The 56,731-nt window shown below is 53.7% G+C and carries 57 protein-coding genes (2 of these 57 cut by a window edge); 41 read left to right on the forward strand and 16 right to left on the reverse strand.

Features of this window, described 5'->3' with window-relative positions; genetic code table 11:
- The 12 genes from aspS to ACWI0H_RS10595 form a co-directional block, all read left to right on the forward strand.
- Window positions 1–502: the 3' end of an aspartate--tRNA ligase gene (gene aspS, locus ACWI0H_RS10540; protein WP_472956618.1), read on the forward strand. It extends 1,280 nt beyond the left edge of the window; only the last 502 of its 1,782 coding nucleotides appear in the window; its start codon lies beyond the left edge, outside the window; the stop codon is at window positions 500–502.
- A gap of 76 nt (window positions 503–578) precedes the next feature.
- Entirely contained in the window at window positions 579–1,142 is a 564-nt protein-coding gene (gene ruvC / locus ACWI0H_RS10545) for a crossover junction endodeoxyribonuclease RuvC (protein ID WP_472956737.1), read from the forward strand.
- Window positions 1,143–1,254: 112 nt separating this feature from the next.
- Entirely contained in the window at window positions 1,255–1,863 is a 609-nt protein-coding gene (ruvA, locus tag ACWI0H_RS10550) for a Holliday junction branch migration protein RuvA (RefSeq protein WP_485876127.1), read from the forward strand.
- Between the two features lie 67 nt (window positions 1,864–1,930).
- Complete coding sequence (ruvB, locus tag ACWI0H_RS10555) at window positions 1,931–2,968, forward strand: Holliday junction branch migration DNA helicase RuvB (protein ID WP_176302109.1); 1,038 nt, start codon at window positions 1,931–1,933, stop codon at window positions 2,966–2,968.
- Complete coding sequence (gene ybgC, locus ACWI0H_RS10560) at window positions 2,965–3,378, forward strand: tol-pal system-associated acyl-CoA thioesterase (protein WP_485876129.1); 414 nt, start codon at window positions 2,965–2,967, stop codon at window positions 3,376–3,378. Before ruvB ends, ybgC begins: the two co-directional genes overlap by 4 nt.
- Before the next feature lie 58 nt (window positions 3,379–3,436).
- A complete protein-coding gene (gene tolQ, locus ACWI0H_RS10565) occupies window positions 3,437–4,132 on the forward strand; it encodes a protein TolQ (RefSeq protein ID WP_176302111.1) in 696 nt (231 codons plus the stop codon).
- An 11-nt stretch (window positions 4,133–4,143) separates the two neighbouring features.
- A complete protein-coding gene (tolR, locus tag ACWI0H_RS10570) occupies window positions 4,144–4,581 on the forward strand; it encodes a protein TolR (protein ID WP_176302112.1) in 438 nt (145 codons plus the stop codon).
- A gap of 13 nt (window positions 4,582–4,594) precedes the next feature.
- Window positions 4,595–5,770 carry a cell envelope integrity protein TolA gene (gene tolA / locus ACWI0H_RS10575; protein WP_472956623.1) on the forward strand — a complete coding sequence of 392 codons (1,176 nt, stop codon included), beginning with the start codon at window positions 4,595–4,597 and terminating at the stop codon, window positions 5,768–5,770.
- Window positions 5,770–7,056 (forward strand): Tol-Pal system beta propeller repeat protein TolB, encoded by a 1,287-nt coding sequence (tolB, locus tag ACWI0H_RS10580; protein ID WP_485876131.1) that lies wholly within the window; start codon window positions 5,770–5,772, stop codon window positions 7,054–7,056. The genes tolA and tolB overlap by 1 nt, the downstream gene beginning before the upstream one ends.
- Before the next feature lie 54 nt (window positions 7,057–7,110).
- Entirely contained in the window at window positions 7,111–7,656 is a 546-nt protein-coding gene (pal, locus tag ACWI0H_RS10585) for a peptidoglycan-associated lipoprotein Pal (protein WP_008957977.1), read from the forward strand.
- 80 nt (window positions 7,657–7,736) lie between these two features.
- A complete protein-coding gene (gene ybgF / locus ACWI0H_RS10590; RefSeq protein WP_176302114.1) occupies window positions 7,737–8,537 on the forward strand; it encodes a tol-pal system protein YbgF in 801 nt (266 codons plus the stop codon).
- A gap of 44 nt (window positions 8,538–8,581) precedes the next feature.
- On the forward strand, window positions 8,582–9,343 hold the full coding sequence (locus ACWI0H_RS10595; protein ID WP_485876133.1) for a YciK family oxidoreductase: 762 nt from the start codon (window positions 8,582–8,584) through the stop codon (window positions 9,341–9,343).
- A gap of 48 nt (window positions 9,344–9,391) precedes the next feature.
- Here the strand turns inward: ACWI0H_RS10595 and ACWI0H_RS10600 are convergent, their stop codons facing one another.
- On the reverse strand, window positions 9,392–10,060 hold the full coding sequence (locus ACWI0H_RS10600; RefSeq protein WP_485876135.1) for an HAD-IA family hydrolase: 669 nt from the start codon (window positions 10,058–10,060) through the stop codon (window positions 9,392–9,394).
- Window positions 10,061–10,804: a bifunctional 2-polyprenyl-6-hydroxyphenol methylase/3-demethylubiquinol 3-O-methyltransferase UbiG gene (gene ubiG, locus ACWI0H_RS10605; RefSeq protein ID WP_485876137.1), complete on the reverse strand. Its 744-nt coding sequence runs from the start codon at window positions 10,802–10,804 to the stop codon at window positions 10,061–10,063.
- A 148-nt stretch (window positions 10,805–10,952) separates the two neighbouring features.
- On the opposite strand from ubiG, the gene galU reads away from it, so the two are divergent.
- The 7 genes from galU (at window position 10,953) to ACWI0H_RS10640 (ending at window position 21,255) form a co-directional block, all read left to right on the forward strand.
- On the forward strand, window positions 10,953–11,843 hold the full coding sequence (galU, locus tag ACWI0H_RS10610) for a UTP--glucose-1-phosphate uridylyltransferase GalU (protein WP_485876138.1): 891 nt from the start codon (window positions 10,953–10,955) through the stop codon (window positions 11,841–11,843).
- A 3-nt stretch (window positions 11,844–11,846) separates the two neighbouring features.
- Window positions 11,847–13,139 (forward strand): nucleotide sugar dehydrogenase, encoded by a 1,293-nt coding sequence (locus ACWI0H_RS10615; protein ID WP_485873438.1) that lies wholly within the window; start codon window positions 11,847–11,849, stop codon window positions 13,137–13,139.
- A gap of 9 nt (window positions 13,140–13,148) precedes the next feature.
- Window positions 13,149–13,970, forward strand: coding sequence for a hypothetical protein (locus ACWI0H_RS10620; protein WP_485873439.1), 822 nt, complete (start codon window positions 13,149–13,151; stop codon window positions 13,968–13,970).
- Window positions 13,971–14,117: 147 nt separating this feature from the next.
- Window positions 14,118–15,971: an autotransporter assembly complex protein TamA gene (gene tamA, locus ACWI0H_RS10625; protein WP_485873440.1), complete on the forward strand. Its 1,854-nt coding sequence runs from the start codon at window positions 14,118–14,120 to the stop codon at window positions 15,969–15,971.
- A gap of 9 nt (window positions 15,972–15,980) precedes the next feature.
- Window positions 15,981–20,024, forward strand: coding sequence for an autotransporter assembly complex protein TamB (gene tamB / locus ACWI0H_RS10630; protein ID WP_336273078.1), 4,044 nt, complete (start codon window positions 15,981–15,983; stop codon window positions 20,022–20,024).
- Between the two features lie 11 nt (window positions 20,025–20,035).
- Complete coding sequence (gene msrA / locus ACWI0H_RS10635; RefSeq protein WP_336273077.1) at window positions 20,036–20,662, forward strand: peptide-methionine (S)-S-oxide reductase MsrA; 627 nt, start codon at window positions 20,036–20,038, stop codon at window positions 20,660–20,662.
- Between the two features lie 62 nt (window positions 20,663–20,724).
- Window positions 20,725–21,255 (forward strand): c-type cytochrome, encoded by a 531-nt coding sequence (locus tag ACWI0H_RS10640; RefSeq protein WP_008957966.1) that lies wholly within the window; start codon window positions 20,725–20,727, stop codon window positions 21,253–21,255.
- Between the two features lie 27 nt (window positions 21,256–21,282).
- On the opposite strand, the gene can is transcribed toward ACWI0H_RS10640, so the two are convergent.
- A complete protein-coding gene (gene can, locus ACWI0H_RS10645) occupies window positions 21,283–21,930 on the reverse strand; it encodes a carbonate dehydratase (protein ID WP_176302125.1) in 648 nt (215 codons plus the stop codon).
- Between the two features lie 186 nt (window positions 21,931–22,116).
- Between can and gorA the strand changes: the two genes are divergently transcribed.
- The 4 genes from gorA (at window position 22,117) to ACWI0H_RS10665 (ending at window position 26,245) form a co-directional block, all read left to right on the forward strand.
- The gene (gene gorA, locus ACWI0H_RS10650) at window positions 22,117–23,499 is read left to right on the forward strand and encodes a glutathione-disulfide reductase (RefSeq protein WP_472952367.1); all 1,383 of its coding nucleotides are present in this window, start codon (window positions 22,117–22,119) and stop codon (window positions 23,497–23,499) included.
- Between the two features lie 308 nt (window positions 23,500–23,807).
- Window positions 23,808–24,386, forward strand: coding sequence for a diaminobutyrate acetyltransferase (ectA, locus tag ACWI0H_RS10655; RefSeq protein ID WP_008957963.1), 579 nt, complete (start codon window positions 23,808–23,810; stop codon window positions 24,384–24,386).
- Between the two features lie 109 nt (window positions 24,387–24,495).
- The gene (gene ectB / locus ACWI0H_RS10660) at window positions 24,496–25,764 is read left to right on the forward strand and encodes a diaminobutyrate--2-oxoglutarate transaminase (RefSeq protein WP_035558202.1); all 1,269 of its coding nucleotides are present in this window, start codon (window positions 24,496–24,498) and stop codon (window positions 25,762–25,764) included.
- Window positions 25,765–25,855: 91 nt separating this feature from the next.
- The gene (locus ACWI0H_RS10665) at window positions 25,856–26,245 is read left to right on the forward strand and encodes an ectoine synthase (RefSeq protein WP_008957961.1); all 390 of its coding nucleotides are present in this window, start codon (window positions 25,856–25,858) and stop codon (window positions 26,243–26,245) included.
- A gap of 100 nt (window positions 26,246–26,345) precedes the next feature.
- Here ACWI0H_RS10665 and ACWI0H_RS10670 read toward each other — a convergent pair whose 3' ends face one another.
- A complete protein-coding gene (locus ACWI0H_RS10670; RefSeq protein WP_336273075.1) occupies window positions 26,346–26,894 on the reverse strand; it encodes a DUF3833 domain-containing protein in 549 nt (182 codons plus the stop codon).
- Window positions 26,895–27,122: 228 nt separating this feature from the next.
- Between ACWI0H_RS10670 and ACWI0H_RS10675 the strand changes: the two genes are divergently transcribed.
- Genes ACWI0H_RS10675 through yidD form a run of 6 tightly spaced genes read left to right on the forward strand, consistent with a single transcriptional unit; the run spans window position 27,123 to window position 31,867 of the window.
- Window positions 27,123–27,959 (forward strand): ATP-dependent zinc protease family protein, encoded by an 837-nt coding sequence (locus ACWI0H_RS10675; RefSeq protein ID WP_179915110.1) that lies wholly within the window; start codon window positions 27,123–27,125, stop codon window positions 27,957–27,959.
- Between the two features lie 38 nt (window positions 27,960–27,997).
- Window positions 27,998–29,521, forward strand: a complete 1,524-nt coding sequence (locus tag ACWI0H_RS10680; protein ID WP_485873441.1) for an inactive transglutaminase family protein — start codon at window positions 27,998–28,000, stop codon at window positions 29,519–29,521.
- Window positions 29,518–30,516, forward strand: coding sequence for an alpha-L-glutamate ligase-like protein (locus ACWI0H_RS10685; protein ID WP_176302131.1), 999 nt, complete (start codon window positions 29,518–29,520; stop codon window positions 30,514–30,516). Before ACWI0H_RS10680 ends, ACWI0H_RS10685 begins: the two co-directional genes overlap by 4 nt.
- Before the next feature lie 58 nt (window positions 30,517–30,574).
- A complete protein-coding gene (locus ACWI0H_RS10690; RefSeq protein WP_008957956.1) occupies window positions 30,575–31,015 on the forward strand; it encodes a transcriptional repressor in 441 nt (146 codons plus the stop codon).
- Window positions 31,016–31,043: 28 nt separating this feature from the next.
- Window positions 31,044–31,520, forward strand: coding sequence for a phosphoribosyl-AMP cyclohydrolase (gene hisI, locus ACWI0H_RS10695; RefSeq protein WP_485873442.1), 477 nt, complete (start codon window positions 31,044–31,046; stop codon window positions 31,518–31,520).
- A gap of 17 nt (window positions 31,521–31,537) precedes the next feature.
- Window positions 31,538–31,867 (forward strand): membrane protein insertion efficiency factor YidD, encoded by a 330-nt coding sequence (gene yidD, locus ACWI0H_RS10700; protein ID WP_485873443.1) that lies wholly within the window; start codon window positions 31,538–31,540, stop codon window positions 31,865–31,867.
- On the opposite strand, the gene ACWI0H_RS10705 is transcribed toward yidD, so the two are convergent.
- A complete protein-coding gene (locus ACWI0H_RS10705) occupies window positions 31,864–32,280 on the reverse strand; it encodes a SufE family protein (protein ID WP_008957953.1) in 417 nt (138 codons plus the stop codon). The two genes, yidD and ACWI0H_RS10705, sit on opposite strands and share 4 nt — an antisense overlap.
- A gap of 50 nt (window positions 32,281–32,330) precedes the next feature.
- Complete coding sequence (locus ACWI0H_RS10710; RefSeq protein WP_101145528.1) at window positions 32,331–33,500, reverse strand: tyrosine-type recombinase/integrase; 1,170 nt, start codon at window positions 33,498–33,500, stop codon at window positions 32,331–32,333.
- Window positions 33,501–33,700: 200 nt separating this feature from the next.
- Between ACWI0H_RS10710 and ACWI0H_RS10715 the strand changes: the two genes are divergently transcribed.
- Entirely contained in the window at window positions 33,701–34,741 is a 1,041-nt protein-coding gene (locus tag ACWI0H_RS10715) for a DNA-binding protein (RefSeq protein ID WP_485873444.1), read from the forward strand.
- Window positions 34,742–34,843: 102 nt separating this feature from the next.
- On the opposite strand, the gene nfuA is transcribed toward ACWI0H_RS10715, so the two are convergent.
- A complete protein-coding gene (nfuA, locus tag ACWI0H_RS10720; protein WP_485873445.1) occupies window positions 34,844–35,467 on the reverse strand; it encodes a Fe-S biogenesis protein NfuA in 624 nt (207 codons plus the stop codon).
- Between the two features lie 293 nt (window positions 35,468–35,760).
- Between nfuA and metH the strand changes: the two genes are divergently transcribed.
- The 5 genes from metH (at window position 35,761) to ACWI0H_RS10745 (ending at window position 44,494) form a co-directional block, all read left to right on the forward strand.
- On the forward strand, window positions 35,761–39,456 hold the full coding sequence (gene metH, locus ACWI0H_RS10725; RefSeq protein WP_485873446.1) for a methionine synthase: 3,696 nt from the start codon (window positions 35,761–35,763) through the stop codon (window positions 39,454–39,456).
- A 54-nt stretch (window positions 39,457–39,510) separates the two neighbouring features.
- Window positions 39,511–40,782, forward strand: a complete 1,272-nt coding sequence (locus tag ACWI0H_RS10730; RefSeq protein WP_485876204.1) for an MATE family efflux transporter — start codon at window positions 39,511–39,513, stop codon at window positions 40,780–40,782.
- A gap of 180 nt (window positions 40,783–40,962) precedes the next feature.
- Window positions 40,963–42,615 (forward strand): nitrite/sulfite reductase, encoded by a 1,653-nt coding sequence (locus ACWI0H_RS10735; RefSeq protein WP_485873447.1) that lies wholly within the window; start codon window positions 40,963–40,965, stop codon window positions 42,613–42,615.
- Complete coding sequence (locus tag ACWI0H_RS10740) at window positions 42,608–43,171, forward strand: DUF934 domain-containing protein (protein WP_336273062.1); 564 nt, start codon at window positions 42,608–42,610, stop codon at window positions 43,169–43,171. The genes ACWI0H_RS10735 and ACWI0H_RS10740 overlap by 8 nt, the downstream gene beginning before the upstream one ends.
- Before the next feature lie 103 nt (window positions 43,172–43,274).
- Window positions 43,275–44,494, forward strand: a protein-coding gene (locus ACWI0H_RS10745; protein WP_336274203.1) for an IS3 family transposase whose coding sequence is annotated in 2 segments (ribosomal slippage) — window positions 43,275–43,622 and window positions 43,625–44,494 — 1,218 coding nt in all. Because the reading frame shifts where the segments join, the coding sequence is not laid out codon by codon here.
- A 50-nt stretch (window positions 44,495–44,544) separates the two neighbouring features.
- On the opposite strand, the gene smrA is transcribed toward ACWI0H_RS10745, so the two are convergent.
- The gene (gene smrA / locus ACWI0H_RS10750; protein ID WP_008957944.1) at window positions 44,545–45,135 is read right to left on the reverse strand and encodes a DNA endonuclease SmrA; all 591 of its coding nucleotides are present in this window, start codon (window positions 45,133–45,135) and stop codon (window positions 44,545–44,547) included.
- A 225-nt stretch (window positions 45,136–45,360) separates the two neighbouring features.
- On the opposite strand from smrA, the gene ACWI0H_RS10755 reads away from it, so the two are divergent.
- Genes ACWI0H_RS10755 through ACWI0H_RS10765 form a run of 3 tightly spaced genes read left to right on the forward strand, consistent with a single transcriptional unit; the run spans window position 45,361 to window position 46,899 of the window.
- Window positions 45,361–45,831: a gamma-glutamylcyclotransferase family protein gene (locus ACWI0H_RS10755; RefSeq protein WP_485876206.1), complete on the forward strand. Its 471-nt coding sequence runs from the start codon at window positions 45,361–45,363 to the stop codon at window positions 45,829–45,831.
- A 58-nt stretch (window positions 45,832–45,889) separates the two neighbouring features.
- Window positions 45,890–46,513 (forward strand): NAD(P)H:quinone oxidoreductase, encoded by a 624-nt coding sequence (wrbA, locus tag ACWI0H_RS10760; RefSeq protein WP_485873448.1) that lies wholly within the window; start codon window positions 45,890–45,892, stop codon window positions 46,511–46,513.
- On the forward strand, window positions 46,510–46,899 hold the full coding sequence (locus ACWI0H_RS10765; protein ID WP_101145536.1) for a DUF2069 domain-containing protein: 390 nt from the start codon (window positions 46,510–46,512) through the stop codon (window positions 46,897–46,899). The genes wrbA and ACWI0H_RS10765 overlap by 4 nt, the downstream gene beginning before the upstream one ends.
- 7 nt (window positions 46,900–46,906) lie before the next feature.
- Here ACWI0H_RS10765 and ACWI0H_RS10770 read toward each other — a convergent pair whose 3' ends face one another.
- Window positions 46,907–47,593, reverse strand: a complete 687-nt coding sequence (locus ACWI0H_RS10770) for a cytochrome b/b6 domain-containing protein (protein ID WP_485873449.1) — start codon at window positions 47,591–47,593, stop codon at window positions 46,907–46,909.
- 237 nt (window positions 47,594–47,830) lie between these two features.
- On the opposite strand from ACWI0H_RS10770, the gene pdxH reads away from it, so the two are divergent.
- On the forward strand, window positions 47,831–48,475 hold the full coding sequence (pdxH, locus tag ACWI0H_RS10775; protein ID WP_008957939.1) for a pyridoxamine 5'-phosphate oxidase: 645 nt from the start codon (window positions 47,831–47,833) through the stop codon (window positions 48,473–48,475).
- Window positions 48,476–48,533: 58 nt separating this feature from the next.
- Here the strand turns inward: pdxH and ACWI0H_RS10780 are convergent, their stop codons facing one another.
- On the reverse strand, window positions 48,534–51,281 hold the full coding sequence (locus tag ACWI0H_RS10780) for a bifunctional acetate--CoA ligase family protein/GNAT family N-acetyltransferase (protein WP_485873450.1): 2,748 nt from the start codon (window positions 51,279–51,281) through the stop codon (window positions 48,534–48,536).
- 103 nt (window positions 51,282–51,384) lie between these two features.
- Here ACWI0H_RS10780 and ACWI0H_RS10785 point away from each other — a divergent pair, with 103 nt between their 5' ends.
- Window positions 51,385–52,326: a histone deacetylase family protein gene (locus ACWI0H_RS10785; protein WP_133732483.1), complete on the forward strand. Its 942-nt coding sequence runs from the start codon at window positions 51,385–51,387 to the stop codon at window positions 52,324–52,326.
- Window positions 52,327–52,487: 161 nt separating this feature from the next.
- Here ACWI0H_RS10785 and ACWI0H_RS10790 read toward each other — a convergent pair whose 3' ends face one another.
- A complete protein-coding gene (locus ACWI0H_RS10790; RefSeq protein ID WP_101146771.1) occupies window positions 52,488–53,789 on the reverse strand; it encodes an IS1380 family transposase in 1,302 nt (433 codons plus the stop codon).
- Between the two features lie 223 nt (window positions 53,790–54,012).
- Between ACWI0H_RS10790 and ACWI0H_RS10795 the strand changes: the two genes are divergently transcribed.
- Window positions 54,013–54,645, forward strand: coding sequence for a helix-turn-helix domain-containing protein (locus ACWI0H_RS10795; protein WP_133732482.1), 633 nt, complete (start codon window positions 54,013–54,015; stop codon window positions 54,643–54,645).
- Window positions 54,646–54,679: 34 nt separating this feature from the next.
- Here the strand turns inward: ACWI0H_RS10795 and ACWI0H_RS10800 are convergent, their stop codons facing one another.
- The 5 genes from ACWI0H_RS10800 to ACWI0H_RS10820 form a co-directional block, all read right to left on the reverse strand.
- Complete coding sequence (locus ACWI0H_RS10800) at window positions 54,680–55,030, reverse strand: TusE/DsrC/DsvC family sulfur relay protein (RefSeq protein ID WP_227405185.1); 351 nt, start codon at window positions 55,028–55,030, stop codon at window positions 54,680–54,682.
- A 2-nt stretch (window positions 55,031–55,032) separates the two neighbouring features.
- A complete protein-coding gene (tusB, locus tag ACWI0H_RS10805) occupies window positions 55,033–55,323 on the reverse strand; it encodes a sulfurtransferase complex subunit TusB (RefSeq protein WP_280111923.1) in 291 nt (96 codons plus the stop codon).
- An 18-nt stretch (window positions 55,324–55,341) separates the two neighbouring features.
- Window positions 55,342–55,707, reverse strand: a complete 366-nt coding sequence (tusC, locus tag ACWI0H_RS10810) for a sulfurtransferase complex subunit TusC (protein WP_133732479.1) — start codon at window positions 55,705–55,707, stop codon at window positions 55,342–55,344.
- A gap of 10 nt (window positions 55,708–55,717) precedes the next feature.
- Window positions 55,718–56,107 (reverse strand): sulfurtransferase complex subunit TusD, encoded by a 390-nt coding sequence (gene tusD, locus ACWI0H_RS10815; RefSeq protein WP_223288893.1) that lies wholly within the window; start codon window positions 56,105–56,107, stop codon window positions 55,718–55,720.
- A gap of 85 nt (window positions 56,108–56,192) precedes the next feature.
- Window positions 56,193–56,731: the 3' portion of a Bax inhibitor-1/YccA family protein gene (locus ACWI0H_RS10820; RefSeq protein ID WP_133732477.1), read on the reverse strand. The gene runs 142 nt beyond the window's last position; only the last 539 of its 681 coding nucleotides appear in the window; its start codon lies beyond the right edge, outside the window — the gene reads right to left on this strand; it ends in the stop codon at window positions 56,193–56,195.

Below are 56,731 nucleotides of genomic sequence, written 5' to 3' on the forward strand. Positions count from 1 at the left end.
GCTGTGGGTCGTCGACTTCCCAATGTTTGAAGCTGACGACAATGGCCGCCTTAGCCCGCTTCACCACCCCTTTACCGCGCCTTCTTGCAGCCCGGAAGAGCTAAAGGCCGACCCAGCGAGCGCACTTTCGCGCGCTTACGATATGGTGCTCAACGGTACCGAATTGGGCGGCGGCTCTATTCGTATCCACGACCAAACCATGCAGAGCACTGTGTTCGAGATCCTCGGCATTGGTGAAGAAGAAGCTCAAGAAAAATTTGGCTTCTTGCTGGATGCGCTTCAGTACGGCGCGCCGCCTCATGGTGGCTTAGCCTTTGGTTTGGACCGCCTCGTCATGCTGATGGTGGGTGCTAAGACTATTCGTGAAGTCATCGCCTTCCCGAAAACCCAAAGCGCTGCTTGCTTAATGACGAATGCCCCAGGCGAAGTCAGTCCTGAACAGTTAAAAGATTTAAACATCCGTCTACGCCAGAAGGCCAAGCCGGAAGCAGCCACCGAATAACGTGGCTGGTTAAGTGCCTAACACCGACGCCCCGGCGTCGGTGTTTTTGTATAAAGCCCCAACGAGTGTCGACGACATGGATGAGAAAAAGCCTGCTAATCCTGTCCGTATCCTAGGTATTGACCCAGGGTCACGCGTGACAGGGTATGGGGTAATCGACGTGGTCGGTGTGAAGCCCTGCTACGTGGCAAGTGGTTGTATTCGCACGGCGGAAGGGGCGCTAGAACAACGGCTGGCACAGATTTATGCCGGTCTTAGCGAAGTCGTCGGGTTGCATCGGCCCAACCAAGTGGCTATTGAGCGCGTGTTTATGGCCAAAAACCCTGATTCGGCGCTCAAGCTGGGCCAGGCGCGGGGTGCGGCGCTTGTCTGCATGGCCAATCATGGATTGAGCCTTGCCGAATACGCCGCGCGGCAGATTAAACAGGCGGTGACAGGCCAGGGCGGCGCGGACAAAGAGCAAGTCCAGCATATGGTGACCGCTATTTTGCAGCTTTCCGCTACTCCCCAGGCTGATGCGGCGGATGCGCTAGCAATTGCATTAACGCATGCCTTTAGTGGTTCTGTCTTTAGCAGCCATGGCCTACCCGCCGCGTCAACACGGGCCCGTCGTCGCTCTACCGGTCGCTGGCGGCTGTAGCGGTTGCTCTGCGTGTGGCTGAACTACTGGTCACCTGTACAGAGTCGCTTTATAGTAAACGTCTGTTTTCACCCTCTTGTTTTATTATTTCAACACCTGTGCGAGCGACTTTATGATTGGACGTCTAAGTGGCCAGTTACTGGCAAAGCAACCTCCCTGGATTGTGATCGACGTTCATGGTGTAGGCTATGAGCTGGAAACCTCGATGAATACGCTGGTAGCACTGCCTGCCGTCGGTGAAAGCGTTTCATTATTTACTCATCTAACAATTCGTGACGATGCCCATTTGTTATATGGGTTTGGTAGAGAGCATGAACGAGCGCTTTTCCGCGCGCTGATCAAAGTCAATGGGGTGGGGCCCAAGCTGGCGTTAGCGATTTTATCAGGTATGGATGAAGACGCCTTTATGCGCTGTGTGCGTGATGATGACAGCAAGGCGCTGACAACACTTCCGGGGGTGGGCAAGAAAACCGCCGAGCGGCTGATTATCGAAATGCGTGACCGCTTCCCCGCATGGGAAGATGGCAGTAACGCACTACTGCCTCTAGAGGCAACTAATGGCCGAGCATCCGCCCGTGATAGCCTTGCCGATGCAGAAGCCGCCTTAGTAAGCTTGGGGTACAAGCTGACTGAGGCATCGAAAATGCTTGCCGACATTGACCCTAATCAGTCAACCGAGGCACTGATTAAAGCCGCGCTCACCCAACGCATGAGCGGCTAAGCGAGCTCGCATTAGAAAACGTCAATTCGACACTGTCATTTTGTAATCGTTATTAAGAAGAGCACTTATGCTAGAACACGATCGGCTGATCGCCGCTGAGCCCGAACAGGGGGAGGTGCGTATTGATTATGCAATTCGCCCTAAGCGGCTGGATGACTATATTGGCCAGCCGCGTGTCCGCGAGCAGTTGGAAATCTTTATTGGCGCTGCACGGCTGCGTGAAGAGAGCCTGGACCACACGTTGGTATTTGGTCCGCCTGGGTTAGGTAAAACGACACTCGCGCATATTATTGCCACAGAGATGGGGGTCGGAATGAAGTCGACCTCTGGCCCGGTGTTGGAGCGGGCGGGGGATCTCGCTGCCATGCTGACCAATCTTGAGCCTGGCGATGTGCTTTTTATCGATGAAATTCACCGTTTGTCGCCGGTGGTCGAGGAAGTGCTTTACCCCGCCATGGAAGATTTCCAACTGGATATTATGATTGGCGAAGGGCCCGCGGCACGTTCTATTAAGCTGGATCTTCCCCGCTTTACGCTGGTGGGGGCAACCACCCGGGCCGGTTTATTGACCTCTCCGCTTCGTGACCGGTTTGGGATCGTCCAGCGGCTCGAGTTTTATAACCTCGAAGAGCTGACCGAAATTGTTTCTCGCTCAGCGCGATTGTTGGGTGTAGAAACCAGCCAAGAAGGGGCGATTGAAGTTGCCCGCCGCTCGCGTGGAACGCCGCGAATCGCTAACCGGCTGCTACGGCGTGTACGTGATTACGCAGAGATGAAAGGTAACGGCGTTGTGGATGTCGCCATGGCCGATGCCGCACTCAATATGCTCAATGTTGATCACCACGGCCTGGACCATATGGATCGGCGGTTACTGCTGGCCATGATCGATAAATTCGATGGTGGGCCGGTGGGGATTGATTCGCTATCAGCTGCTATCAGTGAAGAGCGCGATACGATCGAGGATGTCATTGAGCCCTATCTGATTCAGCAGGGCTTGATAATGCGCACGCCACGCGGGCGCGTCGTCACTCGTCAGGCGTGGCTGCACTTTGAACGTGTGCCCCACGAGCAGGCGACCGACATGGAAGGGGAGCGCCGTCCGTGAGTGATTTGGCTAACAATCGTTATCGTCTGCCGCTGCGTGTTTATATGGAAGATACTGACGCAGGCGGCATTGTCTACTACGTTAACTACTTGAAGTTTATGGAGCGGGCGCGTAGCGAATGGCTGCGCCAATTGGAGCTAAATCAGCAAACGCTGCTAGACGAAGGCACACAGCTAGTGGTATACCGCTTGGCCTGTCACTATGCTAAACCGGCTTGCCTCGATGACATGCTGGAGATTAGTACTCATGTCACCGACATTGGGCGCTGTCGAATGACATTTGAACAGCAAGTTTGGCGTAATGAGGAACTCCTCTGCTCAGCGACAGTCGAGATAGCCTGCTTGAGCGTCGAGCATATGCGACCTAAAGCATGGCCAGAATCGCTTAATAGTTTGATACAGGCCTCTTAACCAAGAGGTCATTCACTGCGTCGGCAATACCGACCCTAATAGATTGATGAGGGCACCTGTGAACGATAACACCATGTCCATTCCCCACTTAATAATGAATGCCAGCACCGTGGTGCAGCTGGTTATGTTGCTACTGTTGGTGGGGTCGATCCTCTCTTGGGTGGTGATTTTCCAGCGTAGTATTGCAATGCGTCGTGCCAAGCAAGAGTACAACCAGTTTGAGGAGTCTTTTTGGTCGGGTGTCGACTTAAATGAACTCTACCGTGAAATTCCCGCTGATGATCCACGCCATGGTGCCGAGCATATTTTTCAAGCAGGGTTTCGCGAGTTTAACCGCTTAATGCCTAAAACCCGGGATGCAGATACCGTATTGGAAGGCGTGCAACGCAGCATGCGCGTTGCCTGGTCGCGTGAAGAAGATCGTCTAACCCAACATCTGGTGTTTCTGGCGACGGTTGCTTCTGCCAGCCCCTATATCGGTCTTTTCGGTACCGTATGGGGCATCATGGGGTCATTCCAAGCACTGTCACTGACCCAACAAGCGACGCTCGCAACGGTTGCTCCCTGGATTGCGGAAGCATTGATCGCAACGGCTATGGGTCTGTTTGCGGCTATCCCGGCGGTGATTTTTTATAATCGACTGTCCAATACATCTTCTCGCTTACTCGGCAAATATGAAGATTTTGCCGAGGAGTTCCACGCTATCCTGCACCGTAATTTACAAGGTCGTGATGGCAAGCCAAGCGCGGGTTAAGGGAGACAGCCATGCAAGGACCTTTCAATCGCAGTGGTAAAGGCAAACCAATGGCGGAGATCAATGTGGTCCCTTTCATTGACGTCATGCTGGTACTACTCGTTGTGTTTATGATTACGGCGCCCATGTTAACCCAGGGCGTACAAGTTGAATTGCCACAAGTCACCTCTCAACCTATAGAGACGCAGGAAGATAATGACCCCATTGTCATTTCGGTTGATAGCGAGGGTGCGTATTTCATCACGTTGGGGGAAGACTCCAACTCAGTCTCGCTGGACGAGATGGCCGCGCGGGTAACCACGATCTTAGAGCGACGCCCCGGCACGCCAGTAATGGTGCGTGGTGACCGCAATGTGGCCTATGGACAAATTGTTGTCTTGATGAGCACGTTACAAGGCGCTGGTGTGGCTAACGTGGGGCTGCTTTCTGAGCCGCCGCAAGATGGGTAAGGGCAGCGCGCACATGGCAGTAAATTCACCACGTGATCCTCAAGATGTCGGCTATAAGTGGCCGACTGTTCTGGCGATAGCCGTGCACGTTGCGATTGTCGTGTTTAGCTTAATCAGTTTGCCGACCCGCAACGCGGAGCCCGATAGCTCTTCGATTGTTCAGGCGACGCTGGTGAGTACGGAAACGTTTACCGATCAGGCTCAGCAGGCAACGGAACAACAAGCGGCGATGAATGCACCGGCTGAAGCGCCTACTGAGCCCGATGCACCAGAAGAGCCGTCGGCCAGTGAACAGCAAGCCGCTGCCGAACAGCAAGCGGCCGAAGAAGAAGCTGCCCAGCAGGCAGCCGAAGAGGAAGCGCAAGCATTAGAAGCCGCGCGCGAGGCAGCTGAAGCAGAGGCAGCGCGCCGGGCTCAAGAAGTGGCAGAGCAGGCTGAGCAACAAGCCGCTGAAGCTGCCGAACGTGAGGCCGAGGCGGAAGCCGCTGCTGAGCGTCAACGTGAAGTCGAAGAGGCGCGCCGCCAGCAAGAGGCTGCCGAGCAGCAACGCCAGGAAGAGGCCGAAGCTGAACGCCAGCGTGAAGCAGAGGAACAGCAGCGCCGCGAAGCGGAAGAAGCCGAACGTGAGCGTGAGCGTGAAGCGGCAGAACAACAGCGCCAGGAAGAAGCAGAAGCCGAGCGTCAACGTGAAGCAGAAGAAGAGCGTCTTCGTGAAGAGGAGGCGGCTCAACGAGAGCGCGAGGCAGAAGCTCAGCGTCAACGCGAAGCGGAAGAGCAGCAGCGCCGCGAAGCCGAAGCGGAGCGCCAACGCCAAGCCGCAGAAGCAGCAGAGGAGGCCATGCAACGACAGCTGGCGGGTGAGGCAGAAGCCGCGGCCAATGCTCAGCAGGCTGAGCAGGCAGCCAATAGCTTTATCAATATTGTCCGTCGCGCTGTTGAGCAGGCGTGGTTGATTCCTGCCGGTGCAAGTGATTCGATGAGTGCTACCCTACAAGTGAGGCTAGGACCGTCTGGAGAAGTATTGGCAACATCGATCGTGACATCCAGCGGCGATAGTGCTTTTGACCGGTCTGTGATGCAGGCCGTGGAACATGCTGCACCGTTTGGTGAATTGAGAGATTTGCCAGCCGATCAGCAGCGTAATTTACGTCAGTTTAATCTGCGATTTACCCCGGGGGATGTTCGCTGATGCAAAGCTTGAGCAAAGTGTGGTTGTTCTGTGTGCTGCTGCTAGTCAGCAGTGTAGCGAGTGCCAATTTAACCATTGAAATCACGCGAGGTAGCGATCAAGCGCTGCCTATCGGCGTAGTACCGTTCGCAGGTTCAGACGGAATGCCCGAAGATGTTGCGCAGATTGTCCAAGATGACCTTGAGCGTAGTGGCTATTTTGATCCGCTAGAGCGTAGCGCGATGTTTGAACAGCCCAATCAATCTGACGATGTTCAATTCGATACTTGGCGTTCATTAGACGTACGTTACTTAGTCGTAGGTAGCGCAGAACAGACCAACGGCGGTTTTGAAATACAGTTTGAGCTCATGGATATTAGCGGTCAGCGGCGGATGATTGGTGAAACCGTGACGGTGAGAGGCAATGACCTGCGCGGCGCCGCTCACTATATCAGTGACCAAATCTTTGAAGCGATTACTGATATTCGTGGTGCGTTTTCAACTAAAATTGCCTATGTCACCGCACAAGGTATTGGAGACAATATGCAGTTCGGCCTGTACGTTGCCGACGCCGATGGACGTCGCAGTGAACAGGTATTGACCTCTGACGAACCCATTATGTCGCCCGCATGGTCACCGGATGGCACTAAGCTTGCTTATGTCTCGTTTGAAACTGAGCGCCCAGCTATCTACATTCAGGATGTAGCAACGGGCCAGCGGATAAAAGCAACGTCATTTGATGGTATCAATGGCGCGCCAGCCTGGTCACCAGATGGCCGCCGTATCGCGATGTCTCTCTCCAAAGACGGCCAGCCAGAAATTTATATCATGGATGTGGCTAACCGCTCCGTAGAGCGTATTACCAATAACAACAGCATTGACACTGAGCCCGCTTGGGCACCTGATGGTCGTAGCTTGCTGTTTACCTCTGATCGCAGTGGTGGCCCCCAGCTTTACCAGTACTCGATGGGCGGTGGCGAAGCCGAACGCTTGACGTTTACAGGTAATTACAACGCCCGTGGGCGCTTCTCTCCAGACGGCGAACAGATATTCTTGATCCACCGCTCTAGCCGCGGTTATCAAGTGGCAAGACAAGATTTGAGCGGCGACCGCTTAGTAATATTAAGTGAATCAACAAGAGATGAATCTCCTAGTGTTGCGCCGAACGGGACCATGGTAATCTTCGCTACCCAACAGGGTAATAGTGGGGTGCTAAGTGCTGTTTCTGCCGATGGCCGCTCATCCTTTAGACTGCCATCAGCACAAGGCGATGTACGTGACCCAGCTTGGTCACCCTTCTTAAATTGATCAACAACATTGATTAATATCGAAATTTTTAGTTTTCAGGCAAGGAGTCTGATTATGCAACTTAAACCGTTGGCTCGCTCATTAGCAGCAGCGCTATCTATCGTGGTAATCGCTGGCTGTTCCAGCACCGGCGGAACCCAGGACGGTGACTCGTACGGTAGCCAGGATGGCAGTACTACCGGTTCCAGCACCTCTGGTACAGGTACGGGAAGTCAATATGGTTCTTCCTCAGGCTCTGGTTCTAGCTCAGGCCAGCAGGCTGATTCGCGTATTCCAGAAGTACGCACTATCTATTTCGATTACGACCGCGATACGATCAAGAGCGAGTATGAGTCTGTTGTAATGTCGCATGCACGTTACTTGCGTGCCAACCCGAGTGCTCAGGTGGTTCTGCACGGGCATACGGATGAGCGCGGCACTCGTGAATACAACATGGCGCTGGGTGAGCGTCGTGCTAATGCTGTAGAGCGCTTCCTGAACATTCAGGGTGTGTCTCCTTCACAAATGAGCGTTGTTAGCTATGGTGAAGAGCGTCCGGCCGTTAATGGCCAGGACGAGAGCGCCTACTCGCAGAACCGTCGTGTTGTATTTAACTACTGAGCATTTAACGATTGAATGCTTAACCACTGATGAATTCGGCGTGCGGCTTATCGCACGCCGTTTACGTCTACGGAGTCATCATGAATCACAGTCTCAAGCGTTACGTTGAGAGGCTGTGCGGTGCGGGAGCCTTAGCGCTCCCGCTGTCCGTATTGCCTTTAATGGCCGTCGCTCAACAGCCGCTCGTCCAAGATCTTTCCAACTCTGGCTCTTCCAACAGCAGCTTCTATCAGCAGACGCAGCGTCAGGAAGCCTCCAGCGGTAATCTGGTGTTATTTAACCAGGTACAGGAGCATCAGCAGGAAATCCAGCAGCTGCGCGGTCAGATTGAAGAGTTGCGTCATCAGTTAGAGCAGCTACGTCGTCAATCACAGCAGCAGTATCTCGATATTGAAGACCGGCTGATGAGCAGTGGGCCAACGCAGATTGAGCAGTCAACCCCAGCGGTTGAACCCGAAGCTGCCGAGGAAGTGGTTAACGCGCCTTCAACTAGCAATGTGAGTGAAGAGGCGCAAGCCGATTACCAAGCGGCCTTTGCACATGTTCAAGCACGCCGTTTTGAGGAAGCTATCGCGGCGTTTGAAACCTTTGTCAATGACCATCCTGATACCAGTTTAACGGCCAATGGCCACTATTGGCTGGGTGAGCTGTATTCGGCTGAAGGTGAATTGGACGCTGCTGACCAAGCGTTTAGCCGCGTCATTGACGAGTATAGTGGTAGCAGCAAAGTACCTGATGCGATTTATAAGTTAGGCTTAGTAAAAGCGCGTCAAGGCGAAGCGGAACGTAGCCGTGAGCTACTTGAGCGAGTGCGTGACGACTACCCGCAAAGCAGTGCCGCGGGCCTTGCCAGTGACTTTTTACGCCAGTCAGCAAGTTAAAATTTGCTCTTTATCGCTTCTAAGAAAAGTTTCAAGGAATCAGCATGAGCTGCAAGATCGACTATCAACCAGCGCCCAACCTATTGGAAAATCGCATCGTGTTGGTAACCGGCGCAGGAGACGGGATTGGCCGTGCGGCAGCATTAAGCTATGCCCAGCATGGGGCCACCGTGATTCTATTGGGGCGCACCATTGCCAAATTAGAGCGTGTTTACGATGAAATTGAAGCGGCAGGCGGGCCTCAGCCCGCGATTTTTCCGCTCAATTTTGAAGGCGCTACCCTCAAAGATTTTCATGATATGGCCGAAACGCTGGATCAGGAGTTTGGCCGCTTAGATGGTTTGCTGCATAACGCTGGGCTATTAGGTCGCATTACGCCATTTGAGCAATATAACCCTGAGCTATGGCAGCAGGTGATGCAGGTCAATATCAATGGGCCTATCTGGATGACCCAAGCGTTATTACCACTACTGCAACAGTCTGAAGATGCTTCGATAATCTTCACTTCCTCTGGCGTTGGCCGTAAAGGGCGAGCCTACTGGGGGGCTTATTCTGTCTCTAAATTTGCCACTGAAGGCTTTGTCGAGGTATTGGCTGATGAGCTGAATAATCAGTCACATATTCGGGTGAATTCACTTAACCCCGGCGCCACACGCACCCAAATGCGGCGTACGGCGTTTCCTGGTGAAGATCCCTTCACACTGCGTACGCCGGAAGAGATTATGCCGACCTACCTGTGGCTAATGGGGCCAGACAGCGCAGGCACCAGCGGGCAAAAGCTAGATGCCCAACCTCCCCGCACATAACCGTTTGTTTTGAAAACCGCGTCGATGCCCGCCCGCCATCATGCTTGTCTAGAGCTTGAACTCGCCTAGGGCATCGACCAGCGCTGCACACTCTTCAAACCAAATATCAGCGGGCCACTGCTGGTAGTCATCCTCTTCGCTGATATAGCCATAGCCAACCGCGACGGCGGTCATACCGGCGGCGACGGCGGCCTCCATATCCCGTACATGGTCACCGATGTACCAGCAATGTTTAGGGGCAACGCCAAGGCGTCGGGCAGCTTCCCAAAGCGGTTCAGGCGCTGGCTTTTTAACGCTGAGATCATCCGCACATAGCAGTGCGCCAGGCTGTAGCAGCAGAGCTTCTAGTAGCGGCAAGGTATAGCGGCGCGGTTTGTTGGTGACAATCCCCCAAGGCCGCTGATCGCCGTGCCACTCTTGTAGCCACGCATCAAGCGGCGAAAAAACCCGGCTGTGTACCGCTACAGCTTGCTCATAAGCATCAAGTAGAAACTGGCGTGCTTGAGTGTGTCCCTCAGCAGAGGCCTCTAAGCCCAGCGCTAGCGTAACCAGCGCACTGCCGCCATTAGAGACTTGGCGGCGAATTACCTCAAAGGGTAGCGGCGCTAACCCATGGTGAGCACGCAGTGCATTGGTCGCTTCTGCCAAATCGGGGGCCGTATCTACCAACGTTCCGTCCAGGTCGAAAAGTATTGCTTGAGGTGTTTGCATCGACATTTAATCGCTTACCTTGCGGCAGTACATCATGTAATTGACCGAGACATCATGGCTGACCAAGCGGTAGTGGCGGGTAAGCGGGTTGTAGGTTAGTCCCGTCTGTTCACGCACTTCTAAACCGCTGTGGCGAGACCAAGCCGCCATTTCTGAAGGGCGAATAAATTTTGCATAGTTATGCGTGCCTCGTGGCAGCAGTTTAAGCACATACTCGGCGCCTAAAATTGCGAACGCGTATGACTTGGCAGTACGGTTTAACGTAGAGAAAAACACATAACCACCCGGACGCACGAGGGCGCTGCAAGCACGAATGACGGAGGCAGGATCCGGCACGTGCTCCAGCATTTCCATGCAAGTCACCACATCGTAAAAACCAGGCTTCTGAGCGGCCATGGCCTCCACGCTGATATGTTGGTAATCAACTTTTACGCCACGCTCTTCGGCGTGCAACCGGGCCACTGCTAATGGCGCTTCACCGAGATCAATGCCCGTTACCGTCGCACCGCGGTGGGCCATTGACTCGCTTAGAATGCCGCCGCCACAGCCTACATCAAGCACTTTTTTACCCGCCAGCCCCGCACGCGCATCAATAAAGTCAAGACGTAAGGGGTTAATATCATGAAGGGGTTTGAATTCACCCTGCGGATCCCACCAGCGGCTAGCAAGAGCCTCAAATTTGGCGACTTCTGCTGTATCGACATTGTCTTGATAGTGATGAGCAATGCTATCCTGTGGTGTCGCTTGCATAGTGTGACTCCCATAACTTTTGAACATTTAGCAAAATATTGACGTGTAGCCACTTGTTCGCCGTTGCGAGGTGGTATCCATCCACGCCTTCAGTATTATGGACATTCTAACCACTCCTGTGTCGGAACGCATGAAAAGGACCTCTTCTATGATTCGTAAAGCCGTACTTCCTGTTGCCGGGTTTGGTACCCGCTGCTTGCCAGCGTCTAAGGCTATTCCCAAGGAGATGATTACGATTGTCGATAGGCCGGTGATCCAGTATGTCGTTGAAGAGGCAATTGCCGCTGGTATCCGTGAGATTGTGCTGGTCACTAGTAGCAATAAAAGCGCTATCGAAAATCACTTCGATACCCATGCTGAGCTGGAAGCTAGCTTGGAAAAAAAGGGAAAACATGAGCTTCTGACAATGTTGCGCAATATAGTGCCTGACGACGTCAGCATTATTAGCATTCGTCAGGGCGTGCCGTTAGGGCTAGGCCATGCAGTGCTCTGTGCCCGTCCCATCCTTGGCGACGATGAACCTTTTGCGGTGCTATTGCCCGATGTGTTGGTCGATAACAGTGCCAACTCAGCAACGGACTTGGCCGGTATGTTAGCGGCCTATGATCAACAGCAAACGGCGCAATTAATGGTGGAAGAAGTCGCCTGGGAGCAGGTAGAAAAATATGGCATCGTGGCGCCAGCAGGGGATGTGCCCGCAGCGAACGCGTCAGCCGATTTAGCCGGCATGGTGGAAAAACCCAAGCGTGATGCTGCACCCTCGAATTTAGCGGTCATAGGCCGTTATGCGCTACCAGGCCATATTTTCTCCATATTAGAAAAAACACCGCCCGGTGCCGGTGGTGAAATTCAGTTGACCGATGCACTGGAAACACTACGAGAACAGTCCGGCGTCCAGGCATATCGTATGCAAGGGATTACCTACGACTGTGGACAGCCCTTAGGTTACCTTGAAGCCACACTCGCCTACGCACGCCGTCATCCTGAGTTTGGAGAAGCTTTCCAAGCCCTGCTGTCACGATACCACCAGGGAGAGTAACGCATGCGGGTGTTACTTTACGGCAGCGAATTAAGCGCAGCGACGGCAGCCGCTGCGCTGGCTTGGGTGGGGCATCAGGTTCAGTGGTTACCCCACGCTGATGCGCCTTGGTCAGTGCTTTCTGAGGTGGACTGGTTACGCAGTGAACCTCATTTAATGACACATCTTGAGCAGGGCTTAGCTGAGGGTACTCTGCAGCTCATTGAGCAAATAGATGATGCCGCCATTCCAGAGGTGATTTGGATGGCGTTATCACCCTCACAGCGCAGTTCGGCCAGCGCACTACTTGAGAACCCGTTATTCGCGGATCAGCACGATATTGTGCTGGTTAATAACTCGACGTTTCCAGTAGGTGAGACCGAGCGCCTGCATACGTTAATGGGTGCTCAGCACTACAGTGTGGCACTGCCCGATACGTTAGAAGAAGGCCGTGCATGGGACTCTTTCACACGCCCAACCCGACGCTTGCTAGGCTGCGATGATGCGACGGGAGAGCAAGTCACCAGAGAGCTGTTACGCGCCTTTAATCGGCGTAGCGAAGTGTTTCAGTGTATGCCTCGCCGCGCTGCGGAGTTAACCAAGCTGGCCATTAACGGCATGTTGGCCACGCGTATCAGTTATATGAATGAAATCGCCGGTTTGGCTGATACTCTAGGCGTGGATGTAGAACATGTCCGCCAGGGGATGGGAGCCGATTCGCGTATCGGGTTTGAGTACCTGTACCCTGGGTGCGGTTTTGGAGGCCCTAATTTCTCCCGCGATTTGATTCGCTTGGCCGATGTGCAGCTGCAGAGTGGCCGATATTCAGCGCTGCTTGAGCAGGTAATGGATATTAACGAACAGAAAAAAGAAACGCTGTTCCGCAAGCTGTGGTCCCATTTTTCCGGCGAAATGGCCGGAAAAACCGTGGCGATTTGGGGAGCTGCGTTCAAGCCCGGCACTGCACGCATCGACCACGCGCCCGTATTAACACTGCTTGAAGCACTTTGGGCGCAGGGAGTTAAGGTTCAGCTACACGACCCAGCCGCCGTACCAGCTCTCCATGCCCTGGTAGGCGAGCGCGAGGATTTGCGCACCTTTACCCATGACCCCTACCAAGCCTGTGCGGGCGCCGATGTACTAATGTTGGTGACAGAATGGAAAACCTATTGGAACCCAGACTGGCATCGGCTGGGCTCGTTATTAAACGCTAAGCTCGTGTTAGATGGACGCAATATTTACGATCCTGAATTTGTTGCCAGCTGTGGATTAATGTACCGCGGGATAGGCCGTCGTGCCGACCCAAAGACTCTCTGAGGAACTGTTATGCCAGACGCCACTGCATCCTCTCGTATCGTACCCGATGTGGATCAAAGCTTGACGGCGCAGCATTTGCGCCACCGAAAGGGGCCTACTTTGTGGCCGCTATGGCTATGCCTGTTATTAATCATTGCCCTATTGGGTGCGGCGGCGGCTGGACTTTGGTACGAACGTGAACGACTGTTAAATGAGTTACATCGGGTAAGTGGCGAAGTGTCCAATGTTCATGCTCGCTTGGATTCGGATGACACTGATGTACAAGATGCGATAACCTTTGTACAAGCTCAGATGTCGACGCTCTTTCAAGAGCAAGAGCAGCTGTCCATTGCACTGACCGATACTCGCGAAGAGTTGTACAGTCTGCTAACAATGAATGAGGACATGGCCTCTAGTGATTCGATCAATTCGTTGCTGCAGCAGTTGAACCAGCTTAATGAGCAAGCTGAGTTGCGCGACAGTCAGTTGTTGGCGATGCGGGAATCATTGAATGCCCTGGAACAGGCTGGTACCTCAGGACGGCAAAACTTGATTGAGGAAGTGTCCCACCTTGAGCAACTGACCGATCAACGCCTGTCCGTACTGGACAGTCAGATCAGTAACATTAGTAGTGATTGGGAAGAGCAGTTATCAGCGCAAAGAAGCGCCATTGAGTCGCGCTTTGATGAGCTGGAGGCTTCTATTGCTGAGGTTGAAGCGTCACCGGATCAAGATGCTATGACGGCATTAGAGCAGGAATGGTCGGAACGTTTGAATGCACTAGAGAGTGATGTTCGACAAGTCCGTCAGGCACAGCTTGCCTTTAGTGCCCAGTTAGAAATGCTACGTTAAAAAGGTAGCCAAGATAGTAAGATAGTCAGGATAGTGTATAGCGTTGATGCATTCTAGTACCGAAGAATATTCTACAAGTCGTTGAAATGACTAGGTGTTGAAATGACTAGATAATGAAGCCGCTGATTTAGGTTAGGATAAAAATGTATGGGAAGACAACGGCGATGGACTTCAGCCACCGGTCGCACAGTGTTGGTAGTGCTACCACTGTTATACGCAACACACGGGGCATGGGCGTTAGAGGCGAGCATCACGGGTGTTTCCGATGAAGTCGAAAGTAATATTCAAGCCTATCTACAGAACGTAGAGGCTGAGCAATACACCGAAGCACGTTTAGAAGGTGAGGTTCGTCAACGTACTGAAGAAGCCATGCGTGTGTATGGGTATTATGAGCCTGATATAACCTTTGAGCACACCGGCGATGAGCGCGTCTCGCTTGAGGTTGAGCCAGGACCTCAAATTGAAATTGAAATTTTATCAATTAATGTCAAAGGCGACGCCAGTAACGACCCACCATTTCAACAAGCAGTAGAAGACTTCCCGCTGGAAGAGGGTGACGCACTGCGCCATGCCCCATGGGAGCGGCTGCGTGGTCAGTTTTCTGGTTTGGCTATCGAGCGGGGTTACTTTGACTGGGGCTTTACGGATCGACGTATGGAAGTCCGCCCGTATTTACAAAGTGCGCGCCTCTATATGGATTTTGACAGCGGCCCCCGCTATCAGTTTGGAGAGACTTCAATAACAGGTAGCCACATAGAGATCGACCGATTACTCCGTATACAGCCGTTTGAAAGAGGCGACCCCTATCTAGCGCAAACGCTAGCTGACTATAACCAATCGCTTGCAGAAACCGGCTGGTTTAGCTCAGTGTCAGTGCGGCCGCGACTTGAAACAGCGCAAGAGCTGTCGATTTCTCCGCCTGGTGGCGGAGACGCCTGGTGGAGCGAGGCGACTGCTTCCCAACCAGAGCGCCCACGAGTCACCGGCGCGGCTTTAACCAGTGCGCTAAGCATCAATAAGCCCAGTGATACGCAGTTACCTATTGATGTGAGTGTGGAGCCTGCTGATCGCCACCAGTTTGAAGTCGGCATTGGCTACGCTACCGATGTGGGGCCCCGTCTGCGTTTTGGTTGGGAACAACCATGGATCAATCGTTATGGTCATAGTCTTGACCACGACCTCTATTTATCCTCCCCGGAGCAGCGGTTTACCGGGGTATATAACGTTCCGCTAGAAGACCCGCTGCGTGATAGCTACCGGCTGCAATACGGTATCCGTAATATTGATGATAGTGATACCCAATCATTAGAAGGCACCGTTGAAGTGGCTCGGCGCTGGGAGTTTGATAACGATTGGGTTCAAACTCTGTACTTCCGTACCACTTATGAAGACTTCGAGCAGGGGGGCGAAGCCGATCAAGTATGGCTGTTTTATCCTGGTATTCAGTGGTCGCGAACTCGAACACGTCCTCAGCGCTTTCCATTATGGGGCGACCGTCAGCAGCTCTCTTTAGAGTACTCGGATAAGGTTTGGGGGTCGGATGCACAGTTCACACGCGTTACGGCCGATACGGAATGGATTCGCACTATCGGCAATGATAACCGCTTCCTGGCGCGAGTTAGCTTAGGCGCCATCGAAACCGATGACTTTGCCAAAATCCCACCTTCTTTACGCTTTTTTGCCGGTGGCGACCGCAGTGTGCGCGGCTACTCCTATGAAAGCCTTTCGCCACGCAATGAAGAAGGACGGCTACGGGGCGGCCAACAATTGCTGACCTCAACCCTTGAGTACCAACGGCGTGTCACGCGGGATTGGTGGGCAGCCACCTTCGTGGACAATGGCGATGCGTTTGATAACTGGGGACCTAACGATTTGAAAACAGGCGCCGGCGCCGGGGTGCGCTGGGTTTCACCGGTCGGGCCAATTCGCTTTGATATCGCACATCCTTTTGACCATGAAGACGATTGGCGTTTGCACTTTTCCATCGGACCGGAATTCTAGGAGAGAGATTTGCCTCAGGTTGAAACAGCGACATCTGATAAGCGCCAGCGACTATCACCCAAATACCGTACCTGGCTTCTGTTGTGGAGCCTTTTACGCCTGATTATCGTATTGCCAATTTGGCTGTTTGGGATTGCGGCGCTGCTTGTTGGGGTAGCGTTATCGCCCTGGGGCACTGGTGTATTGCTCTCGCAGGGGGAGCAGCGGGACTTATTCACCTATGCACACCATGAAGGTGGGCTGCTTGATCGTTTTCTGATCGAAGATTTCCAACTACAGCTGGGTGAAACCCGTATTACTGTGGATGAATTTGAGCTTGCGTGGGGGGATGACTGCGTCCTGTCGGGCCGGTTATGCATCGACACACTCCGCGTGGTAGGCGCTGATGTTCGTTTAGGCGCATCGGGCGAACAGGAGCCGCCGCCAGAAGAAGGGGGAGCGCCACTCGCTATTCGTTTCCCTTTCCCGATCCAGCTACGTTCGCTACAGCTTGACGATGTCAGCCTGCGTCTTGCCGACGGCACCGAGGTCGCGTGGCGCTCGTTAAGCTCAGCGGCTGTTGCCGAAGGCAACCAAGTGCGACTTGAGCCGACCCACCTGGAGCAACCGCGCCTTTATTTGCCGCCATCGGCGGGGGTGTTACTAACGCAAGCCACTGAAACACCTCTTTCTGCTGAGGCTATCGATGCCGCTATATTGCTCCGCGAACCGCAAGAAGAAGCCGTACTGGCAGTAGAGTCTCCTGAAGAGCAGTTAGAAGCACGAGAACGACTGGAATTACCTGCCATTACCTTGCCGGTGGATATTCAAATACCCGAATTTACGCTTAACGATTTTCGCTTGAAAGGCTCCACAGAGTATCAAGTGGAACACCTTCAGCTTGGACTGATGACCGAGGGCGACCGCATTGAGTTAACCGAGCTTGCTGTCGTTACCCCAGACGCTGAGGCTGAATTAACCGCAAAGGCAACTTTAAGCGACAGTTACCCACTTGAAGCTCGTTTGAACGTAGAACTTTTTTTAGCTGAGAGGTTTCCTGAGCTCGATGGAGAAACCTTGACGTTAACGCTGTCTGGCCCACTCGATGCACTTGAAGCACAGTTGGAGGTATCCGGCGCGGTAAACGCGTCGTTAAACGGACAAGTAGACGCGCTAGCCCCTACGCTGCCATTTCAAGTGCAGTTACAAAGTGACCAGGTACAGTGGCCGCTCGCCATTGACGAAACGGCGCAAGCCGACGGCGATGTGGTCACCGACCCTTATGTGGTCGATGAGCTGGATTTACAGATGACCGGCAGCCTGAGTGAGTATAGCGCTCAGCTCGCGATGGCTGTTGAGGGGCCCAGCGTGCCACGTACCCAGATTAACGTCAGCGGTGAGGGCGACCTTGAACACTTTAGCTGGCAGCCGCTTAACCTGACCGTAGGCGAAAGCTACCTGCGTAGTGAAGGCACCGTTAACTGGTTAGCTCCCTTGCAGGTTGATGCGAGTATCCGTTTGGATCAGTTTGACCCTTCCCACTTCGTGGATCAGTTAGACGGCAGTCTGAATGGCGATATTGAGTTTTCCTTGTTCCAGCAAGAGAGCCCACAAGGTGCCGCGTGGGCTGTCAGCGTCCCCAACTTGGCGATTGATGGTGTCCTGCGCGACTACCCCCTGACACTGCAGGCCGCCCTGGACGCCAACAGCAATATGGAGCTGAATATTGAACAGCTGCTGTTTACCCAGGGGGATAACCGGTTGGAAGCGGCAGGCCAAATCAGCGAACAGGCGATGTCGTTAAATGCCGACATTGCGCTACGCCAACTGCAAACCCTCTCACCGGATCTAGCGGGTAACATTGTGGGAACGCTGGAGGCTAGCGGTAGTTTTGATCAGCCGCAATTGCTGGCTGACTTACAAGGCGATGGCGTGCGTTTCGGCGAAAATCGCATTGAACGGCTCACACTAAATGCCGATGTGCAGGGAATCGATGATCCTGCCCTTGATGTGCAACTGGCACTGCAAAACGTCAATGCCGGTGGCCAAGCGCTGTCTACCATGAATGTAACTTTAGCCGGGCGTCTCTCAGAGCATCGTCTCGAGCTTAATGCCCAGGGTACGGACAACAACGTATTAAGCCGTGCTCAACTCGCCCTTGATGGGCGTTTTGATCAGCCGAACCAATTGTATCAGGCCCAAGTAACGCCACTGGAAATCGATTCGGAAGCGGGCGATATTCGCCTTGAAGCACCCTTGGATCTCCGTTACAACTTGGCCAGCGGTCAGGCGAACCTTTCATCCTTCTGCCTACGTCGAGAGCAGGGCGGCTTGGTTTGTTCTGAAGAGGAAATAAATGCTTCGGCGCAACAGGGCAACGCCGTGCTTTCATTACGTGAAGTGCCTATGGAGATGGTGGAGCCTTTTTTACCCGAAGAGTGGCAGTTAGAAGGCGACACAACGGCGGATCTTAACGTTAATTGGCGCCAGGGCGGTGCACAGTGGCAGGCAAATCTACAGGTGCTAAGTGAACTCGCAGTAACGGCCATCAATGATTATGGTCAGCCCGTACAACTGCCAGAAATCAATTTAGACGCCCAGATTGAGGCTAACCAAGCACAAGCGGATGCCAATGTAACGCTTTCGCTTGCCGAGGCAGGCGATCTAAACCTGGATTTATCGATCGATGACCCACTAGGGGCAGGCGAGCTAGAGGGGGAGCTGCGTGCAGACGATGTTTCACTGCAACCTTATCGCCCTATGCTCGTCGGAATGGATCAACTGGAAGGGAATCTGACAGGTAGTGTACAAATTTCGGGCACTACCGATCAGCCCGGCTTGCAGGGCCAGCTTGGGTTACGTGAGATTCGTGTTAATGGTCCTGAAATTCCAGTAGATGTACAAGATGGAGAGTTACTGGTCTCTTTTGACGGTGAGCAGGGCGATATTGACGGTTATCTAGCGGCCGAGCGCGGGCGTTTGGAAATCACCGGTGATGCTTACTGGCCAAACGGTGACGATTGGCGCATTGGTGTCGATCTAAATGCTGTTCAAGAGCCTATTCTGATCGTATTGCCACAGTTTGGTCGTCTAGAAGCGGCGCCTGATGTTCGTGTTCGTGTGACTCCAGAAAGGCTGCAAGTAAGGGGAGATATCAACTTACCCTGGGCAAGGCTGGAAATTGGCGATATGCCGTCTTCGGCCGTTACGCCTAGCGGTGATGAAGTGATTATCACCGAGCGCGACGATCGGCAGGCAGAAATTGAGGCACAGCGTGCTGCCGCCAATGGTGATGAGCCTAGCGCTGCAGATGAACTAGCCGCTACCGGCATGGCCCTTGATGTGCTGGTGACGCTAACGCTGGGTAGTGATATGCAGCTATCGGCCTACGGCTTAGAATCCGGACTGGGAGGTTCATTAGAAATTCGCCAAAGTGGCGGTGCATTACAGCTATTTGGCGATGTCAATTTAGTTGATGGGCGCTTCCAGGCGTTCGGTCAAGACTTGGTCATTCGCCGCGGTGAACTACTGTTTAGCGGGCCCCCTGGGCTACCTACCCTCGACTTTGAGGCCATCCGTAATCCCGACGTCACCGAAGATGACGTTATTGCTGGCCTGCGTGTCACCGGTAATGCCGAAGCCCCCAATGTACTGATCTTCTCCGAACCAGCAATGGATGAAACACGAGCACTTTCATATTTACTACGGGGCCGTGCCCCGGATGCCTCCGGCGGAGGGGTGGATAGCGCACTAACCACGGCGTTGATTGGTATGTCATTAGGACGCACCGGTGGCGCAGTGGGCTCGATTGGCGAGGCTTTCGGTATTGACGACTTAACCCTGGATACCACCGGCGCCGGCGATGACAGTCAAGTCGCCGTCAGTGGCCAACTGACCGATGACCTTAGGATTAGTTACGGTGTGGGAATTTTCTCGCCGATTGCAGAACTAACACTACGCTATACGCTGTGGCGTAATCTTTATCTTCAGGCCGTATCGGGTACCAATCAGGCGGTGGATTTGATCTACACCTTTACCCGTTCCGGTGACCCAAAAATCTTACAGCAGCAATGAGTGAGGGCGATATGTCGCTATTTTCTTCTTCAAGTACCAGTCGTGTACTGCCTGGCCGCGATACCCCTATAGAGACCAGCGATGTTCACACCATCAACGGGCATTCGTTGCATCCACCGTTTCCAGAGGGCCATGAAGAGATTGTGCTGGGAATGGGCTGCTTCTGGGGTGTTGAACGGCTGTTTTGGCAATTGCCCGGCGTCTATGTGACCGCGGCAGGTTATGCCGGCGGTGAAACGCCCAACCCCACCTATGATGAGACCTGCACGGGGCGTACCGGTCACACCGAGGTGGTGAGGGTGGTCTTCGATCCTAAGCAGGTCGACCTGGAATCGCTGCTACAGGTGTTCTGGGAACAGCACGATCCTACCCAGGGAAATCGCCAGGGCAACGATATTGGATCGCAGTATCGTTCAGCTATTTTCACCACCAGCGAGGCTCAGCAAGCAGCCGCTGAACAAAGCGCGTCCGCCTTTCAGCAGGCGCTCAACAAGGCAGGCAAAGGGCAAATCACGACCGAAATAAAACCGCTTGAAGCGTTTTATTATGCAGAGGCTTACCATCAGCAGTATCTCGACAAAAACCCGAATGGCTACTGCGGCTTAAAAGGCACTGGCGTGACCTGCCCGATAGGCTAAAAGCTCATTTTTATCAAAGTTAATTTAACCAAGCTAACCAGCGCATTATAAAGGAAGCCATTATGCAGCAGCGTTATCACCGAAAGCGGGCTTTCCAGCGTAGCGCGATAGGCAGCACTTTGGTACTGCTACTGTGTGCGCCGTTATCCTGGGCGAGCGAGGAGGCCACTAGCGAGCTTTCGATGCCTCAAACCGTTGGCGACACTCAGTTCGCCAGCGAGCGTGAAGCAGTGATGTGGCGCCAGCAAGAGCTCAAAGATATTGAAAGTCTGGTTCGTCAGCTGCGTTTTGACTTAATTAATAATCAAGATGTAGAGGCTGCCGCCCCGCGCTTAACGGAACTCCAAGAGCGTACGACTGCCCAGCAGTTACTACCTGCCTTTATTGAGGGTACGCATGGCGGTGGTTCTGAGGCGCGCGCCTCTATTTGGGAAGAGTGGAATGAGTTTGCCGCTGGCTTTACTGACCTTGAGGATAAAATCACTCAGTTGGTTGAGGTCGCCGAACAGGGGGATACCCGTAATACAGCGAGAGCACTTTCCGAGGTAGGCGCTAGCTGCAAGAGCTGCCATCGCGCCTACCGCTACGACTAGCGTCTCAGTAGGCGCTCAAAGAGAGACTTAATCGCCTGATTGTATGCGGTCAATACGGTAAAGCGTTTCCACTTGCTCTAAGCCACTGATGGTGCAATTCAGGTCTTTAACGCGACCATCGCTTAAACCGTAAACCCAGCCATGTACCGAGATTTGCTGCCCACGCTGCCAGGCGCGCTGCAAAATCTTGGTACGGCACAAGCTATTCACCTGCGCTTTAACGTTGAGCTCGCACATACGGTCAATTTGGTCTTCCAGAGGAAGATGGTCTAGCGAATCACGGTGACGGTTGTACTGTTCGCGAACCGAATGTAGCCAATAATCGACCACACCGCATTCGCCACCCATCATGGCGGCCTTAATGCCCCCACAACCATAGTGTCCGACAATCATAATATGGCTGACTTTAAGCACATCCACCGCGTACTGAACCACCGACAGGGCGTTCATATCCGTATGGTGGAGCAGGTTCGCTACATTGCGGTGAACGAAAACTTCCCCAGGCGGCAGCGCAATAATTTGATTGGCGGGCACACGGCTATCCGAACAGCCAATCCATAAATAGTCTGGGTTTTGCTGACTTGAAAGCCGTTTAAAGTAGTCGGGGTCCTCTTCGCACATGCGCTCAGCCCAGGCACGATTGTTATCGAGTAGCGTCGCAATAGAGTCAGACATAGTGTCTCCAGCAAGATTAAATAGAGTTAAGTCGCTGATCGAGAAGCGGAATAATAAATCTTAGCAAGTATAAGGGATTGGACAGTATAAAATAGCAGCAAATGGTTTTAACCCCCCCGGACAGTCAGGTCAATATCCTTGTTTGGCCGTCAGGGGTAATCATTTTTAACTTCACAGGAGCAAACGATGGCCGACTTTTCCGAATATGAATATGACCTCCTGGTGATTGGTGCAGGCTCCGGCGGCGTGCGTGCTGCGCGTATGGCAGCCGCCACCGGTGCCAGAGTAGCGATTGCCGAAGACCGATACCTGGGCGGTACCTGTGTCAACGTTGGCTGTGTGCCCAAAAAACTTTACTCATACGCCGCCCATTTTCACGACAGCTTTGATGACTCGGCCGGTTTTGGCTGGCAGTTGCCTGGCCCGGCAAGCTTTGACTGGGCGACGCTGCGTGATAATAAAATAAGCGAAATCAAACGGCTAAACGGTATTTATCAGCGCATGCTGGAAGGCGCGGGAGTAACACTTTTTAATGCCCGGGCTCGGCTGGCTGATGCGAATACAGTGACGTTGAGCGGAGAGCATGGCGATATTTCGATAAGCGCAGAAAAAATCCTGGTGGCCACGGGCGGGTGGCCATGGGTGCCCAATTTTCCGGGTAGCGAATATGCGCTGGACTCCAACCAGATCTTTGATCTCGATACGTTTCCCAAGCGCTTTCTGGTTTTGGGTGGCGGTTACATCGCAGTCGAGTTCTCTAGCATTTTCAACGGGCTTGGTAGCGAGACACACCTCATCTATCGTGGCGAGCTGTTCTTGAAAGGTTTTGATCAACAGGTTCGCGAATTCACCTGTGCCGAAATGGAAAGAAAGGGGGTCAACCTCCACTTCAACACCAATATTGAGCGTATTGAAGCCACCCAGAATGCCTACAACGTTTATCTCACCGATGGGCAGGTAATGGAAGTCGATGTGGTGCTGGCGGCAACTGGGCGCAAAGCTAATATCAAAGACCTGGGTCTGGAGGCGCTGGGTATTAACCTGGATGAGCAGGGCAAGATCCCTGTCAACGAGCGTTTTGAAACGGCGCAACCGTCAATCCTTGCGCTAGGCGACTTAATCGCTGGCCCAGAACTAACGCCAGTGGCCTTGGCAGAAGCGATGCAGCTGGTGGATGTCCACTTTGCCGACACCGTCCCCCAGCCGCTCGATTACACCACGATTCCAACCGCCGTTTTTTGCCACCCTAACATCGGCACGGTAGGGCTTTCCGAAGAGGCGGCTCGTGAAAAATTCACCAATATCCGCGTTTATAGCACCAATTTTCGGGCCATGAAGCACACCTTGTCGGGTAGCCAAGAGCGCACCTTAATGAAATTGGTGGTAGACGATGCCACTGATGTGGTGGTCGGGGCCCATATGGTCGGCGACGACGCAGGTGAAATCATTCAAGGTATAGCTATCGCGGTAAGGGCAGGCCTTACCAAGCATGACTTTGACCGCACTGTGGGTATCCACCCAACGGGAGCAGAGGAGTTCGTCACTATGCGCACGCTCACGCGTACTTGACCCGGTGCTTATGTTGCCTTGCGACGAGCGCTGGATGCCCGTGCAGACATCGCATATGAAGATCGTGCATGTGAAGACAAGTTGTGAGTGAAAACAGATTTAGGTATGCCCATTGGCACGCCTTTTTTTGTCGGCAAGTTGGGCTATTCTAAATCAGTAACGACAGATCTGAGCGCGAGCAGATAGCTAACAAGCCGTTTCTCATAACAAAAAATTATGGAAAGTAGGGTGGTGAATAATATGATTTTTGAATTGCTCATAATCAGCTGTTATAATGATCATCAAATTCGCTACAGCGAAGCATAACTATGAGTACGCCCATACAACCGTTTACCCCCTCTGCTGACTTGGCCAGGCCTACAGTGGCCGATGCCGTCGTTGGTCATGCGGAGACACCGCTGTTTATTCGCAAACCTAATGCGGATGACGGCTGGGGAGTGTACGAGCTTATCAAAGCCTGCCCGCCGCTGGATGTGAATTCTGCCTACGCCTATTTGTTACTCGCTACACAGTTTCGTGATACCTGTGCAGTCGCTACCAATGAAGAGGGTGAAATCGTTGGTTTTGTATCGGGCTATGTGAAGGATAATGCCCCCGATACTTACTTCTTATGGCAGGTAGCCGTCGGCGAAAAAGCACGCGGTACAGGGCTTGCACGTCGCTTGGTCGAGGCAATCATGTCGCGCCCCGAGCTTGACGATGTGCATCACCTTGAAACCACGATCACGCCAGACAATCTAGCCTCTTGGGGCTTATTTCGTCGCTTGGCCGCGCGCTGGCATGCGCCGCTCAATAGCCGCGAATACTTCTCTACCGAACAGCTCGGAGGGGAGCATGACCCGGAAAACCTGGTTCGTATCGGTCCGTTCCAAACAGACCGCATCTAATACGTGCGTTTAACCATAAACAGCACGTAGTGAACATACTGTTTTTCCCGCTCATGTTGCTCCGGGCTAGCAACGCCTAATGGCAAAATGATTGACCAAGGAGGTCGCAATGCAGACCCAGACGCTTGAACGCATGGAATCCAATGTACGTACTTATTCTCGTTCATTCCCGGTGGTATTTACCAAAGCGCAAAATGCGCGCCTAACCGATGAGAACGGCCGTGAATACATTGATTTCCTCGCCGGCGCGGGCACGCTTAACTACGGTCACAATAATCCGCACATGAAGCAGGCAATGATTGATTACCTGTCAACAGACGGTGTTGTGCACGGTCTGGATATGTGGACCAATGCCAAGCGCGATTATTTAGAAACGCTTGAGGAAGTCATCTTCAAGCCACGCGGTCTCGACTACAAAGTGCATTTACCAGGCCCGACTGGTACCAACGCTGTCGAAGCCGCCATTCGTTTGGCCCGTGTTGCTAAAGGCCGTCACAACATCGTGACGTTCACCAATGGCTTCCACGGTGTAACGATGGGCGCTTTGGCTACCACCGGTAACCGTAAGTTCCGTGAAGCCACGGGCGGTATCCCAACTCAGGGTGCCAGCTTCCTGCCCTATGATGGCTACATGGGCGAACATACCGACACGCTGGATTACTTTGAAAAACTGCTGGGCGACAAATCCGGCGGTCTGGATGTTCCCGCTGGTGTCATTATTGAGACCGTGCAAGGCGAGGGCGGTATCAACGTGGCAGGCCTGGAGTGGTTGAAGCGTTTGGAAAGCATTTGCCGAGCCCATGATATTCTGCTGATTATCGACGATATCCAGGCAGGCTGTGGTCGTACCGGTAAGTTCTTCAGCTTTGAGCATGCAGGCATCACGCCAGACATTATTACCAACTCGAAGTCACTCTCTGGCTTTGGCCTGCCATTTGCGCATGTCTTGATGCGTCCAGAACTGGATAAGTGGAAGCCAGGTCAATATAACGGCACCTTTCGTGGCTTCAGCTTAGCGATGGTGACAGCCACCGCCGCGTTAAAAAAATATTGGACCAACGATACCTTTGAGCGTGATGTTCAGCGCAAAGGACGTATTGTAGAAGAGCGTTTCCAAAAGCTTGCGGCACTGCTGACTGAGAGCGGCATGCCTGCCACTGAACGTGGGCGTGGTTTGATGCGTGGCATTGACGTGGTATCGGGAGATATCGCTGATAAAATTACCAGCAAAGCGTTTGAGCACGGCTTGATAATTGAAACCAGTGGTCAGGACGGTGAAGTCGTGAAGTGTCTGTGCCCACTGACCATCAGCGATGAAGACCTGCTGAAAGGCCTGGATATTCTGGAAATGTGCGTGAAAGCTGTTGCTAGCGAGTAATTTGGCGTTAGGATAAAGCGTCAGCTCACACCCGTTTCGTTAGGGAAACTGCGGCTAGTAATCGCTAGCCGCTATGCTATGGAGTACTTCTATGATCGTTCGTAATCTCGAAGAAGCGCGCAAAACAGAACGCCTAGTCACCGCTGAAAACGGCAATTGGGATAGCACACGTCTTGTTTTAGCCAATGATAACGCTGGCTTCTCGTTCCATATTACCCGAATTTTTCCCGGCACTGAGACCCACATTCATTATAAAAACCACTACGAAGCGGTGTTTTGCTATGAAGGTGAAGGCGAGGTGGAAACCCTGGCCGACGGTAAAATCTGGCCGATCAAAGCAGGCGACATTTACCTGCTAGATCAGCACGATGAGCACCTGCTACGCGGTAAAGAAAAAGGAATGACGGTTGCTTGCGTCTTCACACCGCCGATTACCGGCAATGAAGTCCACCAGGAAGACGGTTCATACGCAGCAGAATAGAAACGCTATTTAGAAAGAAATTATGAAATCGTCAGCTTGAGATGAAAAAAGCAGCCCGCTGAATAGCGGGCTGCTTTTTTAGCTAGGTGCCGAGTTTTGTCTATTGACCTGTATTCTCAAAGGTTTTCTCAAAAACTAAGGTGATTTCACCCAGCGTTAAGCCAAATTTTCGCATAGCCGTTCGATTGATCAAGCGGCCATCCGGTTGCAGGTACATCCAATCATCCATGGTGAACGTAATCATCCGCCCGTCGATAGCAATCTCTAACGGGTAACGCATATGGAAAGCATGTCCATATTGGCGAGCTTTAACGTGTCCCTCCACGTCGCTGGCGGTGCCAACCCAGTGATGCGCGTCGATACGTTCAAACGTCCATACCCGTCGGTCGGTTTCACCATCTGAAAACACGAAGGACTCATCCAGCGTTAGTGTATCGGCCTCGTAGGTGCCCTGGATTTCCACCGTGAAGCGGCGCTGTACCTCACCAGAATAATCCTGCACCATGCCCCAAGCTCGCGTAGTCCCTGTAAAGTACTCGGCAATATCCAAGCGAGGCTCTGAATCAGCGTAATCTTCGATATCAACACCCACACAGCCAGTCAGCAGGAAGAGCAGTATGAAAAAGCTTATGCGCAGCGAATGGATCATGGCATCATTTCCTATATTAAAATGGGCTCAGGTACAGCTATGGTAAAATAATTTAACAGCATAGAGCAGCTAAGCTGTTGTAGCCACTGCGTCTTACTCGGGTTCGCTTAATATATATTATGTTAAATAAGGTAAATTGTGTGCCTGAATAATCGTGATGACGTTGGACACTAGTCGCCCATCTCCTTATTATTCCCTCCACCTATTTGTCCAAGGATATCTCTCGTTATGCGCCCAGGTGTTTTGTGGCTAATAGCTAGCTTGTCGCTTTCAATCGCTGGATGTGCAGCAACCCAGCCAGAAACTAATGAACCGCCTCCCTTAAGCGAAGCGTCTTTCAATACTCGTATCCTTGAATTAGAGAGTCAATTGGCGCAGCAATGCGACACCCGTTCTGAGCTTCAGACACGCCAACTTGATCAGCAGCAGGTACTCACTGCCGACGTGCGCGAAGTCGGCAGTTTGTTACGTTCACTACGTCAAGATGTTCAACAGTTAGAAGCCCGTGGTGAAGAACCTGTCATCATCCGCGAAGAGTGTGAAGTTGATGAGACGCTAAGCACGAAAACGCTACTGGGTCGTAGCGAATGGGTTGGATTTCCAAGCCTGGGCACCTACCTCAAGGCGCGTGTCGATTCAGGAGCCAACACCTCATCGCTGTCGGCCGACGAAATCACCCGCTTCGAGCGGGACGGTGAAGACTGGGTGCGCTTCAAACTAGCGCTAAACGACGACGATGTGGCCGTTGAGTCGCAGCGTGATGAATGGGTCGAGGCACCTATTGTGCGTCGGGTTCGTATTCTTCAAGCTTCTGGTGAAGAATCCCGCCCGGTTATTTCATTATTAATGACGTTGGGACCGATCCGCGAAAACGTCGAGTTCACGCTGAATGACCGCTCACATTTAGAGTATCCGGTGCTACTGGGCCGGCGCTTTTTAATGGATATCGCTGTAATAGACGTCGCCGATACCTACTTACATGACCGCCCCGAGTTTCCTGGTGGCGAGCCAGCCGATCAAGCTGCTGAAGATGAAGCAGTTGATGACGACGATACAGAAGAGTAACTGCTCTCCCCTGGCGCTTTACGTAGAAAGGAATCTCCATGTCACGGTTAATGTTTTATATCATTGTCGGTTTGCTGTTGGTCGCGGGCATTGCCACCAGCGTACATCGCCATGTGCAGTTTGAAATCCCCTGGCTGCCCGGTGAACAACGCCAAGTCTGGGAGATTGAAGCGGGCATAAACTTCAATGCCCAAGATGGCCCTGTGCAAGTCGACTTGGCACTGCCTTCTCATCAGGCGGGCTATCGTGTATTAACTGAAAATACAGCATCGTCAGGGTATGGCTTGGCCTACCAAGCAGATGAACTAGGCCGTACCGCTCAGTGGACGATTCGCGAAGCGGCTGGCAGCCAAACGCTGTACTACTCTGTTCAAATGCTTGTATCGCAAGATGCCCGAGCACCGGTGCAAACGCCGCCTGAAATGACTCCTATAACGCCATGGGAAAGCCCCTATGACACGGCGGCTAGCCAGCTGATTGATCAAGCCTGGGCACGCAGCGCCAATAACGCGACGTTTGCCCGGGAATTGATCCGAGATGTGAATGGTGAGCGTCAGGGCGAAAACGCGCGTCTTCTGTTATCTCAGGAAAACCCAGCAGCGCTGGTGGTCCGCTTGCTCAACCAAGCGGGCGTATTAGCGCGCGAAGTAAGCGGACTGCTATTGGAAGATGGACGTCGCCGCCAAACACTTAGTAGTTGGATTCAAGTGTTTGATGAGTCTGGTGAACAGTGGGCCATTTTTCATCCGCTGACAGGCGAGCAAGGCAAACCCGAAAACCTACTGTTGTGGGAAACAGGCGGTCGAGCCGTCTTAGAAGTACAAGGTGGCACCAACTCTCGGGTTACCTTCTCAATGATGACCCACGATCAGCCGGCTTCAGCCGCGGTGCGCAATCACTATTCCGAAGACACGCTGCTGAATTTCTCCATTCATAGCCTGCCGTTGGAAGAACAAGCGCTATTCCAGACCATTCTGCTGATTCCGATTGGCGCGCTAATGGTGGTGTTTCTACGTGTCTTGGTAGGCATAAAGACATCCGGTACTTTCATGCCGGTTTTGATCGCCCTCGCCTTCATTCAAACCACCCTGCCCACTGGCCTGATCGGCTTCCTGCTTATCGTTGCGGTCGGGCTGATTATCCGTAACTACCTCTCTTACTTGAACTTGCTGCTGGTGGCCAGGGTCTCCGCGGTCATCATAACGGTGATCGCGATCATTTCTATCTTTACTGTACTGGCCTATCGCATGGGGCTGAGTGCTGGCTTAACGATTACCTTCTTCCCGATGATCATCCTTGCCTGGACTATCGAGCGGATGTCGATTTTATGGGAAGAGGAAGGTCCTAAACAGGTATTGATCCAGGGTGGCGGCAGCTTGATCACCGCCGTCCTTGCCTATCTGGCGATGAACAATCCCTGGGTACGCCATATCACGTTCAACTTCTTAGGCGTGCAGTTGATACTCATGGCGTTGATCTTGCTGCTGGGTAATTACACTGGCTACCGACTGTTGGAGTTACGCCGCTTTAAGCCAATTATTGATGATGAGAAACCATCATGAGTTGGTTCAACAACTGGACGTGGCCCACGCGCTTGCGTGATAAAGGCATCATTGGCATGAATCGGCGTAATATCCGCTACATTGGCCGTTATAACAGCCGCCGACTCTATCCCTTGGTGGACGATAAACTTAAGACCAAACTGCTCGCCCAGCAATATGGGATAACGTCGCCAGAATTGATCGGCACTGTGACCACCCAGTTCGGGGTTAAGCACATCGGCGAAATGCTCACGGGCCATGCAGGCTTTGTTATCAAGCCTGCTAAAGGTAGTGGCGGCAAAGGAATTTTGGTGATTGAAAAGGTCGAAGATAATGCCTTTATCAAGCCAAGTGGCGCCAAGCTAACCCTCACCGATGTTGAGCGGCACGTCTCTAATATTCTTTCCGGCCTCTACTCATTGGGCGGCTCGCCCGATGTGGCGGTGATTGAAACTCTGATCAATTTTGATGAAAGCCTGATGGATTACACCTACGAGGGGGTGCCCGATATCCGGGTGATCGTCTTTAAGGGCTATCCCGTTATGGCCATGATGCGGCTTTCCACCGCCGCCTCTGATGGCAAGGCAAACCTACACCAGGGCGCCGTGGGCGTGGGCTTAAACATTGCAACGGGGGCTGCACTACGCGCCGTACAGTTTGATCGGCCCTGCTTTAGTCACCCTGATACAGGGCACGACCTGGCAAGTTTAGTGGTGCCTCAGTGGGAAACACTGCTGAACTTGGCGGCGGGCTGTTATGAAATGACCGGCCTGGGGTATCTCGGCACCGATATGGTGTTGGATCGCAAGCATGGACCGATGCTGCTTGAACTAAATGCACGCCCCGGCCTAGCCATTCAAATGACCAATGGGGAAGGTTTGCGCCGTCGCCTGGATCTAATTGAGCGGCAGCCGGATGGCGTGCCTGCCAAACAGCGTGTCGCCTTTTCCCAACACCATTTCGCGCGGCAAAGTGAGCTGGTAGAAAGCCCTGACACCGCCTCCTCCAGCGCGTAGACTGGCGATAAGAGCCTATTGACGAGAGCCTAGGCTAACCACGTTCAACGAGTTGTCCATGACCCAAGCGAATACACTACTGCAGCAGGCGGAGTCTCAGTGCCACATCCGCGGCGTTCGTTTCACGCCTATACGCAGGCGCGTGCTAGAGCTAATTGCCGAAAATGGTGGTGGGCTGAAGGCGTATGATCTGCTGGATAAGCTGTCTACCGAACATGCGGCGGCTAGGCCGCCGACGGTTTATCGGGCGCTTGAGTTTCTGATTGACCAGGGCTTGGTGCATCGGATTGAGTCACAAAACTCCTATGTGGCCTGCGCGTGCCCTGAGCATGTGCATGGTTTTCAGTTGCTCATTTGCCGACACTGCGGTTACGTAGAAGAGCTGCATTTAGATGAGATCAGTGATCAACTGGCGGCTCTGGCAAACAGCCAAGGGTTTAACGTTGAGCGCCAAACCATAGAGCTGCAAGGGCTCTGCCAGGATTGTCGAACAAGCTGATGTATTCAAAAGCTAGCGAGTAGAATGTATGTCCCGTTTTGACCAAGTAGCTCCAGACGCCCTTTTTAAGCAGCTTGAGCATGCTACCCCTGAGGATAGCCTGCCCGCTATTGCAACCCTGCTAACGGCTGTGCGCTTTAATGCCGATGGTTTAATCCCTGCGATTGCCCAGCAGCACGACTCCAAAGAAGTGCTAATGATGGCGTGGATGAATCGTCAGGCGCTAGAAGAGACGCTAACCACTCAGCGGGTCTGTTACTACTCGCGCTCACGGGGAAAATTGTGGCGCAAAGGTGAGTCATCAGGCCAGCAGCAACAGCTTGTGTCCGCTGCCCTTGATTGCGATGGTGACACCCTGCTTCTGCAAGTTGAGCAAACAGGACCCGCTTGCCATACCGGCCGTCGTAGCTGTTTCTATATTGGCGTGGCCCAAGAGCAGGCATCGATTACCAGCACGCCGCTAATCGATCCCGATGAGCTCTACGGCAACAAAGTCTCTTCCTAGCCATGAAGCGCCTAGCCATGAGCCGCTGGCTAACATTACTGCGATCAGCCCTGCGCTGGGCATTAACAAGCGTGATGATTGGCTGCATTAAAACCTACCAATATACGCTTAGCCCCCTTTTGGGCCCTCGCTGTCGCTTCTGGCCCAGTTGCTCGTCTTACACTATTGAAGCAATTCAGGTGCACGGGCCGATAAAAGGTGGCTGGATGGCCGTGAAGCGTATCGTCAAGTGCCACCCAGGCAGCGCTGGCGGTATGGATCCAGTACCTGGCGGCCGAAGCGAGCAGCTTTGCCGCGAGGACGAAGATGCATCCTCATCCTGTTGCAGTGACCACCCTTCCCGCTAGCGCTGGTGTGCCACCTGATAGATCTTTTCAAGCATCGCATGTAAGCCGTTGCTACGGGTTGGCGAAAGATGCTTATCCAATCCCAAATCAGCTAAAAAGTGCGGTTCGGTGGCACGAATCTCTGCTGCCGAGCGGTCACTGTATATGCGCAGTAATAAGGCAATCAGGCCAGACACAATAGCGGCATCGGACGTCGCCTTAAAAATCAGCTTATCGCCTTCCTCTTCATGCCGCATCCATACATTAGACTGGCAGCCCTGGATTTTAAACTCCTCGACTTTCCAATCGTCGGGGAAGTCAGGCAGTTGTTTGCCCATATCAATAATGTACTGATAACGATCCATCCAATTATCGAATATCTCGAAATCTTCAATCAGCTCTTGCTGGGCCAGTTCGGCGCCGGAAGTGCTCATGGTATTTCCTTCTAAATGGGTAATGGCTACTGGTATAGCTATTAATCAAGCTATGAATCTGCCCCATTATAACGAGTCAATGGCGAATTGCTTAACCGATGACGCTGCTGCTCGTTATGCCACTCAATGTCTTCGGTATGCAGATAGCGTGATGTGGTATCGAGACGCGCATGACGCGCGCTTTCAGCCAAATGGCGCAGACTAATACCCGACTGAGCCTGATGGGTAATCGATGTATGCCGTAACCAGTGTGGCGTTGCCTGGCGCAGCGATTTGACATGCTGTGAAGCGCCGCCCTCCTCTTCAAGCGCTAAGGCTGCCTGCTGAAACGTTGCCCGAATCAGTCTATAAAGCTGGTTGTGCCCCAAGCCGCGCTGCCCATCCAGGGCGCGTAGAGCCGGCGCATTATGCTCCAGCTCGCTAGGCTGGTCAGGCAAGCCTAGCGCCTGGCGCCACTGGCGCAGGCAGGCCAGCATATCGTCGGGCAGCGGAATCCGCGCCACCTTGCTGCCCTTACCTACCACGCTCCACCACCAACGCCCTTCGCTGCGCTGGAAATCGCCCATGCGCGCGTCTGCCATTTCACTGATACGCGGAGCAAGTAGATAGGCAAAACCAAAGATAAAGCGTCGACGCGCCTGCTCAAAAAACCTTCGACTCCCCTCTTCCACCGCTAACGGCTCATTGAGCCACTGCCAGAACCACGCCCATACATCGCTCTCCAGGTAACGCTCAATACGCGGCGCCTGATTGTTCAAGCGCCGTGATTTATCACGCATCAGGCGAAACGGGTTATGGCTAACCCACCCGGCTTCTACCAACCAGGCAAACATGCCCTGCAGAATCACTAAGCTCTGACGCCGACTGGCGGGCGATAAAGGCCCACGAAACGGCCGCCACGCTGGGTGCGCGCGGGGCTTGGAGGGCCCTACCCACTGATCTCTGGGCTGAGGGTCGGCAAGGAACAGCTCAAACCGGCGCAGCGCTTCTCTATGGATATCTGCCAGCGTGAGTCCTTGGCTATTCAGCCAGAGTAAAAGCCGCTCGGATTCCCGGCGGTACGCTTTCCAGGTTTGTGGGCTGTCAACGTACTCTTCAAGCCAAGCCATCACCGCCTGAGCATCATTTTGTGCCGTAATTCTGACATTAATCTGCCCGCTTACAGGCCTGTGATCGAGCAGCAGCGGCTCCACTCCGCCCGGTGTTAACGCAGTTGGCATGTATTATTCCCTGAGCAATCGATGTTCTCTATGTGCCAGAGTGTGCCGTTGTAGCGGCATAAATTCAAGATAAGGCGGGTAATCTTGCATTTATTGTCTATTTGATAAATATTATTACGTATTATGTAATACGTAATAATTGCTTTTTAGCCCTTAAATACCGACAATGGCGGCTATAAAATTCCCCGCAAGGATGTCATATGGCCCGCAACGGCATTCAGTACAGCGATGTTCAACACGCCATTGATGAATTACTCGCCCGCGGCGACACACCCAGCGTGCAGCGTATCCGCGATGTACTGGGCACTGGCAGTTTTACAACGATTAGTGATCACTTCCGCCTTTGGCGCAGCGAGCGCGAACAAAATCGTGATGTGCCGCCACCCAAAGGTGTGCCGGAAGTGGTCGTCACCATGGCCAGCGAGCTATGGCGTGAGGCCCAAAATGTGGCCAATCAAACGCTGCTCCACTACCGCGAAGATGCCAATCGACAGGTAGAGGACGCGCAGCGGCTAGCGGAAGAAGCTAAACAGCAGGCGGCAAACGCCGAGCAGCGTGAAAGCGCCCTGGCCGAGCACTTACGCCACATTGAGCAACGAATGGAGGCACTTAATCGGGAACTAGCCGCCAGTCAGACCAGTGAACGCCACTGGCATCAGTTGGCCGAAGCGTCACAAGGAGAGGCCAAACAACTCAAGCAAGTTCAGCAACAGTTAGAGAGTCAGGCAGAAGCGCAGCGCGAAGCCCATCACCTTGCTCTCAACGAACAGCAAGCAGCCTGGGAACAGCGGCTGTTACAAGAAGAGCAGCGTCACGAAGCGGCTGAAGGAAGATTGATGGCGATGCTGGATAGCGCCCAGCAGGCGCGTACGCAAGAAGAAAAGAGCTTCCAGAAACGGCTCCAGCAATCAGACCAGCGGATTGAAGGATTGAGCCAAGAGCTAAAATCCAAGCAGCAGGCATTGCATCAGCGGCAGTTGGAAGCCAGCGAGCGGGATCAGCAGCTTAGTGAGGCTCAGCAGCAAAACAGCGTGCTGGAAAAGCAGCACCAAACACTCGCAGAGCAGTTGGAGGAAGCGCAGTCGGCGTTAAAACACCAAGCGCAACGGCATGCCGATCAGGAAACAGCGCTACAACAAGCCTGGCAAGAGAAGCTCTGGGCACGGATGGAAGCACTCCAGCAACAGTTAACTGATTTGCCCTCCTCGTTGGAAGAGAAACAGCCAACGCCAAAGCGTTAATATAGCTAGCAAACTTTAGCCAAAACCGTAGGCTCGCGCACAAAAAAAGCCCAGCACGAGGCTGGACTTTTCTGATTTGGTATCGTGGTATTGCATTTAAATTTAGCGGTAGTAGGCGTTGGTGGTATCGGTATGGTCGGTCACGTCGCGAATACCCGCAAGCTCAGGGATTCGCTCCATTAACGTCTTCTCAACGCCATCCTTAAGGGTTAAATCAACCGCTGCGCAGCCCTGGCAACCGCCGCCAAAAGCTAAGACAGCATATTGCTGTTCAGTCAGCTCAACCAGCTTGATTTCCCCACCGTGGGCCGCGAGCCCTGGGTTAATCTCGCTGTAAAGCACGTAGTTAATACGGTCTTCCAGCGGACTATCCGCATTTACCTTGGGCATCTTGGCGTTGGGCGCCTTGATGGTTAGCTGGCCGCCCATACGGTCGGCGTTGAAATCCACCACCGCGTCTTCCATAAAGGCCAAGCTGTTTTTGTCGAGATAAACATTGATCTTCTCGAGTTCTAGCAGCACATCCGTCGGCTCTTCTTCACCCGGACGGCAGTAAGCCAAGCAGGTCTCTGCGTAAGGCGTGCCCGGCTGGGTAATGAAGATGCGTACGGCGATACCTTCAACATTCTGCTTTTCCAGCAGTTCTGCCAGGTATTCTTGCGCGCTATCGGTAATATCAATACTTTGGGTATCGATATTGGTATCTGTTTCGCTAGTCGTGGTCATGAGGGCTGTCTTCCTCCCGTGGTAGTGGCGGACGCCACTTCACATGTCATTTGTCACTATGGTAAGCAAAACGGCGCGCTGACACAATCCCGACTGTTTTAGTAGACTATTTAAATGCTGTTTCTCAAACGCGTGTAGTGATTGTCTTAGCTTATGCACCGTATAGCGCTCCCTGGGGGCGCCTTTTGCTATGCCTTTTGTTATCATTATGCGCCTTATTACGACAGATACTGCTTTTCCGACGATAACAACATCCCCTTTGACGACTGTGACGCTGGAGAACTCCCCCTGCCATGGCTGATAGTGCTTTGACCGCAACCCTCACCCAACGCCTTGCCGAACGTATCCTAATTCTGGACGGCGGCATGGGCACCATGCTGCAGAATGCCCAGCTGAGCGAGGAGGATTTTCGTGGCGAACGGTTCAGTGACTGGCCCTCTGATCTCAAAGGCAACAACGACCTGCTCGCGCTCACCTGCCCTGATGTTGTCACGCGGATTCACCGCGACTATTTAGAGGCCGGTGCGGACATCATCGAGACCAATACTTTTAACAGCACCCAGCTGTCTCAGTCCGATTACGGTATGGAAGCGCTGGTGGTGGAACTCAACCGCGAGTCAGCGCGTCTCGCCCGCGAGGTGTGTGATGCTGTTGCCGCCGAAACCGGCGTGCCCCGTTATGTCGCTGGCGTGTTAGGCCCCACCTCGCGCACCGCGTCGCTATCGCCGGATGTTAATGACCCGGCCAAGCGCAATGTCACCTTTGATGAGCTTCGCGAGAACTACTACGAAGCCGCGGAAGCTCTTATTGCGGGCGGTGCCGATCTGATCATGATCGAAACCATCTTCGATACGCTCAACGCCAAAGCGGCTATCTATGCCCTGGAAGAGCTGTTTGACGCTCGCGGCGAACGCTTACCGGTAATGATCTCCGGCACGATTACCGATGCTTCAGGCCGTACCCTATCCGGCCAAACCACCGAAGCGTTCTGGAACTCGGTGCGCCACGCCCAGCCGTTATCCGTTGGCTTGAACTGTGCCTTAGGCGCCGAAGAGCTTCGCCCTTACCTGGAAGAGCTTTCATCCAAGGCCGACACTTTTGTCTCCGCGCACCCCAACGCGGGCCTGCCCAACGAGTTTGGTGAGTACGACCAAACACCGGAAGAGATGTCCGAGATCGTCAGTGAGTTCGCATCTAGCGGGCTGGTCAATATTATCGGCGGCTGCTGTGGCTCCACACCTGAACATATTCGCGCGATTGCTGATTCCGTTCGGGATATGGCGCCGCGCTCTATTCCCGAGCGCAGCCGCGCCTGCCGTTTATCCGGTCTTGAGCCGTTCAATATTGAGGCCGACTCACTGTTCGTCAACGTAGGCGAGCGTACCAACGTCACCGGCTCGGCGCGCTTCAAGCGCCTGATTGTAGAGGAAGACTTCACCACCGCCTTGGAAGTTGCCCTTGAGCAGGTAGAGAACGGCGCCCAGATCATCGATATCAATATGGACGAAGGCATGCTCGAGTCCAAGGAAGCCATGGAGCGCTTCCTTAACTTGATCGCCGGTGAGCCCGATATCGCCCGTGTGCCGATCATGATCGACTCCTCCAAGTGGGAGATCATCGAAGCGGGTCTAAAGTGCGTTCAAGGCAAGGCGGTGGTGAACTCCATCTCGCTCAAAGAAGGAGAAGACGCCTTCCGTGAACAGGCAACCAAATGCCGTCGCTTTGGTGCTGCCATTGTGGTGATGGCGTTTGACGAAGAAGGTCAGGCAGATACCTTTGCGCGTAAAACCGAGATTTGTCAGCGCGCCTACCGTCTGCTGGTCGATGAAATCGGCTTCCCTGCCGAAGATATCATTTTCGACCCGAACATCTTCGCCATCGGTACCGGGATCGAAGAGCACAATAACTACGCAGTCGATTTTATCGAAGCGACCCAGTGGATTCGCGACAACCTGCCCCACGCCATGGTGTCTGGCGGCGTTTCCAACGTCTCGTTCTCGTTTCGTGGCAACAATCCGGTGCGCGAAGCGATTCACTCAGCGTTTCTTTATCATGCGATCCGCGCTGGCCTCACCATGGGGATTGTTAACGCGGGCCAGCTCGCCGTTTATGACGACCTCCCCGCCGAGCTGCGCGATGCCGTTGAGGATGTGGTGCTCAACCGCCGTAGCGATGGCACCGAGCGCCTGCTGGATATTGCCGACAAGTACAAAGGCGACGGCAGCGGCGCTCCCAAAAAAGAAGACCTTGAGTGGCGCAGTTGGCCGGTTAACAAACGTATTCAGCATGCGCTGGTTAAAGGGATTACGGTGTATATCGAAGATGACACCGAAGAGGCCCGCGCCCAGGCTGAGCGCCCTATCGAGGTCATCGAAGGCCCGTTGATGGACGGCATGAATGTCGTCGGCGATTTATTTGGCGACGGAAAAATGTTCCTGCCTCAGGTGGTCAAGTCCGCACGAGTCATGAAGCAGGCCGTGGCCTACTTGATTCCTTATATCGAGGCTGAGAAAAGCGAAGAGACCAAAGCCAAAGGCAAGATCGTCATGGCCACGGTCAAAGGCGATGTTCACGATATCGGTAAAAACATCGTTGGCGTTGTGCTGCAGTGTAATAACTACGAAGTAATTGATCTGGGCGTCATGGTGGCCGCCGATAAGATTCTGCAGGCGGCCAAAGATCACAACGCGGATATTATTGGTCTTTCCGGGCTGATTACTCCGTCGCTGGATGAAATGGTTCACGTGGCCAAGGAGATGCAGCGTCGGGGTATGGATTTACCGCTGCTGATTGGTGGTGCCACTACCTCCAAAGCCCATACCGCCGTCAAGATCGAGCCACAGTATGAGCACCCGGTCATCTATGTCACCGATGCCTCACGCGCCGTGGGTGTTGCAGGCCGTTTGCTGGCGCCCAATCAAAAAGCCGCTTATGTAGCTGAAATTCGCGAAGAGTACGAAAAGGTGCGTGAGCGTAATGCCAAGCGCCGCCCCAAAGCAGCGGACCTGGATTACACCCAGGCGCGCAAGCGGCGCTTCCGCACCGACTGGAACGCTCATACCCCAGCCGAACCCAATATGCTGGGGCTAAAAACGTTCGACGACTACGATCTTGAAGAATTGATTGAGCGCATCGACTGGACCCCCTTCTTCATGAGCTGGCAACTGGCGGGCAAGTATCCCAAGATTCTTGACGACAAGGTGGTAGGTGAAGCAGCCCGCAATCTGTTTGAAGACGCCAAAGTCATGCTGCGCAAGTTGGTAGAAGAGAAGCGCGTGCAGGCCCGCGGCGTCATCGGACTATGGCCCGCTAATAGCGTGGATGATGACGTAATCGAGGTGTATGCCGACGAGTCGCGCAGCGAAGTCATTGAACGTCTTTTCCACATTCGTCAGCAAACAACGAAAGGACGCGACGGTATCTGCTATAGCCTGGCCGATTTTATTGCGCCGAAAGAGAGCGGCAAACCCGACTGGATTGGTGGTTTCGCAGTCACTACCGGTCACGGTGTCGATGAGCTCTCCAAAGCGTATGAGGCGGCCGGTGATGACTACAATGCCATCATGGTGCAGGCATTAACGGATCGCCTGGCGGAAGCCTTTGCCGAACGTATGCACGAACGCGTTCGCAAAGAGTTCTGGGGCTATGTGCCGGATGAAACGCTGGACAACGATGCTCTGATCGCCGAGAAATATCAGGGCATCCGCCCTGCCCCTGGCTACCCCGCCTGCCCGGATCATACCGAAAAAGCGGCCCTCTTCCGGCTGCTGGACGCGACTGAAAATACCGGGTTGGCGTTGACTGAAAACTTTGCCATGTGGCCAGCGGCCGCGGTTTCCGGTTGGTACTTTGCGCATCCCCAGTCGAAGTACTTCTCGACGGGCAAAATCACACGGGATCAGGTAGAGGCTATTGCCGCCCGTAAGCAGATGCCCCTTGAGGAAATGGAGCGCTGGCTCTCGCCGGTGCTCTCCTACGACCCGAGCTAACCATTGCCGTTTGCACAACGCCATGGCCGGGTATTACGCTTGGCCTTTCCCATCATGTTGGGCATGCTGTCGCAAAGCGTGCTCAATTTGGTCGATGCTGCCCTGGTCGGTCATTTGGGTGAAGTGGCACTGGCCGGCGTAGGCGTGGGTGGTTACGCCATGTTCATGTTAAGCGCGGTCGTGTTTGGCCTCTCTTCCAGTGTGCAATCGCAAACCGCGCAACGCTTGGGCGCGGCCCGATCAGGGCTCTGCCACCCGCTTCAGTCAGGCTTGGTGCTCGGTCTTGCCGTGGCCCTACCGCTTTCCCTGTGGGCATGGTGGCAGGCACCGCTGCTGATTGGCTTTATCACTGACGCACAGGACGTACACGGCGTTGCCGTCGACTATTTCCGTTGGCGCGTCGTGTCGCTGGCGGCCATCGCTTTGACGCTTTGTTTTCGCGGCTACTGTAATGGACGCCAGCAGACACACCTCTATTTGCGTATCATCGTGGTGGTTCACCTGCTCAATGTGGGGCTAAGCGCCGGGTTGATTTATGGCTTGGCAGGTTTACCCGCCTTGGGGCCTAATGGTGCTGGTGCGGGCACTACGCTATCGCTGTGGGCAGGCTTGATGGCGTGGTATTGGGTGACGACAACGCATGTATCCTTGCCATCCGTGTTGACTCAATTACCGTGCCTGATCACGCTACGCACTACCCTACGCCTTGCCGTGCCTCATTCAATGCAGCAGCTTTTATTTGCAGCGGGCTACGCGGTACTATTTTGGCTGTTAGGCCAGCTAGGAACCGCTAGTGTCGCGGTTGGCCATGTGCTGGTTAATTTGTCATTGTTACTGATCTTGCCGGGCGTGGGCGTTGGGGTAGCCGCGATGAGCTTAGTCGGTGAAGCGCTAGGCCGCGATGCCCAACAAGAAGCTCATCGCTGGGGCTTGGATGCATTAACAATCGCTTGGTTGCTGCTGCTGTTGCTGGCATTACCCATGCTGCTGTTGCCAGCGTACGTATTGAGCCTGTTTTTCAGCGATCAGGCGCTAGTAACCCTTGGGGCCCTGCCGCTGCAGTTAACCGGCGTGATGATTGTATTCGATGCGGCAGCATTGGTGCTTGCCCAGGCGCTGATGGGTGCGGGGGCTCAGCGTACCGTTATGCTGCTGACTCTGGGGATGCAGTGGCTGCTATTTCTGCCGTTGGCTTGGTGGGTAGGCATCAGTCTTGAATACGGGTTGCTGGGTATCTGGTTGATGCAGCTACTTTACCGCTTGATTAATTCAGTCGGATTTTTATGGGTATGGCAACGTCGCCGTTGGGTCGCGCTGGCTGTCTAGTCCCGCTGCCTAACCGCCGGTCTTTTGGCCAGCCCTTTGTTTGATTATCATCTAAATAGCTTTTAGTGATAAAAAGATAATTATATATTCTTTTGTAGAATATGACGCCCGCGTTAAGGTGACGCTACATTAACGTCCGTCTCAACGTGACCATTTCGCTTTTTAGCAGGATCGTGCCACATGTACCGTTATGATATTCACGACCAAACACTGGTTGATGAGCGTGTCGCTCAGTTCCGCGACCAAATGGAACGCTACCGCGCTGGGCGTTTGGGTGAAGAAGAGTTCCGCCCATTAAGGTTGCAGAACGGTCTCTATATTCAACGCCATGCGCCCATGCTGCGTATTGCGATACCTTACGGCATGCTGGCGGGTAATCAGCTACGTGCCCTTGCTGAGATTACTCGTCGTTATGACCGTGGTTACGGCCACTTCACCACACGACAGAATCTACAGCTGAACTGGCCCGCCCTTGAGGATGTGCCGGATATTTTGGCAGATCTGGCCAAAGTACAAATGCACGCAATTCAGACCAGCGGCAACTGTATCCGTAACACGACCAGCGACCAGTTTGCTGGTATCGCCAATGATGAAGTGGAAGACCCGCGCCCCTGGTGCGAGCTGATTCGTCAGTGGTCTACCCTGCATCCTGAATTTGCCTATCTGCCGCGCAAATTCAAAATCGCCGTCAGCGGTGCAGCCCAAGATCGCGCCGCGATTCAGGTACACGATATTGGCCTACGCCTATGGCGCAATGCTGATGGCGAGCTGCGCATTAAAGTTTTGGCCGGTGGTGGGCTTGGCCGCACGCCAATGATTGCGGACGTGGTACGTGAAGACCTGCCCTGGCAGCACCTGCTGACCTATCTGGAAGCCTGTGTGCGGGTTTACAACCAGTTCGGTCGTCGTGATAACAAGTTCAAAGCGCGGATCAAGATTCTCGTCAAAGCACTGGGCATCGAAGAGTTCCGCCGCCGGGTTGATGAAGAGTGGGCGCACCTGAAAGATGGCCCGCAAACACTCAACCAAGCAGCGGTCGATGCGGCCAAGGGCCACTTCCCCGAGCCGGAGCGTCGCCCGGTGGCGGAAAACGCCAATGAAGCGTTTGACGAACTGCGTGCTGAGAATCGCAGCTTCGCCCGCTTTGTGACCAATAACGTCTCGGATCACAAAGTGCCTGGCTATAAGGCGGTAACGCTTTCCCTGAAGCGTCGTGAGCATGCGCCCGGCGATGTGACTGCTGATCAGATGGAAGCCGTCGCCGATTTGGCTGATCGCTACAGCTTTGGTGAAGTACGCGTTACTCACGAGCAGAACCTAGTGCTTTCTGATGTGCCGGTCGATGAGCTGGAAGCACTGTGGAAAGAGCTTGATGCGCTGGGCATGGCTAATCCTACGGTCGGTACGCTCAACGATATTATCTGCTGCCCTGGCGGTGACTACTGCAGCCTAGCCAATGCGGTGTCTATCCCCATCGCTCAAGCGCTGCAGGAGCGTTTTGAAGATCTGGATTTCCTTTACGACCTTGGCCCGCTGGATCTGAATATTTCCGGCTGCATGAATGCCTGTGGCCACCACCACGTGGGGCATATCGGTATCTTAGGCGTCGATAAAAAAGGCGAAGAGTTCTACCAGATCTCCATTGGCGGTAACTCCACCGATGATGCGTCACTGGGTAAAATTCTAGGCCCATCATTTTTCCGCTCTGACGTGCCGGATGTCGTCGAAAAAGTATTAGAAGTCTATGTGGCGCAGCGCCATGAAGACGAGCGCTTCCTGGATACTTATCGCCGTATTGGCTTAAAACCCTTTAAGGAGCGTGTCTATGCCTAATAGCCCTGAGCCTAATAAAACAGATGAGACGCAAACTGAAGCAGTTGAGCAGACGCCAGTACATGTTGATCATTTGATAGCTAACGGCGAGCTAGCGGCAGAGAACGCTTGGTGTGTCTCCTACGATGTGGAAACGCTTCCTGAACAGCGCCCGGCGTTTGTACCGCTGGCGCTGTGGCAAGCCAATCAGGAGGATGCCGAGTTGGCGCCACTGCTCACCAGCGACACCGAACTGACAGCCGAGTTGGCGCAGCAGCTTGGCAACGCCCAGGCTATTGCGATTGACTTTCCTGCCTTCACCGATGGGCGTGGCTACAGCCTGGCGCGCCTGCTGCGCGAGCGCTACGGTTATGAGGGCGAAGTTCGTGCAGTGGGCGATGTGCTGGTTGATCAGCTGGACTACATGCGACGCTGCGGGTTTTCGAGCATGGCATTGCGCGATGATCAGCACCCAGAGGATGCCCTGCGTGCGCTAAGCTTTATCAGCGTTCGCTACCAGCCTGATGTGGAAGAGCGTCAGGCGCTGTTTGAACGCCGCTTAACCGCTAGCGAGTAGTTTTAAAATGACGTAAAAGGGCAGCTTCGGCTGCCCTTTTTGCTGTCCTTGACCCGTCCTGAATAGAGTTGACACGTTCCCGTCCTTATTTTGGGAGAGCGTGATGAGTCAACGAGTTAAGCGCACACAGAAAGACTACACACTGGCCTTTAAACAGGCCGTGGTAGAGCAAGTGGAACGTGGCGAGATGACCTATAAACAGGCGCAGAGTCGTTACGGTATTCAAGGTCGCACGACGGTATTAAAGTGGTTACGTCGATATGGTCATCAGGACTGGAGTCCCGGTGCCACACAGCGCTCTAGAAGGAGTCCCGACATGCCCCGGCCACTTACCCCTGAACAACGGATCAAAGAGCTTGAAGAGAAGTTGCGGCTTGCTGAGCAAAAGGCTCAGTTCTTCGAAGCTGTTGTGGAGGTGATGGAGAAGGATTACGGGGTGTCCGTAAAAAAGCAGCCAGACAAGTCCTCACGCAAGAACGTGTTGCCGGATTAACCATCAGCAGGGTATGCCACCTTCTCGGCATCAGCCGCCAGGCTTGGTATCAGGCCAAAAAAGCGCAGCAGTCGCGAGAGGCCCGGGAGCAGCGGATCGTCGATTTTGTTCGAGACATACGACTTACCCAGCCTCGACTAGGCACCCGCAAGCTGCATCACTTGCTGCACCGCCAAGCAGATCAAGAGTTGCACGTGGGACGAGATCAGCTCTTTCAGGTCCTTCGTACGCGGCGTCTGCTGGTGCCCATACGCCGAGCTTATCATAAGACGACGCACAGCCATCATCGCTTCCGGCGACATCCGAACCTGCTCAAGCCAGGCCCCGAGCAGGTGGTTGCCTGCCGCCCTAATCAGGTCTGGGTCGCTGACATTACCTATCTACCGACGCGTCACGGGATGAGCTATTTAAGTCTGGTCACCGATGCTTACTCCCGCAAAATCGTCGGTCATCACGTCCATGAGAGCTTACGTAGCCAGGACGTAGAGCAAGCGTTACGCAACGCTCTACGCCAACGGTTAGGAAGCGAGCCGTTAATCCACCACTCGGATCGAGGCATCCAATACTGCTGTGACAGCTATCAGAAGATACATCGCCAGTACGGTATCCAGTGCTCAATGACAGACGGTTATGACTGTTATCAAAACGCTCTCGCAGAACGTGTAAACGGAATATTGAAGACTGAATTTCTCTTGGTTCAGCCAGGAGATGTTTGTCAGGCGCGTACGATGGTGAATGAGTCCGTCGAGATATATAACAGTCAGCGGCCGCACCTAGCGCTGAAATACAAAACGCCCAATGCAGTGCACTGGGCGTTTGAGATGAAATAAGTGTCAATCTATTTTAGGACTAGACACCTTTTGACGGTTAGGCCAACAGATTAGCCTCGTCGCTTCTGCTGGCGTTCGCGGTTATTGGCTTTGGCACGGTCACTCTTGCGCAGCATGACCCAGGTGGCGCCTAGCCCCCCTTCTGAAGACTGGGCGGACACATACGCCTGGACTTCCTCAAACTGGCTGAGCCACTTGGCAAGATAAGAACGCAGCACGTTGGCAGGGCTGTCGATTTCGCGCCCCCGGCCATGAACAATCATGACTGAGCGCAAGTCATGGGCATAGGCTTCCTGAATGAACGGGAACAGCATTCGGCGGCACTCACTCAAGGGTCGCCGCAGCAGGTGCAGCTGTGATTGAACGCTATAACCGCCATGCTTTAATTTATCGACCACGCCTTGCTGAATACCCTCACGCCGATACTCCATCGGGTCGAACGGAGGAAGCAGGTCGACAAAGTCATCGGATAGAAAGTTGCGCGCCCCCATCTCCTCTTCCGCCCATTCACGGCGAGCCAGCTGCGCCTCAGAAGGCCTTTTGCGATTAGCGCCAGGGTCTGCACGATTGCTTGGTGGTAGTGGCTTAACGTCGCCGATTAGATCACGAAAATCCATATCATCACGAAGTGGCTGATTCATTGCAGGCTCCTCCGGCAGGATCAAAAGACCATCTATGTTACAGAGATAGCCTAGCAAATCTGACCACTTTGCTTAAGCAGATAAAATAAGTCGATTACTCAGGATGTGAAGCATAGCGCTCAAAACATGGGGCTTAAATTATAGAGCTTGTTTTCACCACGTTGGCACGCCAAGCTATGCAGCCACTTTTTCATCATCAATCCGAGGCGCTTTGGTTTGGCTAAAATGGTGTGGCTTAAACGCCTTTTTGTTATCGCTGGTGTGGGGTTGCTCAGTCTAGCGGGATGGTTATGGTTAACCATGCTGAGCCCGTGGTTTTACGACCGCCCGGAGGATCTGGCCGACATCGAACAGCGCCCTCATCAGGTCTTCGTATACGGCACGCTGCGCTATGCGCCCATTCGCCTGGTGGTTATGGGCAGCTTCGGCGCCCCTGAAAAGGCCGTTCTTGAGGACTACCAGCGAGATGGACTGGACCTTTCCCCCCAGCCTGGGAGTGATGTAGAAGGCCTGCTGCTCCATGTGGATGCTGATGAACTGGCCCGCCTTGACCGCTATGAACGACTGGGTATTCGTTATGAGCGAATGGAAATCACCCTCAGCGATGGCAGGCGCGCCTGGGTTTATCTACGTTTACCGACGCTAGAAAATACGTTTGTACCAGACGCGGACTTACCAATAGCTCTGGTACCATAGGCAACCATGTTATGTGCTATTCGCGTGACAGCTTCCATGATCCTAGCCAGGAATAATGATGAGTGAAATGACTCCGTACGTTTTGGTGCTCTACTACTCCCGCTCTGGGGCAACGGCCACCATGGCGCAGCAGATTGCCGCAGGTGTAGAAAGTGTGCCCGGCATTCAGGCACGCTTGCGCACAGTGGCACCGGTTTCAACCACCTGTGAAGCCGTCGATCCCGAGATTCCTGAACAGGGCGCGGTATATGCTGACTTAGACGATTTACGCAACTGCAGCGCACTGGCGCTCGGTAGCCCAACACGGTTTGGCAACATGGCCGCGCCGCTGAAATATTTTATCGACTCTACCAGTAGCCTCTGGATGAACGGTGCGCTGATTGATAAACCCGCCTGCGCGTTTACCTCGACATCGAGCCTGCACGGTGGCCAAGAAAGCACACTGCTAACCATGCTGGTACCACTCCTGCATCATGGCATGGTCTATGCGGGCGTGCCGTACAGTGAAACCACGCTGCTGGAAACCCACACCGGCGGCACACCCTACGGTGCCAGTCACTTGGCCGGTACTCGCAGTGATCGCTCGTTGGATGAGCACGAGCGCGCGCTATGCGTGGCCCAGGGCAAACGGTTAGCGCGGCTCGCCCTTGCCCTGCACGCTATGCGTCAGGAGGCATTATGAGACAGTGGTTAGAAGACGTAGAAGCCCGTCATGGGATTGATAAGCTCACACAGCGAACCCGCCAACTGGTGTTGGCCAGCTTTGCTATTTTATTGGTGCTGGTTATTTACCGAGGCTTTCTAGTACAAGGCGACGAGTTTAACTGGCGCCCGGTGTTAGCCTTTGTCCTGCCCCTGGTACTGTTCCTGCCTTCCATCATTGGCCAGCGAGCCCGTGGTCATGCGTGGCTGGCATTTGTCAGCCTGCTCTATTTTACTCAGGGGATAATGCTGGCAACGTTGCCTGGGCAAAGTATGCGCGGGCTTTTAGAAGCGGCCGTTTCGCTGGCTCTATTTGCGGGGTGTATGGGCTATGCGCGTTTCCGTAGCCGGCAGCTACGCCAATAAATAGCTTTTAAAACCAAAGCCATACGACGACGCCAGCAGCTATTAGCAGAGCACCCAGCGCTCGTAAACGCAGCATGGAGGCAGTTAACGGCTCATTGTGAGCATCGATCGGCTGCTGGTGAAAGCGCTTGGTACCTCCCAGCATCGCCGCTAACAGCGGCTCTCCAAGCAGCCGATGTACCACCAGCCCGACCAAGTGCAGCCCAATCAAGATGATCAAGAGATCGCTATTCCACTGATGCAAAGTTCGCAACTGGCTACTAGCCCCTTCCCCAAACAAGCCATAGAGTGGCGCCTGAAAAAAGATGTCGTCGCTCAAAAACAGACCGCTGACTGCTTGAAAAGTGAGCGAGAGCAGCATGATCATCACCATCCAGCCGCCTAACGGGTTATGGCTGGCATAAGCACTCGGCTGTCGCTGGATGAGTGCCTTTGAATAAGCCATTGTTTTAGCCGGTAGATACAAAAATGTCTTGAATCTCGCATAGACACTACCCAGCACGCCCCATACCCAGCGAAAGACAAGTAACCCAAGTATCAGATAACCTGCTTGAGCGTGTACCTCCATGGGAAAGAGAAAAGGCGCGCCGCTGGTCTTGGTGGTATAAAATGAGATCAACATTGCCAGCACCAATCCCCAGTGAAACAGGCGCATCCAACTATCCCATACTTCAATTGCTACCTTGCCACGCATAGCCCTTTCCTCTATCAGCAGTAATGAGCTAACCGGTGGTGAGCCCGTATGGGTGAGACAGCTTCGCATTAATTCTAACTTTCTCATAGAATGCGGGACAGTTAGTCGCAGCCAAGTTTGTCTCTACCGGAGAAGTGACCGTCGTGAATAGGTGCGTTAAACATTCATTGATGGCGATCACTTGAGCTTTAAAGGCAGACCAGCGAACATGGAATAAATTCAAGGGAGAAGCATTCGATGACACGTAATATAGCCGATATCAGGCGTGATTATGAAGGCGGCAGGCTTGATGAATCCCAGGCACCTGACGATCCATTCGTGTTATTCGATGAGTGGTTCACTCTTGCGCTGGAGAAAGAGGGCAAGGATGGTAACGCCATGACGCTTGCCACCGTTGACAGTCAAGGCAGGCCCCACGCCCGGGTAGTACTATTAAAAGGGTTTGATGAGCGTGGCATGGTCTTTTTTACCAATTACCATAGCCATAAAGGCAGCGAGTTGAGCAATGTCCCCTTCGCTGCCATGACATTCTGGTGGCCTTCGCTCTCTCGTCAGGTGCGTATCGAAGGCCCCGTTGAGCCGGTGTCAGCCGAAGAGTCCGACGAGTACTTTGCCAGCCGCCCACGCGGCAGCCAGCTAGGCGCGTGGATTGCGACTCAGAGCGTTGTGATTCCCGATCGCAACTGGATCGAAGAGCGCCAAAACCGTTTCGAGCAAGCCTACGATGGTCAGGACATCCCTCGCCCTATCCATTGGGGTGGCTATCGCGTCGAACCGGAAATGATCGAGTTTTGGCAGGGTCAGCCTAGCCGCTTGCACGACCGGCTGCGCTTTGAACGCCGCGATGGTGGCGAATGGGGCCGCTTCCGGCTGGCGCCATAAACCAACACGATACGCCTAAGGCCTGACGATAAAACGCAGGCCTTTTGGGTTGTGCATCTTAGTCTGGCAAACTTTCCAGGCGGTGCCGCTGCCACTCGCTTTCGGGTTCGTTGAGACGCAGCACGGCATCTATGACCTGCTCTTCCATGTTGTAACGGCTCTTGAATCCCAGATGTTTCATCAAGGCCCGCATCGGGTGGTTGTCGACCATGATTTTGCCAATCATTTCCAGCGTGCCGATGTTGGTACAGTAAGCAATCATCTTTTTCATCAACAGGCTTCCAATGCCCAGCCCCTGCAGGTCATCCCGAATGATGATCGAAAACTCGGTACGGATATTGTCCGGGTCGTTCCATACCCTCACTACCCCTAGCATTTCTTTGCTGCCATCTTCGCTCAAGTGTTCGGCGATAAATGCCATCTGACGGTCATAATTGATATGCGACAGGATCGACAGATCGCGCTGAGTAAGATTGGACTTATTGTGGAAGTAGCGAAAGCGAATACTCTCTTCCGACAACTGGCGGTGGAAGGTGGTAATCAGGTGGGCATCTTCGGCGCGAATTGGTCTTACTTCTACCTTCCAGCCATTTTTGAGTGTTACCCATTCACGCAGCTCTTCCGGATACGGCATGATCGCAAAACGCGACGGCGTACCAAGATCCATGGCGAAATCCACAGCGACCATGCCATCGCGATTAAGCAGCAATGGGTTCACTTCCAGCCCACGCAAATCGCCCAAATCCGAGGCCATCTGCGATAGTTTCACCAGCATTTGGCACAGGTGCTGTATATCGCGTTCAGGGTCCGCGGAGTGTTCTCGGATTAGCGAAGCGGCATGGGTTCGGCCCACCACATCGGCGGCCAGGCTCATATTAAGCGGTGGTAGCGCTACTTGGCGGTCAGCCAGTACGTTGACCTTGTAGCCGCCGATACCAAAGACGATCAGCGGCCCAAACACAGGGTCGCGAGTAATACCTGCGCAAATTTGCATCGAGTGTTTGCCACGCTGCATAGGCTGCAAACAGTATTCACGGATCGCGTACTCGGGGAATTTCTCGGCTACCTTGTCGCCCAGCCGCCGCACGCCTTCAGCTACCTGTTCGGGTGTTTCCAAATCCTGCAGCAGGCCTGCCGAAATTTTATGCGGGTGTTTACGGTAGCGGTAAGGGCGGCAGTTGCCTTCATGAACCACCTTAAGCGCTTTGGTGCCGGGGATTTCTGTCGCGCGGGCAAGCGCTTCGTCCGGGTTCGCCAGATAGACGCTCGGCGCGGTTGGAATGCCATACGCCTCAAGCACCTGGGCGGTTTCCGAGTGGGTTAGCGTCTGCCTACCCTGCTCTTTTGCCCCTTTGATCAACGTGCGGCATTGGGCACGAATTTCCGGACTGGTTGAAAACGGCAAGCTGGGAGGGATCTCCTGCAACAGCGCCTGAACGCGTTGGTAAATCACCATATGCATAAACGCCTTGACCGCTTTTTCAGGCGAAATATAGGTCGGAATTCCGGCCAGATTACAGGCGTGTCTGGCGTTGAGTGCCTCTTTTAGGCCCATCCAACTAGTCAGCAGGTTACGGCGAAACTTCTTGCGGTTATCGATTAGGGCCTGGGCCGTCACCAGCGATGGGGCCATTCGTGTGGGCGCGTGCACCACTAGCACGGCGTCTACGTTGGCATCGGACGCGACAATCTCCAGTGCCTGGACAAACCTCTCGGGAGAGGCGTTACCGCCCAGGTCCACCGGATTCTCGCCTGGTTTACTCATATCGACTTCGCTACGGTGTAGCGCAGCCTGGGTTTCGGCGCTAAATTCAGCCAATTTGCCGCCGGCACTGATCAATTTATCGATGGCCAGCATGGCAGGACCCAAACCATTCGAGACAATCGCCAGGCGGTCGCCCTTCAGCGGCTTCATTCGCGAGAGGGTTTCCAGCGCGTCGAGCAGTTCGTCGGAGTCATCAACCCGCACAACGCCCGCACGGGCAAAAGCGGCATCAAACACCACGTCGCGGTTGGCGATACCAGGCGTCGGTGCCATGCCGGAAATATCCGACTCTGGTGTACGGCCGCTTTTGATGGCCAGCACCAAACGGTTGCGTGAGGCGTCACGTACGGCGGTCATAAAGTGCTGAGCGTCACTGATCCGCTCCAGATGCAACAATATGGCTTGCGCGGGAGAAAACTGGTTAACGTAATCGATTAGATCCGGCAGCAGCACATCAACGCTGTCGCCAACCGTAATCAGATGTGAAAAGCCGACATCCCGCCCCGCGGCCCAATCGATCATCGCATTGGCAAGCATACCGGACTGGCCAAGGTAGGCGACCTTATCTGCCTTGACCGGCTGACTGGCATACGAGGCGTTGAGTTTTTTACCCGGGACAATCAGCCCCATGCACTCCGGGCCCAGCACACGAATACCGGAGACGCGTGCCGCACTCAGCATGCGTTCGCGAATCGAGCCCTTGTTGCCCTTGTCGCGATCCAGATAGGCGCCTCCGGAGAGCACCAGGGCAGCCTTGACGCCGTGCTGACCAAGCTTTTTGATCAGGTCAGGCACGCCCTCGATAGGCGTGCAGACCACAGCCAGATCAGGTACCTCAGGCAGTTCACTCACCCGGCTCACGCAGGGGGCGCCGAATACCTGCGGGTACCCCTTGAGATTGACCGCCCAGAGCGCCCCCTTGAAGCCGCCCTCTTGAATATTTCTCAGCACTAAACCGCCCAGCGATGAGGGCTTTTCAGAGGCGCCAAACACCGCTAGTGTATGAGGTTCAAAGAAATGGTGTAAAAAGCGCGTGCTCACGAATGAGTCTCCCCTGACTAAATAGCGGCTGTACGACTTATTGACACTGTCGCGTAGGGCATGGAGGCGATTAAGGTGGCATCAATAATAATGGAGCGTTTGAATGATTACCGCCTACCTTACCCACCCAGACTGCTCATTGCACCATATGGGGCCGGAGCATCCCGAAAGCCCTCAGCGTCTGGAGGCTATTCGCGCTCGCCTATCGCTTGCAGGGTTATTACAGCAAACCATGCAGGCCGATGCCAAGGAAGCCTGCGAGGAGGCTCTTTCCAGAGTACACCCCTTGCGTCATTTGCGCTCCCTGGATAAGTGTTTGCCCACCGAGGGCATCGTTACGCTAGATAGCGATACCATGATGAACCCTGACAGCCTACAAGCAGCCCGGGTTGCCGCGGGAGCGGTTATCCGTGGGGTAGATCAGGTGTTTAAGCGTCAGGCGGATAACGTCTTTTGTGCTGTTAGGCCGCCAGGTCACCATGCGGAAGCCAGCGATGCGATGGGATTCTGTTTTTACAATAATATCGCCGTGGGGGCGGCCCATGCGCGAGCCAAATACGGCGCCAAACGTATCGCTATTTTGGATTTCGACGTGCATCAGTGCAATGGCACCATCGATATCTTTAAAAACGATCCCGAGGTGCTTATTTGCACCAGCTTCCAGTATCCGTTTTACCCATGGCGTTATCTGCGCAGCGAGTGGCAAAACGTTGTGAATACCCCGCTGGAAGTGGGCACCGATGGCCCAGAGTTCCGGCGCATCATTGAAAACCACTGGCTGCCTGCCCTGCACGCCTTTAAGCCTGACTTGGTGATGCTCTCCGCGGGTTTCGACGCTCACCGTGATGACCCTATGGGTGATATCTGTTTAGAGGATGAAGACTTCTACTGGATTACCCATCTGGCCATGGAGATCGCCACCCTGTATGCCGATAACCGCATTGTATCGGTGCTTGAAGGGGGCTATAACCCGAAGTCGCTAGCGAGTGGCGTTGAGGCGCATCTAAAAGCGCTTTTGGGGCTACCGTTTGCTGAAGTGCCCTAGCCCGGATTTCTCATAGCACCTCAGCAAGTACCGCACCCAGGCCGCCATGCTATTAAAAACCTATTGGTACATCTTAAATTGCCTACTTTTTAACCACTTTCCGTCGTTCAGATACACTTCCCCCTTTCCCCCATTGCGTCGGGCCGGGGGCGCCCGCGCATTCAGTTCGGCACCAACCGCCTGACGAGATCGGATAGTTGCGCTTTATAGGGGTAGCTGTCACTCATCAACACCCGGATTCGGCGCGTATTGCGGATGATGACCGCGCCCACTTTGATGAGTTTGAGCCTCAGGTTGCTTGGGCTCATGCGCTCAAAAGGGGTCTTCTTCAGGTAAGTACGTAAGCGCTCGAACAGCGTATAGGCGAAGCCCGATAAGATCAGCCGCCACTGATTGGCCCACCAGTGCGTACTGGAGGTCCGGTCAGCAAACAGGCTCAGTTGTTGATCCTTGATTCGGTTTTCCATGTCGCCCCGAGCACAATACTGCTCGTAGTAAAGCTTGAAGCCGTCGTCGTAACGGGAGCTGATGATAAATCGGGGATTGGAGCCCAGCTCGCTTTCTTCTAGACGAGCGACCACCCAGCGTGGGTATTTCCAAGAGTGTGCTTGATACGGGAAGCGGAACGTCTCTGCCACTTTGCCTCCCACCTGCCATTGGGTCTTGCGCACCAGCATCATGGGCACGTCCACTTCCTTGAGCAGCCGACTGTTCTTACCGATACCCACGATATAGTCAACGTGATGCCGATCGCACCAGTTCAGCATCCGGGGGCGACAAAAGTGACTATCACCTCGTAACACAATGCGCGTATCGGGCCAGTACTGGCGGATAAAGCGCACCAGTAACGCCAGGATGGCCCAGCTGTGATGGCTGTCGCTGTGGTCACTGGTACGCAGATAGCTCACTAGCAGATGGCGGCCACAGAAGACATACAGCGGGAAGTAGCAGTGGTGATCATAATAGCGGTTAAAGAACTTCCCGGGTTGCTCGCCGTGCACGGGAATATCGGTGCCATCAAAGTCCAGCACGATTTCCTTGGGGGGTTGGTCATGCTGCTCAATGAAGTGATGCCACAGTAACGCATGGGCCTTCACCATCGCTTGCCGGTCTACCTTCTGCTCGCTCCGACACAGTGTAGACTTACCCGCCAAGACTTCATCTTCACCTAGCGCGGTCTGAAGCGCTTGGTCGTAACGTAGGGCCTCATGGTCGTTAAAATCTTCGTAGCCCGCGGCGACACCGAACACCCGCTGACGCACCAGAGTGTCGAGCTTGTGACGAACCTGTTCCGGTGCGCGGGGATCATGAAGCACGGAGGCCAAGCGGTGCGTCAGACGATGTTGTTTATCGACTTCCCGTAGCAAGAGCAATCCAGCATCGGAGGTGATGTGGCCCCCAGAGAAATCGGCTTCAATTTGCCGGCGTGAGAGTGGCGAGAAGGTCAGTTTTTCAGGTACCATTTTGGAAGCGGCGGTTGGTGTTGGTTTTTGGTGTAAGGCCCTGAAACGTTAACACTTTCAGCCGCTTTCTTTTATACCCCGTGAGAAATCCAGGCTAGTAAATAGGCATCAGCGCACTTGCCTCTGTCGGCCGTTCTTAGCCGCTTCTTTGCTGTGATATCATGTCCGTTTACGCGCGCCTATAGACACGCACCGTTAGACAACGCAGCCAATGTGACGACCTATGACCGCTACGACTGAAGAGCATGCCGCGCTGCGTATTGCATCGGGAAGCAAACCCTTTGTTGAGCCGCTGCGTTTAGGCGAGCGGCTCAAACAGATTCGTCTCGCTAATCAGTGGACTTTGGAAGAGGTTAGCCAACGCACGGGCCTTGCCCGTTCAACGCTCTCTAAAATTGAGAACGATCAAGTCTCACCCACCTTTAGCGTAGTCCAAAAACTCACTACTGGGCTCAACATCGACCTGCCGCAATTACTTACGCCCCCAAAACGGGAGCGTTACACCATGGGGCGGCGCGATTTGACCCGTAAAGGCAAAGGACAACTGCACCCCACTCCTACCTACGAGCACGAGTTATTGGGCCATCAGCTCGCCCAAAAACGCATGATTCCCTTCAAGACCATCGTAAGGGCACGCAGTTTTGACGAATATCACCAATGGGTACGCCATGATGGTGAAGAGTTTTTGATGGTGCTGCATGGCGACATTATGCTTTACACCGAATTTTACGCCCCGTTAGTGCTAGCTGAGGGCGACAGCATCTATTTTGATAGTGATATGGGGCACGCCCTGGTATCCACCAGCCCAGAGGATGCCGTTGTTTTGTCGGTCTGTACACGCGGTGATGTGGCCTAAGGCTGTTCGCAAACCGGCGAGCTATTCACAGGGGTTATAGGCAGTTGGTGGGCTTCGGTAAACCGGCCAGGCGTGCGATCCGCTTTGCCGGACTGCCGGGGAAGAGCTGCATCAGGTAAATAGAACGCCCTTTTTCATCACCCAGTGCGTTTTTAGTTGCTTTCACCAGCGGCCGCATCGCCGGTGCCATTTCGTAACGCTGATAAAACGCCCTCACTACGTCGATGACTTCCCAGTGCTCAGCGGTAAGCGTTAAGCCCTCTTCTTCCGCCATTAAACAAGCAACGGATTCGTCCCACTGTGACTGATTAACAAGATATCCTTCTGGGTCTAGCGGATATCTGTTTTGCGAATCAAGATAACGGTATATTTTTGTCTCTGACATGCCTAGTACCAAGTAACTGTCTTTTCATACTGCTCAGTCAGCGCTACAAAGCCATCCACCTCTAGCGTGGGCAGCTCATTATCCGCGGCTATGTTTGTAAGCCCGCGGCTTACAAGGTCTTCCGATAGAAGGAATATGCGCGACTGACACTGCTGCCATGCCTCCCAGGTGGGATCTAGCGCAGCTGTAACGGCTTCTTCGATCAGCAGCACGGCATCCTGCCCCCCTATCGCTTGCTGCATTTGAGTGGATGCACTGCTGTCAGGCGCTTTGGTGAGGATGTGTAGAATCATAATGACGCTCACTTGGCCCTAGAAATTAAGTATCTTGGAATGTTGCTGCAAAATCCCAGGAACTTCCTGCTCGGTTATCATAGTAACGCCCCCTACCAGAGAGTCGGCGGATAGATACATCCCTTGCAGCGCCCCTTCGGTCACCCAAAGCTTGTCAATATCGTACATTTCCAACATATCAATGGTGGGCAGCGTGGCTTTTTGGCCCGGTGCGCCACTGCCCTGCTCTTTCAGCAGTGCCATTATACCCTGTCCCATAAACAGCAGATGCACGGGCTGGCCAAAGGCAGCCGCGACCAATGCGGCATCTAATCCTTCACGTAGCCAGTTTGAGCTATGTGGTGCGTGGCGAACTATCACTAATAGCGCATCAGGTGTTGCCATTAGCACTCCTTTAAGCAAACGTGATCAGACGATCAGTGCGTTGCTGCAGCTCAAGCAGTTGCCCAAGCCCGGTCAACTCGAAAGGCGGGGCTACATTAAAGGCCTGCTTGCCGTGTCGCTGCGCTTCTGATTCGCTCATCAACCCACGCCGCAACGCTGCGGCAATACAGACATCCAATTGAACCCCGTGCTGCTGGCTCAGTTCAGCCCAGGCCTCACTAAGATTGAGCTCATCCTGGGGGGGGGCCATCAACGAAGAGGCATTATGAACGCCGTCGTGATAAAAAAAAACACCCGTAATTTGATGTCCACGCGCTAGAACGGCATGAGCAAAACGCAATGCAGAGTGAGGAGCTGGGCTGCTATACGGCGCCCCCATCACCAATAAGCCGTACTGCATGATCTTAATACCTGATAACGGTTACCCTAAAAAAAGACAGGCCCTATCAAATAGGGCCTGTCATATCGTCTATCGCTTACTCGGATCAATCGTTACTCATAATACCCAAAATCGACAACAGGCTAACGAACAGGTTGTAGATGGATACGTAGAGCGTCACCGTGGCGAGAATGTAGTTCGTTTCGCCAGCGCGGTGAATGATCTCACTGGTTTGATACAGAATGGCTGCTGAAGCAAACAGCACAAAGCCTGCTGATACCATCAATGAAAGCGCCGGAATTTGGAAGAAGAACCCAGCCACCATGGCCAGAATCAACACAATGGCGCCCGCCATCAAGAAGTTGCTCAAAAAGCTAAAGTCTTTCTTGGTGGTTAGCGCTACCGCTGAAAGACCTACAAACGTCAGACCGGTCATGGCCAACGCGTTCATAATCAACGCACCGCCATTAGGCAGGGTCAGGTAGGCAGAGAGAATCGGCCCAAGCGTAAAGCCCATAAAGCCGGTGAAGGCGAACGTTGCCAATAAGCCAGCCGCGGAGTTAGCGGTTTTATGTACCAGAAACATTAAGCCGTAGGCACCAATCAAGAACACGAAGATGTTCATTTGTTGGATACCGAGGGCCA

The organism is Halomonas sp. NYA30 (assembly GCF_976980765.1).

Coding starts and splice junctions, on each gene's coding strand:
- ruvC (WP_472956737.1), top strand. CDS start 579: ATGGATGAGAAAAAGCCTGCTAATCCTGTCCGTATCCTAGGTATTGAC.
- ruvA (WP_485876127.1), top strand. CDS start 1,255: ATGATTGGACGTCTAAGTGGCCAGTTACTGGCAAAGCAACCTCCCTGG.
- ruvB (WP_176302109.1), top strand. CDS start 1,931: ATGCTAGAACACGATCGGCTGATCGCCGCTGAGCCCGAACAGGGGGAG.
- tolR (WP_176302112.1), top strand. CDS start 4,144: ATGCAAGGACCTTTCAATCGCAGTGGTAAAGGCAAACCAATGGCGGAG.
- tolA (WP_472956623.1), top strand. CDS start 4,595: ATGGCAGTAAATTCACCACGTGATCCTCAAGATGTCGGCTATAAGTGG.
- tolB (WP_485876131.1), top strand. CDS start 5,770: ATGCAAAGCTTGAGCAAAGTGTGGTTGTTCTGTGTGCTGCTGCTAGTC.
- pal (WP_008957977.1), top strand. CDS start 7,111: ATGCAACTTAAACCGTTGGCTCGCTCATTAGCAGCAGCGCTATCTATC.
- ybgF (WP_176302114.1), top strand. CDS start 7,737: ATGAATCACAGTCTCAAGCGTTACGTTGAGAGGCTGTGCGGTGCGGGA.
- ACWI0H_RS10595 (WP_485876133.1), top strand. CDS start 8,582: ATGAGCTGCAAGATCGACTATCAACCAGCGCCCAACCTATTGGAAAAT.
- ACWI0H_RS10600 (WP_485876135.1), bottom strand. CDS start 10,060: ATGTCGATGCAAACACCTCAAGCAATACTTTTCGACCTGGACGGAACG.
- ubiG (WP_485876137.1), bottom strand. CDS start 10,804: ATGCAAGCGACACCACAGGATAGCATTGCTCATCACTATCAAGACAAT.
- galU (WP_485876138.1), top strand. CDS start 10,953: ATGATTCGTAAAGCCGTACTTCCTGTTGCCGGGTTTGGTACCCGCTGC.
- ACWI0H_RS10615 (WP_485873438.1), top strand. CDS start 11,847: ATGCGGGTGTTACTTTACGGCAGCGAATTAAGCGCAGCGACGGCAGCC.
- ACWI0H_RS10620 (WP_485873439.1), top strand. CDS start 13,149: ATGCCAGACGCCACTGCATCCTCTCGTATCGTACCCGATGTGGATCAA.
- tamA (WP_485873440.1), top strand. CDS start 14,118: ATGGGAAGACAACGGCGATGGACTTCAGCCACCGGTCGCACAGTGTTG.
- msrA (WP_336273077.1), top strand. CDS start 20,036: ATGTCGCTATTTTCTTCTTCAAGTACCAGTCGTGTACTGCCTGGCCGC.
- ACWI0H_RS10640 (WP_008957966.1), top strand. CDS start 20,725: ATGCAGCAGCGTTATCACCGAAAGCGGGCTTTCCAGCGTAGCGCGATA.
- can (WP_176302125.1), bottom strand. CDS start 21,930: ATGTCTGACTCTATTGCGACGCTACTCGATAACAATCGTGCCTGGGCT.
- gorA (WP_472952367.1), top strand. CDS start 22,117: ATGGCCGACTTTTCCGAATATGAATATGACCTCCTGGTGATTGGTGCA.
- ectA (WP_008957963.1), top strand. CDS start 23,808: ATGAGTACGCCCATACAACCGTTTACCCCCTCTGCTGACTTGGCCAGG.
- ectB (WP_035558202.1), top strand. CDS start 24,496: ATGCAGACCCAGACGCTTGAACGCATGGAATCCAATGTACGTACTTAT.
- ACWI0H_RS10665 (WP_008957961.1), top strand. CDS start 25,856: ATGATCGTTCGTAATCTCGAAGAAGCGCGCAAAACAGAACGCCTAGTC.
- ACWI0H_RS10670 (WP_336273075.1), bottom strand. CDS start 26,894: ATGATCCATTCGCTGCGCATAAGCTTTTTCATACTGCTCTTCCTGCTG.
- ACWI0H_RS10675 (WP_179915110.1), top strand. CDS start 27,123: ATGCGCCCAGGTGTTTTGTGGCTAATAGCTAGCTTGTCGCTTTCAATC.
- ACWI0H_RS10680 (WP_485873441.1), top strand. CDS start 27,998: ATGTCACGGTTAATGTTTTATATCATTGTCGGTTTGCTGTTGGTCGCG.
- ACWI0H_RS10685 (WP_176302131.1), top strand. CDS start 29,518: ATGAGTTGGTTCAACAACTGGACGTGGCCCACGCGCTTGCGTGATAAA.
- ACWI0H_RS10690 (WP_008957956.1), top strand. CDS start 30,575: ATGACCCAAGCGAATACACTACTGCAGCAGGCGGAGTCTCAGTGCCAC.
- hisI (WP_485873442.1), top strand. CDS start 31,044: ATGTCCCGTTTTGACCAAGTAGCTCCAGACGCCCTTTTTAAGCAGCTT.
- yidD (WP_485873443.1), top strand. CDS start 31,538: ATGAGCCGCTGGCTAACATTACTGCGATCAGCCCTGCGCTGGGCATTA.
- ACWI0H_RS10705 (WP_008957953.1), bottom strand. CDS start 32,280: ATGAGCACTTCCGGCGCCGAACTGGCCCAGCAAGAGCTGATTGAAGAT.
- ACWI0H_RS10710 (WP_101145528.1), bottom strand. CDS start 33,500: ATGCCAACTGCGTTAACACCGGGCGGAGTGGAGCCGCTGCTGCTCGAT.
- ACWI0H_RS10715 (WP_485873444.1), top strand. CDS start 33,701: ATGGCCCGCAACGGCATTCAGTACAGCGATGTTCAACACGCCATTGAT.
- nfuA (WP_485873445.1), bottom strand. CDS start 35,467: ATGACCACGACTAGCGAAACAGATACCAATATCGATACCCAAAGTATT.
- metH (WP_485873446.1), top strand. CDS start 35,761: ATGGCTGATAGTGCTTTGACCGCAACCCTCACCCAACGCCTTGCCGAA.
- ACWI0H_RS10730 (WP_485876204.1), top strand. CDS start 39,511: ATGTTGGGCATGCTGTCGCAAAGCGTGCTCAATTTGGTCGATGCTGCC.
- ACWI0H_RS10735 (WP_485873447.1), top strand. CDS start 40,963: ATGTACCGTTATGATATTCACGACCAAACACTGGTTGATGAGCGTGTC.
- ACWI0H_RS10740 (WP_336273062.1), top strand. CDS start 42,608: ATGCCTAATAGCCCTGAGCCTAATAAAACAGATGAGACGCAAACTGAA.
- smrA (WP_008957944.1), bottom strand. CDS start 45,135: ATGAATCAGCCACTTCGTGATGATATGGATTTTCGTGATCTAATCGGC.
- ACWI0H_RS10755 (WP_485876206.1), top strand. CDS start 45,361: ATGGTGTGGCTTAAACGCCTTTTTGTTATCGCTGGTGTGGGGTTGCTC.
- wrbA (WP_485873448.1), top strand. CDS start 45,890: ATGAGTGAAATGACTCCGTACGTTTTGGTGCTCTACTACTCCCGCTCT.
- ACWI0H_RS10765 (WP_101145536.1), top strand. CDS start 46,510: ATGAGACAGTGGTTAGAAGACGTAGAAGCCCGTCATGGGATTGATAAG.
- ACWI0H_RS10770 (WP_485873449.1), bottom strand. CDS start 47,593: ATGCGTGGCAAGGTAGCAATTGAAGTATGGGATAGTTGGATGCGCCTG.
- pdxH (WP_008957939.1), top strand. CDS start 47,831: ATGACACGTAATATAGCCGATATCAGGCGTGATTATGAAGGCGGCAGG.
- ACWI0H_RS10785 (WP_133732483.1), top strand. CDS start 51,385: ATGATTACCGCCTACCTTACCCACCCAGACTGCTCATTGCACCATATG.
- ACWI0H_RS10790 (WP_101146771.1), bottom strand. CDS start 53,789: ATGGTACCTGAAAAACTGACCTTCTCGCCACTCTCACGCCGGCAAATT.
- ACWI0H_RS10795 (WP_133732482.1), top strand. CDS start 54,013: ATGACCGCTACGACTGAAGAGCATGCCGCGCTGCGTATTGCATCGGGA.
- ACWI0H_RS10800 (WP_227405185.1), bottom strand. CDS start 55,030: ATGTCAGAGACAAAAATATACCGTTATCTTGATTCGCAAAACAGATAT.
- tusB (WP_280111923.1), bottom strand. CDS start 55,323: ATGATTCTACACATCCTCACCAAAGCGCCTGACAGCAGTGCATCCACT.
- tusC (WP_133732479.1), bottom strand. CDS start 55,707: ATGGCAACACCTGATGCGCTATTAGTGATAGTTCGCCACGCACCACAT.
- tusD (WP_223288893.1), bottom strand. CDS start 56,107: ATGCAGTACGGCTTATTGGTGATGGGGGCGCCGTATAGCAGCCCAGCT.